The organism is uncultured Aquimarina sp. (assembly GCF_947492115.1).
GTDB lineage: Bacteria > Bacteroidota > Bacteroidia > Flavobacteriales > Flavobacteriaceae > Aquimarina.
Genome location: NZ_CANLMM010000004.1, coordinates 519,045 through 569,195, shown reverse-complemented (window position 1 = coordinate 569,195; position 50,151 = coordinate 519,045). Strand labels below are relative to the sequence as shown.

General features: G+C 34.1%; 45 protein-coding genes and 1 riboswitch (1 of these 46 cut by a window edge). Of the genes, 22 read left to right on the top strand and 23 right to left on the bottom strand.

Translation table 11 applies throughout. The features are described 5' to 3' along the window. The 5 genes from Q1A73_RS15600 to Q1A73_RS15580 all read right to left on the bottom strand — a co-directional run. Window positions 1–3,479 (bottom strand): VCBS domain-containing protein (locus Q1A73_RS15600; protein ID WP_299607224.1); only part of this gene is annotated, 3,479 nt, incomplete at its 3' end. 1,044 nt (window positions 3,480–4,523) lie between these two features. Beyond that, the gene (locus tag Q1A73_RS15595) at window positions 4,524–4,688 is read right to left on the bottom strand and encodes a hypothetical protein (protein WP_299607223.1); all 165 of its coding nucleotides are present in this window, start codon (window positions 4,686–4,688) and stop codon (window positions 4,524–4,526) included. A 431-nt stretch (window positions 4,689–5,119) separates the two neighbouring features. Next, entirely contained in the window at window positions 5,120–5,791 is a 672-nt protein-coding gene (locus tag Q1A73_RS15590) for a response regulator (protein WP_299607222.1), read from the bottom strand. A gap of 102 nt (window positions 5,792–5,893) precedes the next feature. Continuing rightward, on the bottom strand, window positions 5,894–7,945 hold the full coding sequence (locus tag Q1A73_RS15585; RefSeq protein WP_299607221.1) for a sensor histidine kinase: 2,052 nt from the start codon (window positions 7,943–7,945) through the stop codon (window positions 5,894–5,896). A gap of 1,525 nt (window positions 7,946–9,470) precedes the next feature. After that, window positions 9,471–10,211, bottom strand: coding sequence for a LytTR family DNA-binding domain-containing protein (locus Q1A73_RS15580; protein WP_299607219.1), 741 nt, complete (start codon window positions 10,209–10,211; stop codon window positions 9,471–9,473). A gap of 601 nt (window positions 10,212–10,812) precedes the next feature. Here Q1A73_RS15580 and Q1A73_RS15575 point away from each other — a divergent pair. From Q1A73_RS15575 to purB, 3 genes are all read left to right on the top strand, one after another. Next, window positions 10,813–11,499 carry an NAD-dependent deacylase gene (locus Q1A73_RS15575; RefSeq protein WP_299607218.1) on the top strand — a complete coding sequence of 229 codons (687 nt, stop codon included), beginning with the start codon at window positions 10,813–10,815 and terminating at the stop codon, window positions 11,497–11,499. 78 nt (window positions 11,500–11,577) lie between these two features. Then, entirely contained in the window at window positions 11,578–12,129 is a 552-nt protein-coding gene (locus tag Q1A73_RS15570; RefSeq protein WP_299607217.1) for an adenylosuccinate lyase, read from the top strand. A gap of 221 nt (window positions 12,130–12,350) precedes the next feature. Continuing rightward, window positions 12,351–13,694: an adenylosuccinate lyase gene (purB, locus tag Q1A73_RS15565; RefSeq protein ID WP_299607215.1), complete on the top strand. Its 1,344-nt coding sequence runs from the start codon at window positions 12,351–12,353 to the stop codon at window positions 13,692–13,694. A gap of 102 nt (window positions 13,695–13,796) precedes the next feature. Here purB and Q1A73_RS15560 read toward each other — a convergent pair whose 3' ends face one another. From Q1A73_RS15560 to Q1A73_RS15545, 4 genes are all read right to left on the bottom strand, one after another. Continuing rightward, complete coding sequence (locus Q1A73_RS15560; RefSeq protein WP_299607214.1) at window positions 13,797–14,354, bottom strand: DUF4252 domain-containing protein; 558 nt, start codon at window positions 14,352–14,354, stop codon at window positions 13,797–13,799. A gap of 102 nt (window positions 14,355–14,456) precedes the next feature. Continuing rightward, window positions 14,457–14,990, bottom strand: a complete 534-nt coding sequence (locus Q1A73_RS15555; RefSeq protein ID WP_299607212.1) for a DUF4252 domain-containing protein — start codon at window positions 14,988–14,990, stop codon at window positions 14,457–14,459. A 46-nt stretch (window positions 14,991–15,036) separates the two neighbouring features. After that, window positions 15,037–15,525: a hypothetical protein gene (locus Q1A73_RS15550; RefSeq protein ID WP_299607211.1), complete on the bottom strand. Its 489-nt coding sequence runs from the start codon at window positions 15,523–15,525 to the stop codon at window positions 15,037–15,039. Beyond that, window positions 15,512–16,021, bottom strand: a complete 510-nt coding sequence (locus Q1A73_RS15545; RefSeq protein ID WP_299607209.1) for an RNA polymerase sigma factor — start codon at window positions 16,019–16,021, stop codon at window positions 15,512–15,514. Before Q1A73_RS15545 ends, Q1A73_RS15550 begins: the two co-directional genes overlap by 14 nt. Before the next feature lie 138 nt (window positions 16,022–16,159). On the opposite strand from Q1A73_RS15545, the gene Q1A73_RS15540 reads away from it, so the two are divergent. Next, entirely contained in the window at window positions 16,160–17,599 is a 1,440-nt protein-coding gene (locus Q1A73_RS15540; protein ID WP_299607208.1) for a S41 family peptidase, read from the top strand. 83 nt (window positions 17,600–17,682) lie between these two features. On the opposite strand, the gene Q1A73_RS15535 is transcribed toward Q1A73_RS15540, so the two are convergent. Continuing rightward, window positions 17,683–19,635 (bottom strand): TonB-dependent receptor, encoded by a 1,953-nt coding sequence (locus tag Q1A73_RS15535; protein WP_299607207.1) that lies wholly within the window; start codon window positions 19,633–19,635, stop codon window positions 17,683–17,685. Between the two features lie 77 nt (window positions 19,636–19,712). After that, window positions 19,713–19,969: riboswitch (cobalamin riboswitch) on the bottom strand. 82 nt (window positions 19,970–20,051) lie between these two features. Here Q1A73_RS15535 and Q1A73_RS15530 point away from each other — a divergent pair. From Q1A73_RS15530 to cobC, 5 genes are read left to right on the top strand one after another with little or no spacing between them, the layout of a single operon-like run. Then, the gene (locus Q1A73_RS15530) at window positions 20,052–20,555 is read left to right on the top strand and encodes a bifunctional adenosylcobinamide kinase/adenosylcobinamide-phosphate guanylyltransferase (protein WP_299607206.1); all 504 of its coding nucleotides are present in this window, start codon (window positions 20,052–20,054) and stop codon (window positions 20,553–20,555) included. A 1-nt stretch (window position 20,556) separates the two neighbouring features. Next, complete coding sequence (gene cobT, locus Q1A73_RS15525) at window positions 20,557–21,594, top strand: nicotinate-nucleotide--dimethylbenzimidazole phosphoribosyltransferase (protein ID WP_299607204.1); 1,038 nt, start codon at window positions 20,557–20,559, stop codon at window positions 21,592–21,594. Window positions 21,595–21,598: 4 nt separating this feature from the next. After that, window positions 21,599–21,934: a hypothetical protein gene (locus Q1A73_RS15520; RefSeq protein WP_299607202.1), complete on the top strand. Its 336-nt coding sequence runs from the start codon at window positions 21,599–21,601 to the stop codon at window positions 21,932–21,934. 20 nt (window positions 21,935–21,954) lie between these two features. Next, window positions 21,955–22,719: an adenosylcobinamide-GDP ribazoletransferase gene (locus tag Q1A73_RS15515; protein WP_299607201.1), complete on the top strand. Its 765-nt coding sequence runs from the start codon at window positions 21,955–21,957 to the stop codon at window positions 22,717–22,719. Beyond that, on the top strand, window positions 22,701–23,219 hold the full coding sequence (gene cobC / locus Q1A73_RS15510) for an alpha-ribazole phosphatase (RefSeq protein ID WP_299607200.1): 519 nt from the start codon (window positions 22,701–22,703) through the stop codon (window positions 23,217–23,219). The genes Q1A73_RS15515 and cobC overlap by 19 nt, the downstream gene beginning before the upstream one ends. A gap of 11 nt (window positions 23,220–23,230) precedes the next feature. On the opposite strand, the gene Q1A73_RS15505 is transcribed toward cobC, so the two are convergent. Then, window positions 23,231–23,878, bottom strand: a complete 648-nt coding sequence (locus Q1A73_RS15505; RefSeq protein WP_299607199.1) for a diphthine--ammonia ligase — start codon at window positions 23,876–23,878, stop codon at window positions 23,231–23,233. 87 nt (window positions 23,879–23,965) lie between these two features. On the opposite strand from Q1A73_RS15505, the gene Q1A73_RS15500 reads away from it, so the two are divergent. From Q1A73_RS15500 to Q1A73_RS15440, 13 genes are all read left to right on the top strand, one after another. Further along, on the top strand, window positions 23,966–25,105 hold the full coding sequence (locus Q1A73_RS15500; RefSeq protein ID WP_299607198.1) for an ABC transporter substrate-binding protein: 1,140 nt from the start codon (window positions 23,966–23,968) through the stop codon (window positions 25,103–25,105). Continuing rightward, entirely contained in the window at window positions 25,106–26,137 is a 1,032-nt protein-coding gene (locus Q1A73_RS15495; RefSeq protein ID WP_299607197.1) for an iron ABC transporter permease, read from the top strand. Between the two features lie 6 nt (window positions 26,138–26,143). After that, window positions 26,144–26,953, top strand: a complete 810-nt coding sequence (locus Q1A73_RS15490) for an ABC transporter ATP-binding protein (protein WP_299607195.1) — start codon at window positions 26,144–26,146, stop codon at window positions 26,951–26,953. A 148-nt stretch (window positions 26,954–27,101) separates the two neighbouring features. Then, entirely contained in the window at window positions 27,102–28,151 is a 1,050-nt protein-coding gene (locus tag Q1A73_RS15485; RefSeq protein ID WP_299607194.1) for a hypothetical protein, read from the top strand. Window positions 28,152–28,514: 363 nt separating this feature from the next. Next, window positions 28,515–29,960: a hypothetical protein gene (locus tag Q1A73_RS15480; protein ID WP_299607193.1), complete on the top strand. Its 1,446-nt coding sequence runs from the start codon at window positions 28,515–28,517 to the stop codon at window positions 29,958–29,960. Between the two features lie 52 nt (window positions 29,961–30,012). Beyond that, a complete protein-coding gene (locus tag Q1A73_RS15475) occupies window positions 30,013–30,477 on the top strand; it encodes a DUF5063 domain-containing protein (RefSeq protein ID WP_299607191.1) in 465 nt (154 codons plus the stop codon). A gap of 164 nt (window positions 30,478–30,641) precedes the next feature. Then, a complete protein-coding gene (gene rmuC, locus Q1A73_RS15470) occupies window positions 30,642–32,033 on the top strand; it encodes a DNA recombination protein RmuC (RefSeq protein ID WP_299607189.1) in 1,392 nt (463 codons plus the stop codon). Window positions 32,034–32,039: 6 nt separating this feature from the next. Next, window positions 32,040–32,387, top strand: a complete 348-nt coding sequence (locus Q1A73_RS15465) for a hypothetical protein (RefSeq protein ID WP_299607187.1) — start codon at window positions 32,040–32,042, stop codon at window positions 32,385–32,387. Beyond that, window positions 32,384–33,538: a serine hydrolase gene (locus Q1A73_RS15460; protein ID WP_299607185.1), complete on the top strand. Its 1,155-nt coding sequence runs from the start codon at window positions 32,384–32,386 to the stop codon at window positions 33,536–33,538. Before Q1A73_RS15465 ends, Q1A73_RS15460 begins: the two co-directional genes overlap by 4 nt. Window positions 33,539–33,581: 43 nt before the next feature. Further along, window positions 33,582–34,922 (top strand): IPT/TIG domain-containing protein, encoded by a 1,341-nt coding sequence (locus Q1A73_RS15455; protein WP_299607183.1) that lies wholly within the window; start codon window positions 33,582–33,584, stop codon window positions 34,920–34,922. Between the two features lie 18 nt (window positions 34,923–34,940). Further along, window positions 34,941–35,309 (top strand): 6-phosphogluconate dehydrogenase, encoded by a 369-nt coding sequence (locus tag Q1A73_RS15450; RefSeq protein WP_299607181.1) that lies wholly within the window; start codon window positions 34,941–34,943, stop codon window positions 35,307–35,309. Window positions 35,310–35,318: 9 nt separating this feature from the next. After that, entirely contained in the window at window positions 35,319–35,861 is a 543-nt protein-coding gene (locus tag Q1A73_RS15445) for an acyl-CoA thioesterase (protein WP_299607180.1), read from the top strand. 88 nt (window positions 35,862–35,949) lie between these two features. After that, window positions 35,950–36,339, top strand: a complete 390-nt coding sequence (locus Q1A73_RS15440; protein WP_299607179.1) for a hypothetical protein — start codon at window positions 35,950–35,952, stop codon at window positions 36,337–36,339. Window positions 36,340–36,349: 10 nt separating this feature from the next. On the opposite strand, the gene ilvA is transcribed toward Q1A73_RS15440, so the two are convergent. The 12 genes from ilvA to Q1A73_RS15380 all read right to left on the bottom strand — a co-directional run. Further along, window positions 36,350–37,615, bottom strand: a complete 1,266-nt coding sequence (gene ilvA / locus Q1A73_RS15435; RefSeq protein WP_299607177.1) for a threonine ammonia-lyase IlvA — start codon at window positions 37,613–37,615, stop codon at window positions 36,350–36,352. 112 nt (window positions 37,616–37,727) lie between these two features. Continuing rightward, entirely contained in the window at window positions 37,728–39,203 is a 1,476-nt protein-coding gene (ilvC, locus tag Q1A73_RS15430; protein ID WP_299607175.1) for a ketol-acid reductoisomerase, read from the bottom strand. 180 nt (window positions 39,204–39,383) lie between these two features. Further along, window positions 39,384–39,917, bottom strand: a complete 534-nt coding sequence (gene ilvN, locus Q1A73_RS15425; protein WP_299607173.1) for an acetolactate synthase small subunit — start codon at window positions 39,915–39,917, stop codon at window positions 39,384–39,386. 2 nt (window positions 39,918–39,919) lie between these two features. After that, a complete protein-coding gene (gene ilvB, locus Q1A73_RS15420) occupies window positions 39,920–41,653 on the bottom strand; it encodes a biosynthetic-type acetolactate synthase large subunit (RefSeq protein ID WP_299607171.1) in 1,734 nt (577 codons plus the stop codon). A 42-nt stretch (window positions 41,654–41,695) separates the two neighbouring features. Beyond that, window positions 41,696–43,372: a dihydroxy-acid dehydratase gene (ilvD, locus tag Q1A73_RS15415; RefSeq protein ID WP_299607170.1), complete on the bottom strand. Its 1,677-nt coding sequence runs from the start codon at window positions 43,370–43,372 to the stop codon at window positions 41,696–41,698. A gap of 593 nt (window positions 43,373–43,965) precedes the next feature. Next, window positions 43,966–44,622, bottom strand: coding sequence for a response regulator transcription factor (locus Q1A73_RS15410; protein WP_299607169.1), 657 nt, complete (start codon window positions 44,620–44,622; stop codon window positions 43,966–43,968). Window positions 44,623–44,638: 16 nt separating this feature from the next. Then, on the bottom strand, window positions 44,639–45,310 hold the full coding sequence (locus Q1A73_RS15405) for an ATP-binding protein (protein ID WP_299607168.1): 672 nt from the start codon (window positions 45,308–45,310) through the stop codon (window positions 44,639–44,641). Window positions 45,311–46,113: 803 nt separating this feature from the next. Further along, the gene (locus Q1A73_RS15400; protein ID WP_299607167.1) at window positions 46,114–46,512 is read right to left on the bottom strand and encodes a hypothetical protein; all 399 of its coding nucleotides are present in this window, start codon (window positions 46,510–46,512) and stop codon (window positions 46,114–46,116) included. A 370-nt stretch (window positions 46,513–46,882) separates the two neighbouring features. Continuing rightward, window positions 46,883–47,731 carry a biotin-dependent carboxyltransferase family protein gene (locus Q1A73_RS15395; RefSeq protein ID WP_299607166.1) on the bottom strand — a complete coding sequence of 283 codons (849 nt, stop codon included), beginning with the start codon at window positions 47,729–47,731 and terminating at the stop codon, window positions 46,883–46,885. Window positions 47,732–47,736: 5 nt separating this feature from the next. Then, window positions 47,737–48,471 carry a 5-oxoprolinase subunit PxpB gene (gene pxpB / locus Q1A73_RS15390; protein ID WP_299607164.1) on the bottom strand — a complete coding sequence of 245 codons (735 nt, stop codon included), beginning with the start codon at window positions 48,469–48,471 and terminating at the stop codon, window positions 47,737–47,739. Continuing rightward, window positions 48,468–49,199 (bottom strand): 5-oxoprolinase subunit PxpA, encoded by a 732-nt coding sequence (gene pxpA, locus Q1A73_RS15385; protein WP_299607162.1) that lies wholly within the window; start codon window positions 49,197–49,199, stop codon window positions 48,468–48,470. Before pxpA ends, pxpB begins: the two co-directional genes overlap by 4 nt. Before the next feature lie 26 nt (window positions 49,200–49,225). Beyond that, on the bottom strand, window positions 49,226–50,151 hold the 3' portion of the coding sequence (locus tag Q1A73_RS15380; protein WP_299607240.1) for an Nramp family divalent metal transporter. The gene runs 295 nt beyond the window's last position; 926 of the gene's 1,221 nt are visible here — the last part of the coding sequence; its start codon lies beyond the right edge, outside the window — the gene reads right to left on this strand; the stop codon is at window positions 49,226–49,228.

Genomic DNA, 50,151 nt, shown 5'->3' with positions numbered 1-50,151 from the left:
TCTGGAACCGTATCTCCTACGCCTACTCCCGTAGCATTGTTAGGGCCTCCATTGGTAACCGTAACACTAAAGGTAACAGTATCTCCAGCACTGATCGTAGTACTGCCATCGGCATCGGTTGTCAATACCACACTCTTGGCAATGCTTAAATCACTTGTTGGGTTTACCGTTAAAGAAGCACTATTTTGTTCGTTAATACAAACATTAGCAGGATGCGTAACAATCACATTATATGTATTTCCATCTAAGGCAGTAGTTGGGTTTGTAATTGTTAACGTAGCTCCATTAAAACCACTATATATACCACCATCTGTAGTTCCATTAATATCAACACCATTTCTTTGCCATTGGTACACAATAGCTCCTGACACATCTGTTGCAGGAGGCACTGTATAATCTGGGGTACCACTAGAGAATGTAGTAGTAGATTGAGCCGTAGCAACAACACTAAAAGTAGCCGTTTCTCCCGCATTTACTGTTTCATTAGCAGGTGTGGTGGTTACTGTTAATTGTGTAGCCACATATTCATTTCCTGTAATCCCGTCATAGCCTCCAGTACCACCAGTTACCAATCCACTTCCATCAAAACCAGTACCATCCAATACTCCATCTGCAGGAGTAGTATCCGTTCCTCCTGATTCTACCACATCATCACAACCATCATTATCACTATCCAGGTCCAGTCCATTTAGGTCACCATCACCATCTACATCAGTATTACAAGAAGGCGTTAATAATAAATTAAACTGAAAGCTTCCTACAAAGCCTAAGTTTGTATATCTAATTTCTAATTGATCTCCTGCTGTTACTGGAAAACTAAACGAATCATTAGGTGAATCAGTAGCTCCACAACAAAAAGAAGCAAAGACTTGTCTTGTTCCATTGATAAAAAGCTCAAAAACATCATCCACACTAAATCCTGCACCACCGAAGGTTAGAGTTCCGTCTATATCTGCTACTCTTTTAAAAATTGTTTGATAATAGGGTTGAAAACCGACATCATCTACATTAGTTCCCACATAACTAGGAGGCACCAGACCTGTACTGGAATTGGTATCAAAAACACCTGGAGACGTTTGAGCATACGACCCTGATTCTGTGAAGCTTAGAGAATTACCTCCTACATAAGCTTCTCCTACAAAAGTAGGAGTACCTACTGAGCCATTTAATGTACTATTTTGATTACTATTCCCAAAAGTAGAACCAGCAATAGCAAAATGTCCACTATAGTACTCTGCATCCCAATATCCAACACCAAAATTACCATCTTGAACTCCATCTGGAGTTCCTATAAGTACATCACTTACGTAACATTCATTACTATCTAATATTCCATCATTATCATCATCTAAATCTGTCCAGTCTGGTTCTCCATCCATATCCGAATCTACCGCCGACCCATTAATCGTGATAATAAGATTAGCATTATCCGTGCTCAATAGAGCATCCTGCAGCGTATACGGAATTGTATCTGTTAAGGTTTGCCCTACTAGTAAGCTAGCTACCGCAGGATTTGTTGGATCTACCGTATAGGTGTACGTCCCATCAGGATTTACAGTAATAAACCCATAGGTAGTAGCAACTGTGGTCGCACCAACGACAGGAGTTCCATTAATTATGATAACAGTAACCCCATTATCTCCTTGCCAAAAAATATCCGAAACACCGGCAATTTGACCTCCTGGATCCGAATCAGTTACATTAGGACCGTAATTATAAGACAAAACCAATTGATCAATAGGCCCATCAAAAGCCACATTAATATTTCCAGTAGCGTCTGAAGGAACAGCGCTACCTAAACCATAGTAAGTATCTCCACCAGCATCTACGATACCACCTGTAATTGTGTTCGTAAAAGTAACAGGAACACCATCTAAAAACCCTTGTATTGTAATTTGATCCTGCCAAACTGTACCCTGAGAATAATCAATATCTGTTACTAAAAACCCTAGATTAAAAACCTCCTGACCAAAATCTATTTGAATAGCGGTATCTTGGTTGGACAATGTAGCTGGATCTATATTAAATAATAAATACCCCGTATGCCCTCCATTTGTTGCAGTATTCTGAGAAGTTAAGTTACTAACTGTACCAATACCATCTGGGTCTAAAGCTGTAAAATCCACTGTTATCCCATCAATCGTTAAAGAAGTCCCATTTACCGCAGCTCCATTAGTAAACTCATTCTCCCAAATTAAGGTTGATAAAGGACGATCCAATAAATCCTGTCCGTTTACTCCATCTCCTTCGATCAAGTTACTACTGGCAGTGTTCTGCACATTAACTGTTACACTGTTTACATCATCGACAGCTGTTGGGGGATCATCTACTCCATTGATTGTAATCGTTAAAATTCCATAATCAAAACCACCGGTAGTATCTTCGGCAGTGTACGCTATAATATCATCTAAACTCGTTCCATTTACCAATCCTGCAACTGCTGGATTCGTCGTGTCTACTGTATAGGAATACGATCCGTTTGATTGAATTGTGATGGTCCCATAAAGGGTACTATAGCTCATTCCTACTTCTGACGGAAAAACATTAACTTCTGATACTATGATCGAATCTCCTGGAGTTGCATCCGTATCATTGGCTAATACATCACCAGTAATGGGTGTGACCGAATTGGCTGCGATACTGTTAGTATCATCAACTACATCAGGCTGCGTAACGATATTAATAATAGTCTGCGAAGTAGAAGATCCTCCAGTAGAATCATTTAATGTTACATCTAAGGTTCTTACACCTTCTGTATAGGGAGAGGTTAAATCTCCATAAAAAATAAGAGCTATAAAATCCTCAAAAACATCATTAGGAATAGGATCACTAGTAGTTTCTGTAATCGTAAAGGTAGTCCCTGTGTGAGTTACTTGTAAAACAATTCCTCCCCCCATATCATAAGGAGGAAAAGAATTAGAACCTGTAAAAAAATATAAATCAAACCCAGTACCATTATTTATTGCCAATATTTCACTTGCATCCACATTTCCACTCACAGTAATAGTCGCACTAGATAATGTGCCTGTATCCGAAGTAATTTCCACTTGCCCTCTAGAAATCGGAAATACGTTTGTTGTAGTAGGCTCTAAAAAATATTCATAATTATTTCCGGGAGTAAGTGCGTCCAAATCCAAGGTAGGTGGATCTGTAGGTGATTTAGCTGAGAAAGACAGAGCAGAAAATGTTCGTTGAAATTTCACATCGGTTGCGGAGTTAATAGTATGGAATATAGGTCCTCCCATTCCTAACTCATAATCCATCTCATCTTTAGGGAATATCTCCTGATAAGCTTCTACCGTAACGGTAGAACCACTTTTCTGAGACATAACCATATTAGGCAACACCATTATTATACATAATAATAGCACTTGCAGCCATAAGAATTTTGTTCTACGTATATTTCCCTTTTGTAAAACATTTCTATTTAGACTAATAGAAAAAAGTTCTATTATCCAATTACATTTCAAATCACGCATAGGAGCTTCTTTTTATTAAATATCTACCTTCATAAAATCTTGATTCATCAAGATTTCACTTATTATTCTCTACTGGTATTTTTTAATATCTACAGACATATTCATAAGAAATACTGTAGACCTGTGACATTCTCTCCTTGTCTAAACCTAACAAAAAGGATCATCACGATTTTTAATTATCGACAAAACTGATAGTTAACGTAGCTGAATTACCAATTACTATAGATCAATCGTTTTCATATTTAGTTTAGATAGGATGTTACACAATACAAGCAACTTTGTATACTTACTAGATTGCTTTATAAAAAATGTGGGGTAAGTAATAGCGTTACACCTTGTCCTTATATAGTTACTCCAAAAAGCATTATATAGGAAGGTGGTTTTCCCTTTCATTATCCGTTCCTTCTCTGATAAAAATCGGAACTCTTCATTAGGAAAAACATTAAAAAAAATAGGAATATTAGTAGTGCGTCTTATGAGAAAGACGATAAGTTTATTGTGGAATATATTATGTTTTACTGCTTGAGTAATTATTTTCATAGGCATCTTAGATCGTATTTATTTTTCCTCTTGCGACAAACAAATATTTTAGCATTCGTATCGTTTAAAAAAGTGATATCACATCAAAAAAAATCTTTAAAAAACGATTATAAAAAATGTTACAAATCAACACTTAAATCTAACAAATTAATTCACTAAAAATAGCAACATAAAACATAATTAATTTGTTAATTATTTTATGTTAAATTTTAACAACAAATCAACTTATTTATTTTAACATTTTAAATTTATAACTATTTAACTGATTATCAAAGATTAATAACCTCATTTTTTTTACTTAAAAACCGTAATCGTAAAACACAAAATAAATATAAGGGGAAATAATACTTGTATATAAAAATAAATATTCCCTTAAATATTTAAATATAATAACAATGAAATTTCCCTTATAAAAATCTAAAACACCCCGAAAAGAAAAAAGCCTTCCTACTGGAAAGCTTTAAAAGTAATTTATCTAGGAATCAATCGAATAATAGCCCTTTATTATTCTCCCGTAATACAAGTACATTGTCCTGTAAAAATGTTCCCCTGAACAGTACCTGGACAATAATCACTACAACTTGCCATCACATAGTCCCCACCATGGATCGTACTTTGCATACTTTTACTTAACACACTTACTTTTTTTAAATTCGCTAACTTTTTCATATTATATAAATTAAATAGTTATCTGAGAACATTTTAAGACACTCCCAGCTTGCGTCTGAAATTGATTAAAACTGCAAGATTACAATCACTAAATAAGCAATCAGCAACCTCTAAAAAAACATTAAAAAGTTTGTGTGAATCAGATTATATATTCCCCTATAATTCTTATCAAATATATTGAAATACAACTATTTAAATTAAATATTATTACGGATAAACCTCAATTAACATCGAGATTAACACACTGTTAAAAAATAGGGGATTTTTCCCTTAATGCAAAATCCTAAATACCACCTCTTTTAAAGTACCTTATTTTAGCATTAGACAACCTCGCATCAAAAACCAAAAACGGTTAATCAAACATTCGGAAAAACAAAAAGGGACAGCAATTGCTGTCCCTTCTATTCTATATCTGTTTAAAAATTTCTCTATTATACGAATCCTCGTTTACGAGCTTCTTCTAATAATTTTTGATCATCAGCTTTAGCGATAGAGAACATTTCCTTTATTTGGTTCTTACGCTTTTCTATTGCACTTAACGAAAGACTCACATAGTTAGGTAAATTCTTGGTCTTTACACCTCTAGATAAGTGATATAAAATTTTAAGATTTTTCTCATCTAGTGAGAAGTTGTTCGTCATCATTTTTCTAAAATGATTATTTACCGTAGCACTATAATACGGAGTACCACTCACAATATTATTAAATGCCAATAATAACTCTGCAGAAGTAAGATCACTCTTGATTAAGAAACCAGAAGGATTTATGTTCTTTAATATATTATGAATCCTATGATCCTCTCTATGCATCGTTAGGATAATAATTTTTGCTTTTGGCAATAACTCTTTAGCATGTTTTGCCAGATCTTCTCCAGAGGTGATAGAACCATCAGAAGAAGGCGGCAACTTAATATCTACAAAAAGCATATCATAAGGAGTCGTTTTAGAAGATTTTAGAATACTCTGATATGCATCATCACAATTAGACGCGATATCGATTTTGATTTGGTATTCTTTTTGGTTTTCTCCTAATAAGGTGTTCTTGTATCCTTCGATAATCATTGGATGATCATCAATCATAAGAACTTTTAACTTTTTCTTCATTTTTAAAATTTTGTCAGTTGTTATCCTATCTGGTTACTTATGTAACTACAATAAAACATTTATAGTATACTCAGTAAGTGGATATGACAACATTTACATTAATTAAATTGGTATACCTACAGATACTTTGGTACCTGCATCCTGATTACTAATAAAATCTACTACACCATTCATCTGGGTAACTCTGGATGTAATATTTTTTAAACCAATTCCTCTTTTTACCTTACTGCTTTTAAATCCGATTCCATCATCTAAAATAGTAAGATTTATTTTATCATCCACATAATCGAAGTTTATTTTTACGCTTTTTGCCTTTGCATGTTTAAATATATTCTGCAGCGACTCTTGTATAATACGGAATAGATTTACTTTTTTCTGATCATCTACTACTTCCCAATCAATATTTTCATCATTGGCAAACTCAAACTCCATTTTATGTACTGTACACAGATCACTTACCAAACTTTCTACTACATCTACATATGCGATATCTGGCGATAAGGTTTCTGTACCCAAATCATGTGAAATCAATCTTATTTCTCGTTCTATAGATTTAAGCTCTTCTATATATTTATTTCTGGCATCGGTAAATCCATCATTAGCACGCTGATTGATCCCATCTAAGCTTAATCGCACCCCAAACAATCTACCCAACACACCATCATGCAGCTCTTCGGACATACGATGTTGCTCCATCTTACGCCCTTCTTCTAATTTTAGCTGCTGGCTAAGTAGTAATCGATAAATCTCTTGATTGGATTGTTGCTGCTTTTGCTCGAAGAGTAGTTCTTTATTACTCTGTTGCTGTCTAAAGATGACATATCCTAATAAAAACAATACGGATAATCCTAAAATAGCAAATATTAAATATTGATTTTCACGGCTAATAGCAGCAATTTCCTCTACTTTTTCTTCGGTTTCAAAACGAATACGCGCAAACTTATTTACATAAGAACGCTCTTCCTTAATCAAACTATCGTTTAGCTTGATTTGTTCTTGTGCATACATCAATCCCTCATCACTACCTGAAACTTCCGTCAATATTTTGTAAGCTTGCAATAATTCAACATTATTATTAACAATAGGGGCAGACTTTTTAACTCTCAGCGCGTATAATTTAGCTAAACTATCATTACCTTGATGCTGGTAATACTCTGAATAATGTAAATTTACAGTGGAAAGCCCAGTAATATCATTTACACTATCCCTCATTTTATATGACCTATCAAACAAACTAATTACACTTGGATTTTGTTTATTTGCTAAAAACCTAACATAAGCCAAATTATCAAGAAGTCTTGCCTTTCTTTTTGGTCTTTTATCAAGGAAATCTTTATAAGACAAACCTTTGTTATAAAATTTCTCAGCTTCTTCATAATTTTCTAAAGATTTATAAACAGTACCTATATTATTGTAAGAAACAGTAGCATACAAGATATCCTTAGGGGTATTTTTAGCAACTTCAATTGCCTTTTCATGATAAGAAATTGCATCTTCGTATCTTTCTAAATATTTTGCCACAACTCCCAACGTAGAATAGCAAAGTGGTAAATATTTTAGATTACCAGATAATTCAAATTTCTCTATTGCTTGTATTACAAGATGTTCACTTTCACTATAATCCTTGACCTTGAGAGATAATTTAGCTAAATCAATTAAGGTCCTACCGTGATCATAAGAATAACTTAGCGGATCCCTATTTTTGTTATCCTCAAAAGCCCTATAAATTTCATCTGCTTTATAAAAATTACTATAGGCACTATCCAGTTGATTTCTCCTAAAATACATCCCTCTGTATCCATAAGATTTCGCGATAGCAATAGAATCTTTGAGATAAAGAGCTAATCTTAAGGTTTTGTCATTAATATTTTTGAACTTCTCATATTCAGACAATTTATTATACTCTATAACCACCTGTTGCAACTTACTGACTTTAAAAGAATTGTCATCTAAGGTAGTTATATGACCATAAGCAATATCTAAGCTTTCCACCCTTTGCTTAGCACTTTTAGACAAATCAACAGCTTTATTTATATTCTCATCAATTAATCTTTTCTTAACCTCTGCACCTTCAATTTCTGTATCATTAGAAGTACACGAAATAATTGTATAGAACAAAGGAAAAAAGAACAAAAATTTTGAAAACAATTTCATCTCAACTTTAATTTATTTAAAAATAAATAAAAATTAAAGGGAACACAATATATGTTCCCTTTAATTTTTATAAGAATAGTAAAATATACTTATCGTTTCCTTAGATTAATCCTGCACTTCTTCAGATTCATCTTCTCCAGCAACAGTTTCAATGTTGATATCTTCAATACCTACTTCTTCATTAATACTGTCTGACTCACAAGCGATGAACATTGAACTTACGAATAATACTGCGAATATAGTTTTTATAGCTTTCATAACGGTTTATCTTTTATAATTAATATCTTATTCTGGTTGTAATTTGTTGTTTATTAAAATTTTTCCTTTTCTAAACTTTTTTTGTTTTGTTTAGTGCAATCAAACTTTCGTTTTCTTGGTTTCTGTTTTGTAAGGATTTCGCTGGCCAGCGGCATACTTAGATTTCTCTCTGTATATCCTTTAGTAAATGTGTAATAGGTTGATAACCTTAATTGTACACTACAAATGTAGGGAGATTGCCCCCTCGCGCCTAATATATTAAGGTGTGTTTAGTGGATGGATACCTGTACGGTGTAGATGGGTCAATTATACGAGTGAATGACCGATTTTTGAAAAACAAGAAATATGTAAGAAATGGATTACTACTAGAATTCCTGTAAAATTTACCTAAAAAAAACTTAAAAAAAACAAAAATCCAATAAATCTAAAGAAGCAAAAGAATCTAAAACCTACAAAGCTTCTTCGCTGAAATAGAAGTAGTTAGATAATTTCCCTTAAATCAAATAAGAAAATTCCCTCGCTACACCGTAAGTATTTAGTTTCAAATTTGTTAGAAAAAATCCCCACACATTTTCGTCCTATCTTGTACAAGAACCTTACAAGTAGGTAGGGAATTTATCAAATAAAACAATATATATAGGTAGTTGGTTGATTCTTATCGGTATATATTGATCATCATATAGCAAAAGAGAGTATTTCGATAGGCTTCCATACAACACTTCATTCTAGATTAAGATTTAAGAAACCTTTCAAAAACTGCTTGATTAAAGAGGGACTGGGAGAGCTATTATTAAAATAATTCGTTCCTTTTTGTAGCGCTAAATCCTTCGACAAATTCAGAACAGGCTTTATCGAAGTGATTTTAACTCATAGTTTTATGGGTCTTCGACAGGCTCAGACTGACAACAAGAAGCTATTGAAAACAAAAAAACCTCCTCGCTGTGGCGAGGAGGTCCTGACTTGCGTTTTATTATAAGTAAGATATTTGTGTGATCTAAAAATAAATAAAACAACTGACTGCTCTTATACACATTTACTAGATATTACAAAAAGCAATGAGTTCATCTGATGTACATTTTTTTTGATTCTTTTTGTATGTAATAACCAACTAACGGGGTTTTACAATAAAGCGAGAATTTTAATTCTCTCTATTTCATCATCTTATAAGGTATTCCAATTATTATAAGATGATAAAAGGTTTCAATTCTCATTGGGTTTGCAGTGTGATTATTTGTTTATTAAAATCTATCATAAACAACATCACGCACTACACATAAAGAATACTATTCTTTGCTAAGGTATCCTTAATCTCTTCTACATTGGTTTTGTAAGATTTAGAAAAAGGAATCATATCACTTGTGTTTTTAATAGCACATTTAGCTTTCCCAAAATGTATTCTAGATACATATTTTGTATTGATAATGTAACTATTATGAATTCGTACAAAATGATCTGGTAATAAATTCTGAAAATGTTTTAAGGTCTTAAAAGCTTCTACCTTATTACCATTACTCATGATAAAATCGGTAGTGTTGTTATCTGCTTTTAGATACAGAACATCATCGATATTTACAAAACGATAATCTCCATACGACTTAAAACACAAGGTGTTATCCGTAGTAACCTCTTCAAAATCTTTCTCAAATCTAAGAACGGTTTTGATAAGGTCGCTTTTAGATAAAGGTTTCAGGATATAATCCAGTACACGATTACGTATACCTTCGATAGCATAGTCTGTAGTTTTTGTAATAATAACAAACTCGGGTAGGTTTGTCATATACTTTGTAAGTTCTGATAATAGATTATACTTCGTGGTAGACGATTGAACTCCCGGTACTTCCGGTTCTAAGAAAACTAATCTTGGTTTTCTTTCTAAAATCAAGTCCAACGCCTCTTGCTCATTTTCAGCAATTCCAGTACACATATAATCATTGTGATCTTCGAGAGCGATCTGAATTTTGCGTGCAGAATTCTGATCATTATCAATAATGATGTAAGGGTATTTCATGAGGTAAACAATTAAAGGTTAGCGTTGGTCATTAAATACTGTTCGTATTCAAAAAAAATTGTACACATTTACTGATTACAAGTTAGGTTTTTTACTTATATCTTGGTTACGGTAAAACCGCAATATTAATACGGAATCCTAAGGATGTCAGGGATTAAGGAGAAATCTTTGATCGAAATAATTTGCATATCGTCGGTTTTGGGGGTTTAGAATCTCTAAACGTAAAAAGAGATACCTTAGTATATATGACCTAAAAAAATTAAAGTTTACAAGTATTTATAGTATATTTTACATTTTTTTGATACCGCAGAACGATATTATCATAAATATCCAGCTCCATACTACAGTAATATTACTGATAATGAGATATTAAGAAACTAAAAATCCAATGTATTTTTAACTTTCCTCTTTGAAGAAGAATCGAGGGAGATGTCATCATACACTATCAAAGTTCAAGAGCATTTCGACAAGCTCAATGTGACACCTCAGTTCGAAAGAAAAATCAACCATCAACCATCCATTATCATTTAATTGTAAAATAATAAGAGATCATAAAGAAGGATTCAAATATTTTAAATAGTTTTAGAAAAACAAATCACGAATGAAGAAAGTTGTTGTTCTTACCGGTGCAGGAATCAGTGCCGAGAGTGGTATTAACACCTTTAGAGATGAAAACGGATTGTGGGAAGGTCATGACATCATGGAAGTTGCCTCTCCTATTGGATGGAGTAATAATCCTGCATTAGTACTAGATTTCTATAATAAAAGACGTAGTCAACTGCACACTGTAGTTCCTAATCTGGCGCATGAAGCTTTAGCAAATCTAGAAAAAACACATCAGGTAACTATTGTAACGCAAAATGTAGATGATCTCCATGAACGCGCTGGAAGCAGCAATGTAGTACACCTGCATGGCGAATTATTAAAAGTACGTAGTCAATTTGATGAAAACCTGGTGTTAGATTGGAAAAACGATTTACAGCTAGGAGATCTTTGTGAACATAATTCTCAACTACGTCCCCATATTGTATGGTTTGGAGAGGAAGTCCCAATGCTAGAAAAGGCGATTGACATTACAGAACAAGCAGATATTCTTATGATTATAGGTACTTCTATGCAAGTATATCCTGCGGCAAGCTTATTACAATATGCACCTTCTGATACTCCTATCTATTTTATAGACCCAAAACCAGCTATTGCTCCCAACGAAAATCTTAAGATTTTGGCCGAAAAAGCAACCGTAGGAGTACCTAAAGTTGTAGAAGAACTTGTACAGAATTTTAACTAATCATATAATGTGATCAACCATTCTAAGTATATATTATCGTAAATCACCTCCTTATATATAGGAAAACTCAAAAATCTAATGATCGATTTAGAGGAAAACATAAGAAAGACCAATCATTCCAGAGAACAACGAAACTATTTTGCCAATCTTATTTTGGACAATCCGGAGTTGTTACCGCAGCTATTGGCGATTTGTCATCAGGTGGATGACGAAATTTCTTGTAGAGCATCCTGGGGATTAGAATTTTTATGTAAGAAAAGATTAGATGCTATACTCCCTTATCTAGATAGTTTTACCGAAATATTGCCAAAAGTATATCAACATCCTGCAGTAAGACCTATGGCAAAAATTTGTGAATACCTTATTCTTGCGTATTACAAAGAAAAAAATCCTATTGTACAAAAATCATTAACCACACCTTATCGAGAAAAAATAACAGAAGCTTGTTTTGATTGGTTGATTTCTGATCAAAAAGTAGCCGCCAAAGCGTATTCGATGACTAGTTTATATCTATTAGGTACTGAGTTTGATTGGGTACACCCAGAATTAAAAGTCACCTTAGAAAACAATTACCATCAAGGCAGCGCTGCTTACAAAGCCAGATCCCGTATGATTCTGAAAAAGTTGTAGTTTGGTTAATGGTTAATGGTTAATGGTTAATGGTTAATGGTTAATGGTTGTTGGTGTTAGGTATGAGGTATGAGGTCTTAGGTTTCAGGAATTGGACGAGAATCACTAACCACTAACTACCAACTGCTAACAACTAATTTCAAAACCAAAAAAATCCAACCGGTTACATCGTAATTACTCACGAAATCAATTATCTTTGCAGCTTTCAAAAAAACAAAGTCATGTCTTTAACTCCATTACAAGCTATATCACCTATCGATGGTCGTTATGCTTCTAAAACACAATCATTAAGCGCTTATTTTAGTGAAGAAGCTTTAATAAAATATCGTGTACTGGTAGAAATCGAATATTTTATCGCTTTATGCGAAATACCATTACCACAATTAGAGGGTATAGACACTTCGGTTTTTGAAAAATTAAGATCCATTTATACAGCCTTTTCTACAGAAGATGCTCAGGCTATAAAAGATATTGAAAAGGTAACCAATCATGATGTAAAAGCTGTTGAATATTTTATTAAAGAAAAATTCGATCAGCTAGGTTTACAAGAATACAAGGAGTTTATCCACTTTGGACTAACATCTCAAGATATTAACAATACTGCGATACCACTAAGTATAAAAGAAGCTATTGGAGATGTATACATTCCTCATTACTTAGAATTAGTAGCAAAACTAAAATCATTAGTAGAAGAGTGGTCTGATGTATCCATGCTTGCCAGAACACATGGACAACCAGCTTCTCCTACCCGATTAGGAAAAGAATTTCAGGTATATGTTACTCGATTAGAAGCGCAGTTTGATTTGTTAAATGATATACCGAGTGCCGCTAAATTTGGTGGTGCTACCGGAAACTACAATGCCCATAAAGTAGCGTACCCAGCTATCGATTGGAAAGAATTTGGTACTCGTTTTGTACAGGAGAAACTAGGATTACATCATTCTTTTCCAACAACTCAGATCGAGCACTACGACCATATGGCAGCATTGTTTGATGGACTTAAGCGTATCAATACAATTATCCTGGATTTGGATAGAGATGTATGGACTTATGTTTCTATGGATTACTTTAAGCAAAAAATCAAAAAAGGGGAAGTAGGATCTTCTGCGATGCCGCACAAAGTAAATCCAATAGATTTTGAAAACAGCGAAGGTAATATTGGTATTGCCAATGCATTGTTTGAGCATCTAGCATCTAAACTACCAGTAAGTAGACTACAACGCGACTTAACGGACAGTACCGTACTAAGAAATGTAGGAGTTCCTTTTGGACATACCTTAATTGCTTTTCAGGCTACGTTAAAAGGATTGAACAAGTTATTATTAAACGAAGAAAAGTTTGCTCAAGATCTCGAAAACAATTGGGCTGTTGTGGCAGAAGCTATACAGACCATTTTAAGAAGAGAAGGATATCCTAATCCTTACGAAGCTCTAAAAGGATTAACCAGAACCAATGAAGCTATCAATCAAAACTCTATTGCAAACTTTATTGAAACACTAGAAGTTTCAGACGATATTAAATCCGAATTAAAAGTGATAACTCCAGCTAATTATACTGGAATATAATTGAGGATCATAGGTTTTCAAACAAAAACTTACATTAGTATAAAAAAGAAAAAAGCTTTGACGATACGTCAAAGCTTTTTTTATATCTTAAAAACTATACGATTAGTTAATATTAACCTCTCCTATAATATCTTTAATAGCACCTATATCTACATCTCCTTTATCTATTGCATTCATTAGTTTAGCAATATTTGCTGGTTTCATATCATCTCCCAACACTCTTACCAGCGCTAAACCGCGTTCTTTATTAGATGCGAATACAATCATTTCATCGATATTATCCTCTTCTCCTTCAAACTTTAATACCGCTTTTGTTCCATTAGAACCAAATCTCATAAGTGTTTCATATTTTTCAGCATCTAAAATCGAATTGATCTTAGTTTTTTCTTCTTCAAACCTCGTTTTGGTTTCGCTTTTATCTTCTTTGATCGGTAGCGCTAAAAAATTAACCTTCTTAATACTCTCTAATGCTGCTCTTTCGTCATCAGAAAGATTTACCTTTCTCGTTCTGGCATCCAATAGGCTGGTCGCTAAATCTACAGCAACAAAGTCCTTATCTCCTTGATGATCGATAAAATACTTTTGTAATGATTGGTCATTACCACAACTAATGTATAGTAATCCGCAAACTACAAGAATAAGCTTACTAATATTTTTCATTTTATTTGGTTTTAATGGTTGATTGATTGATTGATTGATGATAAGCTTCTTTAGATAATCGTATCTAAAGAAGCTTGTGTAACATAAACTAACTGTATAAGTTTAATTTTTCTTATTTACCTTTTTAAGCTCTTCTCCTCCTGGAACATTTAAATGATCTGCGATTTTAGAAACTTGTCTAAGATCTATATCTCCTGTAATAGTCATTACTACTGTATTAGGACCTCCATCGTTTTCCATACCTTCCATAAACATGAAGAGTTCTGTAACGAAATTATCATTCTTACCTGGCTTAGAATAAAACTTTACATTCTTCCCGTCACTCTTAAAACGCATCAGTTCATCTAATGAAGTACTACTAAGATACTTTTGCACATCGGCTTTCATTTTCTGACCTATATCGTTCTTCTCTGTAACAAAAACCTTAATATTCTTAATGTTCTTTACCAGATTTGCATAATCCTTAATTTCCGGATCATTGCTTTCTAGATCAATCTTACTTAACAATTTAAACATTTTACTTGTTACCACTATCGAGGATACATCATTCATATCTTCGTATTTATCAAAATTGCTTTGTGCAATAGAGAAATATGGTACTAATGCTGCTACTAATATTATTGCAAACTTTTTCATAATTAATTCAATTTTAAGACTCCCTATCGGGAAATAGTATTCGTGTTTATTTTATTAATTTATTTTTAGTGTTTTCGAACTCATTGATATATACCAGTTCTTTTTTGGCATTGTCAAACTCATTCAGGTACACTAATTCCTTTTTACCCTCATTCATTAAACGAGCAACCAAATCGAGGGCTTCTTTGGTTTTCTGTAATGCAATCTCTGGATCATCATAAGTACCATACACGCCTTCAGGATCGGCTCCCGCAGGAATATCTTTGATAAATAGCCCCACAATTAAAGCTATTGATGCAGCTACTCCTATCCAGGTATACCATGGAACTTTGGACGAATTGGTTTTCAAACTTACCTCTGAACTTGCAGTTACTTGGCTTTCATCAGAAAAAAACTGAAACAAATCCTTGTATCTCTCCAAATGCGACGGCACACTTTCTCCGGTAAAATAAACCTTTAATTCTTTTTCTTCAGAAAGGGTCGTTTCTCCTTCAAAATACTTCTCCAGTAATTTTTCTATGTTAGACAACTCCATAATTGTGTTTTTTTAATAATTCTTGTCGTATTGTTTTTCTTGCTCTTGATAAGGCTACACGAACTGCAGTTTCGTTCATTTCCATCATTTCTGCAATTTCTGCGTTATCATATTGTTCTATATCTCTTAGTTGCACGATCATTCGTTGTTGTTCTGGTAAACCATCCATAATTCTACCAACCCACTCCAAACTATCCTTAGCTTCTACTTCTCTTTGCAACGAAGGTCTTTCATCTTTATAATTGCTATGAACAATTTTTAAATTCCCAGTTTCTTTTGCTTTTAATTTATCATAGCAATAGTTTTTGGTCATCGTCATGGCAAATGCTTCTACATTTTTATATTCAGCCATTTTGGATTTGTTTCGCCATAGCTTTAATAAAATTTCTTGTGTAGCATCTTCTGCCTCTTCATTACTCACCAACAATCTTTTAGCCAACCTATACAGCTTGTCTTTAAAACCATTAGTAAGCGTTATAAATGCTCTTTCCTTCATATTTCGTTGGTTGGTGGTTACAAAGCTTTCTATGTTAGCTTTATATTAGGGAGACGACTACCTCTATAATTTGTTACACAATTTTTTAAAATTATAATAAAGTCCCTATTTTTAGGGTTATATAAATAAAAAAAGTATATGAAAATTTTAAAGTATGTGATCGTAATGCTTCTATTCGGAAGTATACTTACTAGTTGTTTTGATGATAATGATGATGTTCCAGGTCTGGCAGGTGTTGTAGAAATTAATGATTTTATCTGGAAAGGCATGAATACTTTCTATTTATATAAAGCAGATGTAGATGATTTAGCGAATGATCGATTTTCTTCGAACCAGGAATATTCAGATTTTTTAGGAGGATTTTCTTCTCCTGAAGCTATTTTTGCAGCGCTTAGAACGCAAGAAGTAGATCCTGCTAGTGGAGTTGATGTAGACGAATTTAGCTTTTTAGTAGATGATTTTGTAGCACTAGAACAGGCATTTGATGGTATTACTAGAAATAACGGAATGGAATTTGGTCTGGTACGTTACCCAAATGATGCTTCTAATGTGTTTGGATATGTTCGTTACGTATTACCAGGAACAGATGCTGAAGCCAAAGGTGTACAAAGAGGAGATGTTTTTAATACTATAGACGGTACACAAATCACAGATCAAAATTTTAGTGCTTTACTAAATCCAGATACCTATACTATCGGTTTAGCGACTTTTGATGGAGACAATGTAACACCAACTGGTACTTCTGTTTCTCTAACGAAAGTGCAGTACACAGAAAATCCAGTATTGATCTCAACTACTATTGATGTTGGTGGAAACCCAGTAGGTTATCTTATGTACAATGGATTTACAGGAGATTTTGATGAGCAATTAAATAATGCTTTTGGACAATTAGCTGCGGATAATGTAACAGATCTAATATTAGACTTGCGATATAATGGTGGTGGTTCTGTAACCTCAGCAATCGATCTAGCAAGTATGATAACGGGACAATTTAGCGGTCAGGTGTTTTCTACAGAAGAATGGAACGAAGATCGACAACCACAATTTGGAGGAACAAATCTATTTGACAATACCATAAGAACAGGAGCTGGAATTAACAGCTTAAACTTAACTAGATTATACGTATTAACAAGTAGAAGCTCTGCTTCTGCCAGCGAATTATTAATTAATGGATTAGATCCTTATATTAATGTAATACAAGTAGGGACAACAACAAGAGGTAAATTTCAGGCATCGATTACGTTATATGATTCTGACAATTTTGGTCGTAATGGTGCCAATCCAGGCCATACCTACGCTATGCAACCGCTAGTCCTAAGATCATTAAACTCTGTAGGTTTTACAGATTATTTTGGAGGATTTACTCCTGAAATCGAACTTGCCGAAGACTTTTCTAATTTAGGTACTTTGGGAGATCCAAACGAACCGCTATTAAAAGCTGCTATTGATAATATTCTAGGTAACAGAATTAGTACGAATGCTAAGAGTCTAACGCTAGAAACCATTGGAGAAAGTAAAATGACACTTCCAAACTATCAGAGAATGTATAAAACCATAGACAACAATACGAAGGAGTAAATATATTTGTCTCCATATAAAAACTAAAAAACTCAAGTCTTAGCGACTTGAGTTTTTTAGTTTAAATAATATAATGTCTTTTCTTAAAAAGTAAGATTAAAACCTATTCTGGCATTTCTACCTCTCGTACTAAATCCAAAAATCTCCTGATATTCTTCATTGGTAATATTATTCATCGCTGCATAGATACTTAAATTATCCATTAACTGATGGCTGATATAAAAATCTAAAATTCCGTAACCATCTAGTTCTGCTGGATCCGAAGTAAATGTCACTGGATTAAAGAAAGTATCATTTCGTTTACTATTTAGTTGATAGCTTAAAGATGTAAACGATTTAGTAGATAGCTGATATCCTACAGTTGCTTGTAAAGTGTTTTCTGGTATCCTAATATTATTTTCTAATTTATCAATATTAGTATAGGTATAGTTAGCATTTATTGATAATTTATCGTCTAATAACAATGCGCTAGCTTCCACTTCGATTCCATTAACTTCTATATCTTCTGGTGAATTAAAATTTACAAAAGTATTAGGGTCAAAAGTGATGAAGTTTTCGGATGTTCTATCAAAATATACTACACTAATCGTAGCCTTTTTCTGGTGAGAAAATTCGATTCCTCCTTCTAATGTAGTACTCTCTTCCGGTTCTAAATCTGGATTTCCACTAAAGAAAGCTGTATCATATAATTGAAACAAGGAAGGTGTAATATATGCAGTACTATAAGACGCTAATCCCTTGATATAATTTCCTCCGAACGTATAGGTAAATGATGGGTTTATGTTATATACCAAATGATTTCCGTAGGTGCTATGGATATTTAATCGTGCTCCCGCATTCACGTTTAAACCAAACTTAGAAACATACACTAAGTTGATATAAGGATCGATAATATCAAAATCTGCTTCATTGTCATTTATCGTTTGTTCGAAATCTGTACTTCCAAAAGGAATGCTAAACAAATTAAAATCACTGTAAGAACCATTGGCTCCAATAACCGTATATAATGTGTTCTTAAAATTATATTTATTATAAGCATCGAAGGTATAGATTTTACCTTCGTATCTAGATGGAAAACCAGAGATAAACTCTCTATCCACCAACGCATAGCTATCTACAAAAGTAAAGCTACCATTAGGGTACTTGGCTTCCCAAAAACTTCCTCCTCTTAATTGTCTACTGGTAAATTGGTTATCAGCATCTAAACCAGCCCCACCATCAAAATCTGTTTTATACTGATCTAAATTTCCAAAAAAATGAAATCTAAAATTCTTATTCCATTGATACCCAAGTTTTGCATATACATTAAACTTATTATAAGCATCGCTTTCAAATGTTTCTCCAGTAGTCGATTCTAAAGGATTTTCGGCAGCTGACAAACCATCTGTAGATTGATGAGATAAGCTACCTAAATAACTTACTTTTCCAATCGTTCCGTTAACGGATGCAAAGTTTACAAATTCATTAATATCATAATCCTGATCATCTTGTGATTGATTGGTACCAATAGTAGAAGAAAATTGTGCAGCAATTGCATCTTTACTTTCTGATTTTGTAGTAATATTAATTACTGCTGTTGCTGCTCCGGATCCATATAAAGTACTCGAAGCTCCTTTTAAAATCTCAATAGATTCTATTTGATTAGTAGATAATAATCGTAGATCAAAATCTCCTGCAGAAGAGGTAGGATCACTTACCGTAACACCATCCACTCTAATCACTACTTGTCGATTACGACCTCCACGAATAGAAACCCCTAATGGTTCTCCAGCCGCATTATTACTACCATTGATAAAAACCCCTGCAACTCTGTTTAAAACAGTTGCTACTGATTGTCCTTGACTACGCTGTAATTCTTTAGAACCAATCTTAGTAATTACCTTACCACTCTGTTCTCTTTTTAGATTAAATTTTGAATCAGAGATGACAACCTCCTCTAATTCATTTACTTCTTCTTCTGTTGTTGTTTGTTGTGCAGAAACAACCTGGGATGCCACGAATACGAGTGCAGCCCCAAAAAACACTTTTTTGTTCATTTCCTAAATGACTTATTATTTACAATTACCGGAAAAAAGTATGTAGTTTACCCATACCAAAACCTCTATCCCGAAAGTTTGACATATCGAATTCTGGCAGGTCTCCTGGCTCGCGTCTTGTTGTCTACCTTCCCATTCCGAGTTTATCGGAACAGTGGTTAAAAGAACTAACAACAAGCATCCACCTTTGGCGGACTAAGCTCACAGTTGCGGGAACAGCTCAGGATTTATTCATTTAGAATTCAACATAATGATTTCCAAACATATGCACCTGATTCCCTTTTAATTCTCTACGCTAGTAAAGCGTATCAAAACCAAAATTCTGCGCGAATGTATTATATTTCTCTGAAATTGCATCCACTTTAACAAATAAATTGATAATACTAGTATCTTTGCGCACTCTAAAGCCTTAAAAAATGTTGTACTACATCACTGGTGGAGAACGTTCTGGAAAAAGTAGCTATGCACAAAATCTAGCATTAGAACTTTCCAAAAAACCAGTTTACATAGCAACTTCCAGAGTTTGGGATGGTGATCATAGAAAACGAATCGATCGACATATTGCGGATCGAAGTGATGCTTGGACCTCTGTTGAAGAGGAAAAAGAACTCTCTAAAGTGATTCATAAAAATACTACTGTAGTTATTGATTGTGTGACTCTATGGCTTACCAATTTCTTTGTAGATACCAAAAATGACATCGAAATATCCCTTGAACAAGCAAAAAAAGAATTTAATAAACTCACTACTATAGAAGCGAATATTATAATCATTTCTAATGAAATAGGAATGGGAGTTCATGCAACAACAGAAATAGGAAGAAAATTCACAGAACTTCAGGGTTGGATGAATCAACATATTGCCAAACATGCTGATCACGCCATTTTAATGGTTTCTGGCATACCTGTAAAAATAAAATAACATGAATTTTACCATAACACCTCTAGATAAATCCTTAGAAAACAAGATTCAACATAAGATTAATCTTAAAACCAAACCAGTAGGTTCATTAGGTATTCTTGAAAAAATTGCATTGCAAATAGGGCTTATCCAACAAACTAGTGTCCCCAGCCTTAATAAACCAACAATTTTGGTTTTTGCTGGAGATCATGGTATTGCAGAAAAAGGAGAAGTAAATCCCTATCCACAGGTGGTAACACAACAAATGGTATACAACTTCTTACATGGAGGTGCTGCTATCAATGCGTTTTGTAATCAACATCATATTGATCTTAAAATTGTAGATGCTGGCGTAAACCATGACTTTGATCAAATCGAAGGACTAATTGATGCTAAAATTGCATATGGTACTAATAATTACGAGAACGAACCTGCAATGTCTCGCGATGAATGTTGCAAGGCTATACAAACGGGAGCTTCTTTGGTAACCGAGGTTTATAATGATGGATGTAATATTATCGGATTTGGTGAAATGGGAATCGGAAACTCTTCTGCTGCAGCATTACTCATGTCTTATTTTACAAAAATATCTATTGAAGAATGTGTAGGAGCCGGAACAGGAATTCAGGGAGATGCTAAAAAGAAAAAACAAGCTGTTCTGCAATCAGTTTTTCAAAAACATAAACCAGCATCAGCAAATGAAGCATTGGCTACTTTTGGAGGGTTTGAAATTGCAATGATAACAGGAGCTATTCTTAGAGCTGCCGAATTAAAAATGACTATTCTTATAGATGGATTCATCGTTACAGCTGCATTATTGGCTGCTAATGCCATGTATGAAAATGTATTAGATTACTGTATTTTCGCACACACTTCTAATGAGCAAGGTCATCAGAAAATGCTAAACTTTCTAGAAAAAAAGCCGCTAATTCATCTTGGCATGCGATTAGGAGAAGGAACAGGAGCTGCTGTAGCGTACCCAATAATAACTTCTGCCATCGCTTTTCTAAACAACATGGCTAGCTTCGAAGAAGCATCTGTAAACACTTCAGAATCTTAACACAGTGAAAAAAGGTGTTTTATCCATACTCGTTGCTTTGGTTGGTTTTTTCTTTGCATATAAATACCACGTGAAAATGCATGAAATACAGTATAGTTTAATCACCGGAAAAGAAATTCAATTTATTTTTATTAATGATCTTGTTTCGTTTACCAGATTATTCAAAATGGTAACGGTTAGCCTTTCTTTATTAAGTATATATCTTGGTGTCATCGCTACCTTAAAAAAACATAAAATAGGGATCTTGGGAATACTGCTAGCGATAGTCTTATGTATTTCTGCTTTTATTCCTTTTTGGAAGTACTTTTCTCAAAATATAACAACAGCAATCAATTCATAACAAAACCTAAGAGTCATTTCATGAAGAAAGAAATCCATATATTTTTCACAGCTCTGATGTTTTTCACTCGAATTCCGTGCCCAAAATGGGTAAATCATGATCCAGAATATTTACGGAAAAGTTCTAAGTATTTCCCCTTAGTAGGAATACTTGTTGGTGGTATTGGAGGTATTGTATTCTATGGTTTTTCTTTGTTGTTTTCTACAGAAATTGCCTTGTTATTATCTATGGCGAGTACCATTTATACCACGGGAGCTTTTCATGAAGATGGTTTTGCTGATGTTTGTGATGGTTTTGGTGGTGGTTGGACCAAAGAAAAGATCCTTCTTATCATGAAAGATTCGCGATTAGGCACCTATGGTACTATTGGAATTTTGCTACTTCTCGCTATTAAATTTTCTGCATTAAGAGAAACTGAAACATCCTATATACCGCTAATTTTAATTTCTGGTCATAGTTTAAGTCGTTTTATAGCCACTACTTTGATTTACACACATACTTACGTTAGAGATACGGAAGACAGCAAAGCAAAACCTGCTGCTAAGAGCATGAGCTTATCGATGTTACTGATTAGTGCATTGTTTGGAATCCTTCCGCTCGTATTTTTCTTTAATCCATTAATAGGCTTAGCGATTATACCTATGTATTTTTCTAAAATGTTTCTAGCTGCTAAATTTAAAAAATGGATCGGAGGCCAAACAGGAGACTGTGCTGGCGCGGTACAACAATTGAGTGAAGTAATTTTTTACCTAAGTGTTATTGCTTTATGGAAATATATCTGGTAAGACATACTACCCCAAACATAGAAAAAGGAATCTGCTACGGACAAAGTGATCTGGATGTTACTGATAGTTTTGACGCTGAAGTATCCGAAATTCATACCAAACTCCCGCTAAAAGAAATTACAAAAGTCTACAGTAGTCCGCTAAAAAGATGCAAACTACTTGCGAAAAGTTTTAATCTTCCTATCATATTTGATAAGAGACTACAAGAATTAGATTTTGGTGATTGGGAATTAAAAGCTTGGGATGATATCTCTAAAAAAGAGCTGAATCCATGGATGGAAGATTTTGTAAATGTTCCTGTTCCCAACGGAGAATCGTATGTAATGCTCCAAGAAAGAATTCTTGAATTTTATAAAAATCTATCCTCTAATGCCGATGAAAAAATAGTCATTGTATCTCATGCGGGGCCTATCAGAGCATTACTTTCTCATTTGCAAAAAATAGCCTTAAAAGATTCTTTTAGTATTAAATTAGAATACGGAGAAGTTGTAAAAATTTAATCAGTATCAATTTATACCAACTCCAACTTGGCAAAATTGTAATTAGAAGAAGTTTCTTTTTCTACAACTTGTACGTTTAACTTTTCCTTAAAAAGTGGTGCATTAACAACCAGGGTATGATATTCTCCATTTTCTCCACAAGCGTCAACCCCCAAAGATTCTAAATCCTGAATAAGTTCTTTATCAATCGCTCTTCCTAAATAATCAGAACCTAGATCATTATTACAAGAAACAATGATAGCTTCAATACCATACGCTATCATATCCAAAACCAATTGTTTTCTGGGCTGTTGCCAAATGGGTAATATCGCTTTTAGGTTTGCCGCATTCGATACTTTTTCTTCCCATTGACGATGCGATTCGATATCAATATCACCAAAAATAGCAGATTGCAAACTATATTTTTCGGCCAATGATTGTAAATTTTCAATGTACAGACGCTCATAATCACCCCAACTACTTTCAAAAAAATGAATTGGAAGACTCATCGCATTAGCTTGCGCTTTTAGAATCTTTTTTGGAATTCCATGAGAACGAGATCGATCACCATACTCATTCAATACGTTTAATAAAACAGAAGGAGAATATCCATCTTTTATCGCCATATGCATCGCATAACAACTATCTTTTCCCCCACTCCAGGAACATAAAAAAGACATATCTAAAAATTAAGTTGTACAAATTAACGGTAATTCTTAGCAGGTTTTCAAAAAATATTTCGAAGTTTGAAAAATATTTAAATTCATATGAATAAATTTTGTTTTCTATTAATACCATACCTTTTTTTTGTTTCCTGTAAAGAAGAGAAAAAAGAAACTACTTCTACTGTTGCACAAGAACTTGTTCCTCAACAAGTCTCCTACGCTACTGGATTTACCATAGAAAACAAAGACACCTATAAAGAAATTAAAATTACATCTCCTTGGCCTGATGCAAAAAATGGATTTACCTATATTTTATATCCAAAAGGAACTGAAAAACCTGATGTAAAAGGAAAAGTATCTTACATAAAGATTCCAGTAGAAAAAACCGTAGTTACCTCTACTACAGATATTCCGATGTTAGAGTATTTACAACTCCAAAACAAATTAGTAGGCTTTCCGCATTGTGATTATATTTCTTCAGAAAAAACGCGTGCTTTAATAGACAATGGATCTATCTTAGAACTAGGAAATAATGGTCATTTAAATACAGAGCTAACTTTAGAACTAGCACCCGAAATAATTATAGGATATTCTGCTACTGGAGATACCAAAACTTATGATTTACTGGAAAAAACTGGAATCCCAGTTGTAATGAATGGTTCTTGGATGGAGCAACATCCTTTAGGACGAGCCGAATGGATAAAGTTTGTAGCTGCATTTTACAATAAAGAAAAAGAAGCTGATAGTATTTTTAACAAGATAGAACAAGACTATACTAAAGCTGCTGCACTGGCAAAAAATACAGAAAAAACTCCCACAGTCTTATCAGGAAATATGTTTAAAGATGTATGGCATGTTCCTGGAGGGAACAGTTATGTAGCCCAATTCTTAAAAGATGCGAATACCAATTACTTGTGGAAAGACACGCAAAAAACAGGAAGTATCGCGCTGAATTTTGAAAGTGTTTTAGAAAAAGCGCAAAATGCAGAGCTTTGGATAGGTTCCGGTTCTTCTAGATCGTTAGAAGAACTAGAAGAAAAGAACAATCGATATACTTTTTTTGAAGCTTTTAAAAATAAAACCGTATATTCTTCGACTTTAAAAACTGGATCCAAAGGTGGATTGATATATTATGAATTAGGACCTATGCGACCTGATTTGATTCTAAAAGATATTATCCAAATAGCACATCCAGAATTATTAAAAGATTACGAACCTTATTTTTTTGAAAAACTAAACTAATTGACCCCAAATAAATCATATAAAGCAGTTTTTCTCATCATAACTATCATACTATTGTTATGTTTTATTACAAACATTAGTCTTGGATCTGTTCTAATCCCATGGGTAGATACTCTAAAAAGTTTAGTTGGAGGCACTGTAGAAAAAGAATCGTGGAAGCATATTATAATTGATTATAGACTACCAAAGGCTATTACTGCGGTTATCGTAGGAAGTGGATTAGGTGTTTCGGGATTATTAATGCAAACCTTATTTAGAAATCCACTTGCAGGACCATTTGTACTAGGAATTAGTTCTGGAGCAAGTCTTGGTGTAGCATTGTTGATTTTAGGAAGCGCTCTTATCGGCGGAAGTACTGCATTATTTTTGGTTTCTAATTGGGGATTGGTGGCAGCAGCAAGTTTAGGAAGTGTTTTAGTACTATTTCTGGTAATGCTCGTTTCTATTAGAGTAAAAGATACTATGGCTATTCTCATCATCGGATTAATGTTTGGTAGTATTACAGCTGCCATTGTAAGTGTACTTTCTTATTTCGCGCCTGCTGAACAGTTACAACGATTTATTTTTTGGGGATTCGGAAGTTTAGGAAATTTATCCTGGACAGATGTTATCATATTTTCTGGAATTGTTTTTATCGGGATGATACTGGCAATTTTCTCAATCAAATCACTAAACACATTACTTTTGGGAGAAAATTACGCTCGTAGTCTTGGACTAAATATTAAAAAAAGTCGTTTTTTGATTATTTTGGCTACAGGTTTGTTAGCAGGAAGCATTACAGCCTTTGCAGGACCGATTGCATTTATCGGATTGGCAGTACCACACCTTACCAGACAACTATTTCATACTTCGGATCATAAAACATTAATACCAGCAGTCATATTAATAGGAAGCATGATTATGTTAATTTGTGATACAGTTTCTCAGTTACCAGGAACCGAATACACCTTACCAATCAATGCGATCACCTCTTTGATAGGTGCACCAGTTGTGATTTGGTTATTAGTTAGAAAACGAAAAATGTTATTTTAGCAGCTTATGGAGATAGCATCTGCGGATACTGAAAATAAAAATATCGTTTTACAAACGGAAGGACTTTCTATTGGTTATCGCCATAAAAATAATCTCGAAGTAGTTGCTGCGGATATTAATCTAAAACTATATGAAGGTGAACTTGTAGGCTTGGTTGGTGCCAATGGTATTGGTAAATCTACATTATTACGAACACTCTCTAAAGTGCAACCAGCGCTAAGAGGAGATGTTTTTTTATCCGACAAAGAAATTAGAACCTACAAAACTTCAGAACTTGCTTCACAATTAAGCATCGTACTCACAGAACAAATTGCTTCAAAAAATCTCACTGTACAAGAATTAGTGGCTTTGGGCAGACAGCCCTATACGAATTGGGTTGGAAAATTACTGGATGAGGATATAGAAAAAATACAAAAAGCGATTGAAGTCACCCATATTACCAAGTTGGTTAATAAAAGATGTTTCGAATTAAGTGACGGACAATTACAAAAAGTATTGATCGCTCGTGCAATCGCCCAAGATACTCCATTTATCATGCTAGATGAACCTACTACGCATCTAGATGTATATCATAAGGCTTATATTCTGAAACTTTTAAAACGATTAGCCTTCGAAACTCAGAAAACAATACTGTTTTCGACTCATGAGATTGACTTTGCCATACAGTTATGTGATAAAATGATCGTAATGAACACAGATGGTTTTGAATTTGGAAGACCAAAAGAACTTATCCAATGTAGAGCATTTTCTTCTTTATTCCCAGAAGATCTTATCCTATTTGACGAAAAAACAGGAAGTTACAAAGTAAGACATTAATTGAAGATCTTAAAAGCGTAATAATCCCTAAAATCCTTTTAACGATTTAATGTGTTTCTTGCAGAAAAAACGTAGATTTTTTGAGTACCCAACACCCATATTTTAAAATGAAAAGTGATAATTTCGAGGCAAAATAAAACCTTACATAATGAACAAAATTTTTAGACTCAAATCATTTATCATGTTATCTGCAATTACTTTATTCATTACTAGTTGTAGTAGTGATAGCAATGATGACATTTTTATCGACCCTACAGATCCTGTTACTTTTGATGGAGAACTTTCTGTTTTCGAAACAGGTACAGACAACAGAACCGTAATGATCGACGGATCAAATGTTTCTGGAAATAATGCAATAGTAAAAGTTGCTTTCAGATCATCGAACACTATGAGACGTTTGTACGTAACTCAAAACGTTTCAGATTTCGGTGCTGAACCTTACAATTTCGCAGTTGGTGGTGTTACCGTAGATGATAAAAAAGATGGTTCTTTAGATTTATCTTCTGACAATGGAGATGAATTTGAATTTGCTATTCCTTTTCCTGTACCAACAAGTGCTGATAGTAACATAGTATATACCATATGGGCTACCACGGGACGTGGAGATTTTAGAGATATTTCTAAAAGAAATGCTATCGGTGATACTGCCGTTGGTACTATCACAATTACCGGAAGCGGGACTAGCACTGCTAACGGAATTAAATCATTTACAAGTACTTTATTAGCAGCTCCACTTGGTGATGGTTCTTCGGATACATTTATGTCGGTTTATAACAACGAAGTGTATAAAATAAGCGAAGGAGAAGAAACTGCAGCGCTTTGGGATTTTGGATATTACTACGGATTTACGCAAAAAGCTTCTCTAGCTTCTACATCTGATTATCCAGCTCTTTTTGATGACGATAATGACTCTAGTACGCCGTTAGTTAACGTATCTGGATTAACAGGTGTTTCACAAGAGGAACTTAATAAATTCTACATTTCTACTTCATTAATTGATTTTGATGCAGTAACAAGCGCTACTGATTTAGATGGAATCAGCCAAGCTACAACTGAAAGAGCTACTGAACTTTCTGTTGGAGATATCCTAGAATTTACTGATCAATACGGAAAAAAGGGTGTAATTAAAGTTACTAATATCACAGGTACTGACGGTAACGATGGATCCATCACTTTAGATATTAAAGTTCAGATCTAATAACACATCATATAAATTGAAATGGCTATTCTAAAAAAGGATAGCCATTTTTATTAGAAACAAGATCGTGGAACCCTTTTTGTTATATGTAAAACAATATGAAGTCATGGATCAATATTTCTTTACTATCAAAATCTCCTAGCCAGTTATTTTTTGATATTAATCATATATCAATCTAGAGTAAACACCAACAAACCATACAATTATTACATAAATTCCGTAATCTCTTTTAAAAGTTTATTTCTATTTTTACCAAACACACATCTTGTTACTAGTAATCCATATACCCAATATTTAGTAATGTTTTAAGGACTTTCTAATAGTTAGTTGTTCTAGTATTAGAAGCCTACTTGTAAATATCATATGGTAAAATTTTTATTACCCCTATTTTTATTATTGAGCCTATTTCAATTATCCGCTCAGTCGGTAAATGATTATAGAACCAATGGTTTGGATGGTAACTGGACTAATGTTGCTATCTGGGAAGTTTTTAATGGTACCACCTGGGTACCCGCTACAAACTATCCTGGTCAGGTAGCCGGCACCAACGATATATCTATCATTGGAAATTCTGAAGTAACTATCAATTCTACTATTCCAAATAGTTTTAATTCGCTTTCTATTGGTCCCGGAACAATGTTCGTAGATGCAGATTCTAGTTTAGACACGCCTTTAATCACCTTAAACACAGGAGGAATAGCCGAATGGACTAGTAACAATACTGATTTAGCACTTCCTGCTAATGCTTCTATTGTTATTAATGGAGGTAATTTAGTTGAAGATAGCCCTTGTAACGCTACGAAAACTATCACAATAGGAACTTCTGTTTTTGCTTCTTGTAATGGCGGTGGTGGTGGAGTGGATTATGATTTTGGTGATATAAATAATAATGGAGGAACTCTAAATGTAAGTCCCACTTCTAATGGACCTTTATGTGTAGGGCAAACATTAAATTTATTTGCCAATCCAGGAGGTGCTGGTAGTAGTGGTGCTACTTTTAGTTGGTCCGGAACAGGGCCTGGTGGATATTCTTTTAGTTCTACTTTACAAGATCCTACAGAAAGTAGTATTACCGCCATAGGAACATATACGTATACGGTAACAATTACCGACAGCTTTTCTAATAGCATTTCAGAATCTATAGATGTAGTGGTGAATGGAGCACCAAATCCTCCGGTAAGTGGAGGCAATCAAACGGTTTGTTTTGGTATTAGCGGAACACTTACTGCTGCTGTTGGAGCAGGTGAAACTGTAGACTGGTACGATGCAGCTACCGGAGGAACCCTTTTATTGGCAGGCAATACAAGCTATTCTACATCTGTAGCAGGTAGTTATTATGCAGAAACGAGGAATACAACCTCTGGTTGTGTTAGTACAAGTAGAGTTGGTGTTATTTTATCCAACAAATCTTGTACAGTTATTACCAATAGAAGAATTACTTATAGAGTAAATCCAGGAGTAACAGGACCCACTGGAACTCCTACAACCGATATGGTAATCAATTTCTTTGATGATGGTCAGAATGGTTCTGGGAATCCTTTCCAATTACAAGTAAGAAATGCTACAAGTGTTGGATTTAATTATCAAATATGGTTACAAAATGTTCCTTATGCCAGTATCCCAGGACTTACACTAGGAGATCATACGGTAAATACCATCAATAATGGTGATGGAACTTTTAGCTATCTTTTTACCAGTACTTCTCCTATTTCAGCATTTGCTTCCAGAGCTATTACTGGTTCTGGTGGAGCTCCATCTCCTTTGGGTATAGGTGCAGCATGCGGTTGTGTAAGTTTTTTTAAATTGTAGTTTGGTTTTGGTTATAATTCTATAATTTAGATTTTATAAAACCACCATAACATTGCATCATCTTATTTCCATTATAGAACCTATAATTCAATGGGGCACTACTCCCAAACTTAACATCCCTAATGGAGAACTTGCTCTTAAACAAGCATTAATCTCTTTATATCAAGAATACTTAGCCATAGCAGGTAAAACTCCAGTAGATGAAAAAGACTATCCTGATCCTCCAGATTTTAATTTCGAAAAAATATCGAATACTATTAGATCCAATTTTCCAAAATTAGGTTTCTATCAGATGATCTTAGATCCTTTTGAAATGACAAAACCTGATACGGGATTAGGTGATGCTAATGATGATCTATCGGATATTATCAAGGATTTGATGGAAGTCCAGTGGAGATTTAAAAATACTAGCGAACAGGATGCGCTATGGTATTTTGAGTTTATTATGCGTAATCATTCCGAAAGGCATATCGTTAATCTTTTAAAAACCTTAAAAGATTTAGAGGAAGAATTATAATGTAGATAATTACTTATACTTCATCATCTCTTCTTACTCCTAAATTTTTATCTTTGATTAAATAACACTTGAGTAAATATCAACGTGTTATTATAAGCTTATTTTTTATCTAGAGACTAGTCTCTGAAAATTAAAATCTCTATCATAGAGTAAATAAAATTCACATGTCAGAATACATATTACTGCTAGTTGCAGTTATTGCCATTATCATTGGTTTTTTTGTTGGTAAATACGTTTCGTCGCTTAAAAACAAAAGCGATCAGAGCGCCCTTAACGAACGTAGCAATCAGTTGCAATTACAACTAGAAGAAACTAAAAAAACAGCTACGCAGCAGTTAGAACTTACCAAAGAGCAACAACAAATACAGAAAGAAACCCTAGAAAAGCAACTTTTAGAAATTGGTAAAGAACGTGATGAAATTAGAAGAGAAAAAGAATTTTTAAACACAGAACTCACCAGACGTAATACCGAATTCGAAAACCTACAACTCAAAAATCAAGAACAAAAAGGAGAAGTAGAAAAGCTACAAGAAAAATTCACCAAAGAGTTTGAAAACCTAGCAAACAAAATATTAGATGAGAAATCTAACAAGTTTACAGAGCAGAATAAAGAAAACATCAAAAACATCCTAAATCCGTTACAGGAAAAGATCAATACTTTCGAGAAAAAGGTAGAGCAAACACATAAAGAAAGTATTGACTACCATGCTGCATTACGCCAACAAATACTAGGGCTTAAAGATCTTAACGAACAAATGAGTAAAGAGGCGACCAATCTTACCAAAGCTTTAAAAGGTGATAGTAAGATGCAAGGAAATTGGGGAGAATTGGTATTAGAACGAGTTTTAGAAAAATCTGGATTAGAAAAAGATAGAGAGTATTTTGTACAACAAAGTTTTACTACGACAGAAGGACAGCGAGTATTGCCAGATGTGGTAATTCATCTGCCCGATAACAAAAAAATGATCATTGACTCTAAGGTGACATTAACTGCCTATGAGCGCTATGTAAATGAAGATGATGAAACTCTCAGAAATACTTATTTAAAAGAACATATTACCTCTTTAAGACGTCATATTGATCAACTTGCCGAAAAAAACTATCAAGATCTTTATGATATCGAATCCCCTGATTTTGTATTACTTTTTGTACCTATTGAACCAGCATTTGCCATCGCCATCAATGAAGATAACAAATTATACAATCAAGCGTTTGAGAAGAATATCGTTATTGTTACTCCTTCTACCCTACTAGCTACTCTTCGTACTATTGATACCATGTGGAATAATGAGAAACAACAACGTAATGCGATAGAAATTGCAAGACAGGCTGGAGCGCTTTATGATAAGTTCGAAGGACTTATGAAAGATCTTACTGGAGTTGGTAAAAAGATTGATGATGCCAAAAAAGACTACGCATCCGCAATGAATAAATTAGTTGAAGGAAGAGGTAACTTGATCACTAGTGTTGAAAAACTAAAAAAGATGGGAGCTAAAGCTAAGAAATCATTGCCAGAAGCAATTATCAAAAGAGCTTCCGAAGACAACGAAATGTAATTAAAAATGATAGACTCAAATACTACTCAGGTGATGATACAATTATTAATGGGCTTAGTATATGCTATTCCTTCCTTACTATTTATCATCATAAGCATTTACTATTTATTAAAAATGGGCTCCCAAATAGACGGAACGCTAATTTTAATTGGAAACGTCATAATATTTCTATCTGTTATAATTGGACAAATAGCATTTGTACAGTTTGCTTTTTATCAAAAATGGGAACACACAAGCTATTCTTATATATCTACTGGAATTAGTATATTTTCCTTTATAGGACGTGTACTATTTGCCGTGGGTATATTCTTGCTCATTAAAAAAATGATCAAACAAAAGAATTCGAACTCATGAAAAGTAAACACACACACATCTTTACATTTCTTTTTGGGCTTATTGTTAACCTTGGGATATCGCAAGAACTATATTTCCCAGAAAGAGGAAATTGGGAAGAAAAAAGTCCATCAGAATTTAATATAAATTCGAATAAGCTAAATGAAGCTATTGCCTATGCAGAAGCAAATGAGTATTCTGGATCTAAAGATTTACGAATTGCCATCTTAAAAGGTTTTGAGCGCGAACCTTATCATCAAATACTTGGACCTACAAAAAAGAGAGGTGCGCCAGCTGGTTTGATTTTAAAAAACGGATATATTATTGCCAAGTGGGGAGATACTGATCGTGTAGATATGACATTTAGTGTAACGAAAAGTTACCTTTCTACAATCACAGGCTTAGCCATAGATGCAAAACTAATTAGCTCTGTTGATGATCTCACTTATAAATATGTATGGGATCATACTTTTGATGGATCTCATAATAAAAAAATAAGTTGGCGACATTTATTAACACAATCATCAGACTGGTCTGGACAGTTATGGGGCGGATATGATTGGGGTGATCGTCCTCCAAATACTGGAGGAGTTGATGATTGGAAACATAGAAAATTAAATGATCCAGGAACCGTGTTTGAATACAATGATGTACGAGTAAATGTATTAGCCTACTCATTACTTAATGTTTGGCGCAAGCCATTACCCCAAATCCTTAAACATCATATAATGGATCCAATTGGAGCATCTTCCACTTGGAGATGGTATGGATATGATAATTCATGGGCAACCATAGATGGTATGCAGATGCAATCTGTAAGCGGTGGCGGTCATTCTGGTGGTGGTTTATTTATTAATACATTAGATCATGCACGTTTTGGATTACTATTTATGAATAATGGGGTTTGGAAAGACAAGCAATTGATTTCTAAAAAATGGATACAGGAAGCAGTACAACCTTCTAGCGCCAATAACAATTACGGATTTATGTGGTGGTTAAATAAAAAAGGAAGTCGCCATTGGAAAGGATTACCAGAACATCTGTATTATGCCGCTGGTTTCGGAGGTAATTTTATAGTAATCGATCAAGAACAAAACCTTGTGATTATAACTAGGTGGTTGGAACCCAAGTATATTGATGAATTTGTAACTAAAGTTTACGAATCATTTTAAAAAAAATTACATCTATATTTGTAATAACTTAAAACTTCAACACATGGCATCTTTTTCTCTTATTTCTAAAAAAAGTAATATAAAGATACTTTTGCTTTTGTCTATCCTAAGTATTACGAGTTGTACAAAAGATGGAGATAATCTTGTTTTTGTTCCCACAGAAATTGAAAGTATTTCTCCAACTAGTGGACCTGGAGATACCGAAGTAACAATTAGCGGTATTTCTTTTGGCACGAATCCTAATGCTGTTTCAGTATTTTTTAATGATGTTGAGGCCATTGTTAATTCGGTTACAGAAACGGAGATCACTGCCATTGTTCCCAGAGGAGCTCAAACAGGTACCGTTCGTGTTGTTCTTAATGGAGAAAACGTAATGGGCCCTGAGTTTACATATGTAATCACTTCTGCTCAAGTGTCTACATTGATAAGAAGTGAAATGCCTGGAGATATGGATGGTCCTGTGGCACAAGCAAGTTTTTCTGCATTATGGGGATTATTAACCGATGAAGAAGGATCTGTATTCATATCAGATTATGGTAATAACAAAATAAGAAAAATCAATACTGATAATATTGTAAGCACAGTTACTGGGATGACTGGTGTAATTGGAGACATGGATGGTACATTTGCAGAAGCTACCTTTAATAATCCTAGAAGTATGGCCATGGACTCTCAGGGAAATATTGTGGTATCTGATTTAGCAGCCCAAAAGATTAGAAGAATAAATCTTTCTTCTGAAACAGTGGAAACTATTGCTGGTACAGGAGATGTAGGATTGGTGAACGGTGATGGTAGTATAGCCCAATTTGCCCAACCCATAGGAGTTGTTATAGATAATTCAGATAATATTTATGTAAGTGAATTAGGAAATGCTACTATTCGGAGAATAGCACCTGATAATACAGTAAATACTTTAGTCGGAACAGGCGTAGCAGGCTTTGTAGATGGCCCCGCAGACACTGCACTGATCAGTTTTACAGCTGGTATGGCAATTGCAGCTAATGGCGATATTGTTTTTGCCGATGCCGGAAATCACAGTGTAAGAAGAGTTACAACTCAAGGAATAGTTTCTACTATCGCCGGAACAGGAACCACTGGAGATGTTAATGGCGAAGGTGATATTGCTCAATTTGCAAGTCCACTAGATGTGGCTGTCGATTCTCAAGGAAATATTTTTGTTGTAGACTTTGGTAATCAAAAAATTAAAAGAATTGATACCGATGGTATGGTAACTACCTACGCTGGAACTGGAGAAATTGGATTTATGGATGGGATTCCCTCTATTGCCACTTTTAATAACCCTAGAAACTTATTCATAGATGAAAATGATGTGATCTATGTTGGTACAGATGATGCCATACGACTAATCACACCAGAATTCTAGAGCTACTTTTATACTAAAATGAAAAAAATTCTTTTAATTATTATTGCTGTTATCGTAGTACTCTTTGCTGTGTGGTACGCTTCTGTTTATTATGCAACTTATAGCGAAGGTGTGCGAAGTGGAGAACTGATTAAATTTAGTAATAAAGGTGTTTTATTTAAAACCTGGGAAGGAGAAATAAGCCAGGGAATATCCGGCGCACAAATATTCAGTTTTTCGGTAGAGGACCAAAATAAAGAAGTCATCAAAAAACTCGAAGAATATCAAGGAAGATATGTAAAACTTAAGTATAAAGAACGTTTTGCCAAAGTTTCGTGGTTAGGAGACTCTAAATACTTTGTGATCGATGTCGAAGAAGAAGAATCACCACATTTTAGAAATAAATAGTAATTGTACATGAAGAAATATAAAGCAGCAAAAGAATCCAGAGTGGTGATCTCAGAGTTGATGCTACCTTCGCATTCTAATTTTAGTGGTAAAATTCATGGTGGTTATATTCTTTCTTTAATGGATCAGATTGCCTTTGCTTGTGGATCAAAACATTCTGAAGCGTATTGTGTAACCGCAAGTGTAGATAAGGTAGACTTTAGAAAACCTATCGAAGTTGGAGAGTTAGTTACTATGAAAGCCTCTATAAATCATGTAGGTACTACCTCTATGGTGGTTGGTGTTCGTGTAGAAGCAGAAAATATTATGACTGGTAAAGTAAAACATTGTAACTCTAGCTACTTTACCATGGTTGCAAAAAATGACGAAGGAAAAAGTATTACAGTTCCTGGATTAATTCTGGAAAACGAGACCGCAGTGCGTCGTTTTGTAAGAAGTATTATTAGAAAAGAAGATGCTAGTGCACGAAGAGACCGATTTAAAGCTTCTGAATTTAGATTAGAAGATCATATACAATTGTTAAAAGAATACAATATACAATTAGCATTATAATTTATTCTAGAAGTCTGCGTTAGTGCTATCAGAGAATACCATGATGTACTCTTCAGAATTTTGCTATATTTAAGAAAAATTGAAAACTATGAAATCCCCAACTTTACTATTACTGTGCGCATTTACGATGATTCTAATAAGTTGTAGCAGTAGTGATGATGGAACTACTGAACCAGATGTAGTTATCGATCCTGATCCGATTCCAGAACAAACTTCCACCTACATAGGTCATGTAAAAACGATTATAGATTCCAATTGTTTAGAGTGCCATGGATCCCCATTACAAAATTCGGCACCAATGGAACTAGTTACCTTTCAGCAAGTAGTAAACGCAGTAAATGATAGGAATTTATTTAGTTTTATAAATACCACAAATGCTTTCAATGTAATGCCACCGTCTGATGAAGGAGGAAGAATGCCACAAGCTACCATCGATATTGTTGAAGATTGGATTGCAGATGGGCTTTTAGAACAATAGTCCTATCTTACTATACTAGAAATTGAAATAGATCTGGCTTATCGTTAAGATAATCTCCAAAAAAATTATGTTCCTTCATTCTCGCAATTAGAGGTTGAAGATCCTTTTTATCTTTAAGTTCAATTCCTACTACTGCAGGACCATTTTCTCTACTTGATTTTTTGGAGTATTCGAAATGAGTGATGTCATCATTGGGACCTAATATTTCTCCAACAAACTGTTTTAAGGCACCAGCTCTTTGTGGAAAGCGAACTATAAAATAGTGTTTCAAATCTGCATATAACAATGCTCTTTCCTTAATTTCCGCAGTTCGTGTAATATCATTATTACTACCACTAACAATACACACTACATTTTTACCTTTGATTTTATCTTTATAAGTTTCTAAAGCAGCTAAAGTAAGAGCGCCTGCAGGTTCTACTACGATTGCATCCCTATTATACAAATCCAAAATTGTTTGACATACCAATCCTTCAGGAACAGTTATCATATCTGACAAATAAGATTTACATATATCAAAATTTAAATCTCCAACCTTTTGCACTGCAGCACCATCAATAAACTTATCAATATCTACGATCTCAGTATTTTTATTTTCCTGAATAGATGTCAACATGGATGGAGCTCCTTTAGGCTCTACTCCAATAATTTTTGTTTTAGGTGATAGCGCTTTCATAGCACCACATAAGCCAGATGCCAATCCACCTCCTCCAACAGCTACAAAAATGTAATCAATAGGATGATCTACCTGCTTAAAAATTTCCAAACCAATAGTTCCTTGACCTTCTATAGTTTTAGGATCATCAAAAGGATGTACAAACGTCTTCCCTTGTGTTTTACAGATATCTCTAGCTGCTTTGGAGGCATCATCAAAAGTATCACCTTCTAAAACTATTTCCACCTGATCTCCACCAAACATTTGTGTCTGTTCAATCTTTTGTTTTGGTGTTACAGATGGCATATAAACGGTTCCCTCGATGCCTAAATGATGACAAGCAAAAGCAACACCTTGCGCATGATTACCAGCGCTAGCACATACAACCCCTTTAGCCAATTGCTCTTTGGTTAATGAGCTAATTTTATTAAAAGCTCCTCTAATTTTATAAGACCGTACCCTTTGTAGATCTTCTCTTTTTAATAAAATATTGGCATCATATTTCTTTGAGTATCGTATACTATTCATTAGGGGAGTAACCATAGAGACCTCCTTAATAGTGGAGGCCGCTTTTTGGATATCTTCTAATTCCGGAAAATATGTGGTTACTTCAGTATCCATATTCATTCTTTACATAGTAATAATTCATCTGCCAGTCTGAGTCCATCAAAGATTACACAATACACATCTCAAAAAAACTTCAACAGACCCAGCTAGACAAATAAACTTTATATTATACTATTGGCTTCATCGCAGTCATCGAAGCTCTTAGTCTCGAACCTACAACTTCAATTGGATGATTTCTCAAAGCCGTATTAACTTCTATTAATTTAGCATTATCTACACCGTTGTTTTTACCAGCGTCAAAAGCCTTTCCTATAACATCAGTGTCAATCTTTTTCATGAAATCTGCTAATAACGGCTTACATGCATGATCAAATAAGTAACATCCATACTCAGCAGTATCAGAAATCACTCGATTCATTTCAAATAATTTCTTACGAGCTATTGTATTGGCAATTAATGGAGTTTCGTGTAAAGACTCATAATAAGCGGACTCTTCAATAATACCAGAAGAAGTCATGGCTTCAAAAGCTAACTCTACACCTGCTCTTACCATAGCAACCATCAATACTCCATTATCGTAATATTCTTGTTCAGAAATCTCAACATCTCCAGCTGGTGTTTTTTCAAAAGCTGTTTCTCCTGTCTCTGCTCTCCATGACAATAGGTTTTTATCTCCATTTGCCCAATCTTCCATCATTGTTTTAGAAAAATGACCTCCAATGATATCATCCATATGTTTTTGGAATAACGGACGCATAATATCTTTTAACTCTTCGGAAAGTTCAAATGCTTTTATTTTAGAAGGATTTGATAGTCTATCCATCATATTGGTAATTCCACCATACTTCAACCCTTCGGTAATGGTTTCCCAACCATATTGAATCAATTTCGAAGCATATCCAGGATCAATTCCTTTTTCTACCATCTTATCAAAGCAAAGAATAGATCCCGTTTGTAAGAGTCCACATAAAATGGTTTGTTCTCCCATTAAGTCCGACTTTACTTCAGCTACAAATGATGATTCTAAGACTCCTGCTCTATCACCACCTGTTCCTACAGCATAAGCTTTTGCTTGATCTAAGCCATGTCCTTGCGGATCATTCTCTGGATGTACTGCAATTAAGGTTGGTACTCCAAATCCTCTTTTATATTCTTCTCTTACCTCAGAACCAGGACATTTTGGTGCTACCATAATCACCGTTAGATCTTCTCTAACCTTCATTCCCTCTTCTACAATATTAAATCCATGAGAATACGACAATGTAGCTCCTTCTTTCATTAAAGGCATTACTGTATTTACCACTTGAGTATGTTGCTTATCCGGTGTAAGGTTAATTACCACATCTGCATTAGGCACTAATTCTTCATAAGTTCCTACTGTAAATCCATTCTCTGTAGCATTTTTATAAGACTGTCTTTGCTCTTTAATAGCTGCTTCTCTCAGTGTATATGAAATATCTAAACCAGAATCTCTCATATTTAATCCTTGATTCAGTCCTTGTGCTCCACATCCCACAATTACTATTTTCTTTCCTTTTAATGCATTTACTCCATCTGTAAACTCAGAAGAGTCCATAAATCTACATTTTCCTAATTGTGTTAATTGATCTCTTAATGATAGCGTATTAAAATAATTTGCCATTTCCTTCTTAATTTGTGGTTACTTCCGCTCTCACGGAAATCTATTTAATTTTGATTTTTAGTTGTTCTATTTTTTGTGTGTATTCCGCTTGAGGCGGATCGGGCTATTCGTTATATCTTTTCTAATGGTTCCCTTCGAGAGCCTCAGGGCACCCCTAGAAAAGGATGCCACTGCTATCCCTTACACAGTTTCTTCTACAAATTCTTCTAATATAGATGATATATGCATTTTATCCTTAGTTACTGCTATTCTTCCAGATCGAACAAATTGCATTAATCCATAAGGTTCTAGTTGATCATATAATTTTTCGACTTCTTTACGTCTTCCTGTTTTTTCCAGAACAAAAAACTCTGGAGTCACTGTGACGATATTAGCATTACTTTCTTTAATCACATTTTGTATTTGTCGCTCCTCAAATAATAACTTTGAAGCAACTTTAAATAAAGCAGTTTCCTGATAAATCGTTTCATCATCTTTATGATAAAACGCTTTGATAACTTCAATCTGTTTTTCGATCTGACCTACTAATTTCTTTACTTGTTCTTCAGTAATTTTTACAACAATAGTAAAACGAAATACATCTTTTATTTCAGATACAGAAGCGGTCATACTATCTAAATTAATATGACGTTTTAGGAAAATTGCAGAAATTCTATTCAACAATCCTATATTATTCTCAGTATATACTGATATGGTATAACACTCTCTCTCCATAACTAACATAATCTTATATCCGAAACCGACGCTCCTGTGGGTATCATAGGAAATACATTATTTTCTTTTTCTACACACACTTCTAAGAAATAAGGTTCTTCGGAAGCTATCATTTCTTTAATTGCACCTTGCAATTCTTCTCTTTTTGTTACTCTTTTAGCTGCAATATGATATCCTTTGGCAATAGTAATAAAATCAGGATTTACCATTTCTGTAGAGGCATATCGTTTATCAAAGAACAATTGTTGCCACTGACGCACCATTCCTAAGAAATCATTGTTTAACACTACAATTTTCACAGGAACTCTTGTCTGAAAAATGGTACCCAACTCTTGTATGGTCATTTGGTAACCTCCATCACCAATAATTGCCACCACTTCTCTATCTGGTGCTCCCATTTTAGCACCTATAGCTGCAGGCAAGGCAAATCCCATAGTTCCTAATCCTCCAGAGGTGACGTTACTTTTTGTTTTTACAAATTCTGCATATCGACAAGCGATCATTTGATGCTGTCCTACATCAGACACAATAACTGCATCACCTTTAGTTTCCTCATTAATTCCTCGTAATACTTCGCCCATTGAAAGTCCTTCTTTAGAAGGGTACAGCTCATCTTTAATTACTTTTTCGTATTCTACGGTATCAAAATCTTTAAATTCCTGCAACCAATTTTCATGGGTTTTAGGTGCAACTAAAGGAAGTATCTGTGCAAGGGTATTTTTAACATTACCCATTACAGCAACGTCTACTTCTACATTTTTATTAACCTCTGCTGGATCAATTTCAAAATGAATAATCTTTGCTTGTTTTGCGTAAGTTTCCAAATTACCTGTAACTCTATCATCGAATCGCATTCCGATAGCAACTAATAAGTCACATTCATTGGTAAGTTTATTAGGACCATAATTTCCATGCATTCCTACCATTCCAACATTTAGCGGATGAGCTGTTGGCAATGCTGATAGTCCTAAAATAGTCCAAGCGGCAGGGATTCCAGATTTTTCTACAAAATCTTTTAACTCTTCTTCAGCCTCTCCTAAAATCACTCCCTGACCAAAGACGATCATAGGTTTCTTAGCATTATTGATTAATTGAGCGGCTTGTTGTACTGTTTCTGGATCTGTTTCAGGAACGGGTTTATAGCTTCGTACACCTTTACACTTTTCATAGTTAAAATCCAGTTCACCAAACTGAGCGTCTTTTGTTATATCAATCAAAACAGGACCAGGACGACCTGAACGAGCGATATAAAATGCTTTGGCTAACACAGAAGGAATATCTTCAGCTTTGGTGACCTGATGATTCCATTTAGTGATTGGAGTAGAAATTCCTATAATATCCGTTTCCTGAAAAGCATCAGATCCTAATAAATGAGAACCTACCTGACCTGTAATACAAACCATAGGCGTCGAATCAATTTGCGCATCCGCAATTCCGGTAACAAAATTTGTAGCTCCCGGACCTGAAGTAGCAATTGCGACTCCGACTTTTCCACTAGTTCTTGCATACCCTTGTGCTGCATGCGTAGCACCTTGTTCATGTCTCGTAAGAACGTGATGTAATCTATCTTGAAACTTGTATAACTCATCATATACTGGCATAATTGCTCCACCAGGATATCCATAAATTAAATCTACACCTTCTGATAACAGGCAATGTATTACTGCTTCAGCACCTGTCATTCGACCAGAGGCTGTTTCAGTTTCTTTTTTTATTGTTTGCGTTTGTGTTTCCATTACGCTATATATTTTTCTTTCAGTTCGTACTGAAATGTTTTTTTAGAATTCATCTGTTACGCAACCCTGCGATGCAGATGAAACTGTATTGGCATATTTATATAAAACTCCTTTTTTAAACTTCAACGGCGGTTGAACCCAAGCAGCTTTTCTTCTTTCTATTTCTTCTTCTTCGATAGCAACCGTAATAGAATTTGATTCAGCATCGATAGTGATCATATCACCATCTTCTACCAATGCAATCAAACCTCCTTCTTGTGCTTCGGGAGTAATATGACCTACAACAAAGCCATGTGTTCCTCCAGAGAATCTTCCGTCTGTAATCAATGCAACCTCTTTACCAAGGCCCGCTCCCATGATTGCCGCTGTTGGTTTTAACATTTCTGGCATTCCAGGACCTCCTTTAGGACCTTCGTACCTAATGACGACTACATCTCCTTTTTGAACTTTTCCATCCCTAATACCATCATTCGCATCATACTCACTATCGAAAACTTTGGCTTTACCTGTAAAGCTCAAACCTTCTTTCCCAGTTATTTTTGCAACACATCCATCTTTTGCTAAGTTTCCAAACATGATTCTTAAATGTCCGGTTGCTTTAATAGGATTTTCTAATGGTTTTATCACATCTTGTCCTTCTTCTAAATCCGGAACGTCTAATAAGTTTTCTGCCAACGTTTTTCCAGTAACGGTCAAACAATCTCCATGTAATAACCCTTTCTTTAAAAGATATTTTAACACAGCAGGAATCCCTCCGATATCATGAACATCTTCCATTAGGTATTTTCCACTTGGTTTTAGATCTGCTAAGAATGGAGTTTCATCACTTATTCTCTGAAAATCTGCTAAGGTAAATTCTACATCTGCCGCTCTAGCAATGGCTAAGAAATGAAGTACAGCATTTGTAGAACCTCCTAAGATCGTTACCAGACGAACTGCATTTTCTAATGACTTTTTGGTAACGATATCCAAAGGTTTAATATCTTTTTCTAAAAGTACTCGCATAGCTCTACCTGCAGCGATACTTTCTTCTTCCTTGTTTTTACTAATAGCAGGATTTGATGAATTATACGGAAGTGACATCCCCAAAGCTTCGATCGCTGATGCCATGGTATTTGCGGTATACATTCCTCCACAAGCTCCAGCACCAGGAATTGCTTTCTTAATAACACTTTTATATTCTGTGTTCTCCATCGTTCCGGCTACTTTTTCGCCCCAAGCTTCAAATGCCGAAACAATATCTAGCTTTCGTCCTTCATGACATCCAGAAGCAATTGTACCTCCATATACCAAAATCGAAGGTCTATTTAAACGAATCATCGCCATTAATGCTCCAGGCATATTCTTATCACATCCAACTACTGTTACCATTCCATCATAGGACATTGCCTGTACTACGGTTTCCATAGAATCCGCAATAACATCTCTAGACGGTAATGAAAAACGCATTCCTGGAGTTCCCATGGAAATTCCATCACTTACACCAATCGTATTAAAGATTAATCCAACCACATCTTCTTCTCTTGTACCTTGTTTTACTAATTTGGCCAAGTCATTTAAATGCATATTACAAGGATTTCCTTCATAACCTGTACTGGCAATACCAACTAATGGCTTATTAAAATCTTCATCGGTTAGTCCAACAGCATGAAGCATTGCCTGTGCAGCTGGTTGGGTATCGTCTTGTGTAACTCGTTTACTATATTTATTAATACTCATCCTTATCTGAATGTTATTTTTTATCGATTTCTTATTTTTTTAACTTATTTATTAACATATTCTCATGTATCCAAATAAACCATAGTATAAAATTATTTCGTAATGACTAAACTGTTAAATTTAATTCAATAAGCTTACAACATCCAACCATTCACAAACCATCATTTTATACTGATTTACAGATACTTACACTTAATCTATTTACAATCACTACATATCATATTTTTATTTTTTTAGTTAAAAAAAATCCCTTCTAATAGTAGAAGGGATTTTTAAATTATATATTCATAATACCCTTCTCACCCTGATATAATAATCACGATGTTGATAATAATTTGGACAATAATTACTTGTTGTAAATTCATTATTTTATTTATTCATAGAACTGGTTTAAAACAGTTCATAAAAAAATCCCTTTACGAACGTAAAGGGATTTTAGTATAAGTTTGTATCATATCATATCCCTTTACCAAGATGAAATAATCACCTCGATAATAATGACATTAATGATATTTAAATTTGTTTTTTTCATTTATGGGGATAAATATAGTAAAATTTAATATTGAAAAACAAATAGTTACGAATAGAAATCTTTAGTCTAATTTAAATAAGTTATTCTTCATACAGTAAATTACAAGCCCTACTCTTGTTTTTACTTGCAATTTTTTGAAAACTGCTTCTCTATAATTTTCTATGGTTTTAGGACTCAAATTCATCTCACCCGCGATATTCTTATACGTAAGTTCGGAACAAGCATACTTTAAAAAAGTCCATTCTCGATCAGTTAGTTTTTCAGCAAGATTTTCGGTAATCTTCGCATCTGCTTTTTCTGTATATTTTAGCGCAGTCTCTATCTTACTCGAATAATAAAACCCTTGTTCGATAACCATTTTCATAGCAAACTCGAAGTTCTCTGGATGGATATCCTTTAACAAATACCCTCTCGCTCCTGCTCTCAGCATTTTGATGATAGTTTCTTCATCATCTTCCATGGTTAGTGCCAATACTTTCTGCTCTGGTTGGTTTTCTTTTAACCACTGCATGGTTTGGATACCATCCATCACAGGCATTTTCACATCTAGCAAGATGAGTTCTGGTTTTTTTCTTTTATGCAGATAATATTGTGTGAGTTCTTTTCCGTTTTTTAGAATAGCCAAAACCTCATATCCTTCGAGGTTGGTTATAAGACTTTCTAGAGATTGAGCGAATAGAAGATGATCATCTACAATGACAACAGTCTTTTTCTTCATTTTCGATTTAATTTTGTTATACCTTATCTTCTTCTTTAAATGGGTACTGCAAGGTAAGCAATACTCCTTTATTAGGCTCCGAAATACAGTCTAAAGTTGCATTTACCAAAGCTGCTCTACTTTTCATATTTAATAATCCTGAATTAGCTTGCACCGATTCCATATCATACCCAACTCCATCATCTTTGATGGTAATTGCTAAATCATCTGGTGAATACTCCAGTTTCACCAATAGATGAGAAGCTTCTGCATGCTTTATGGTATTAGAGAAAAACTCCTGAACGATACGATATATGATAATTTCGTCCTTAGGATTGATAAACAACTCTTCTCCAGTGATAATAAGCTCTGGTGTTAGGAAATTTAGTTTTTTAAACCGATCTAACTCAACCTGGATAGATTTTATCAGACCAATATTCTGTATTACTTCGTGATTTAGGGTTTTAGAAAGATTTCTGATTTCTTGTAGACTATCACCAACCAAACTTCGGATATCTTGCACGGAGTCTTTGATCTTTGGTTCTAAATTGGTACTTAAAATATTGATTTGCATGACCGCGGTAGAAAGCAACTGACCAATATTATCATGTAGCTCCCAACTTACATTTTTTAGGGTTTGCTCTTGGATTTCAAGCTTAGAGTTTTGGAGCTCTTCATCAAAACGTTGTTTTGCTTTTAAACGTTCCAATAATAATTTATTCTTCCTCCTTTGAAATGCTACAAAGAATACGATACCAAAAATTGCGAAAAATAATATAATTATAGTAAAATAAACTATAAGTAAGATCTGTTCCTTCTGTAAAAGTTGTTCTTTTTGTAGCATACAAGAAATCCTATTGTATAGCAAGTATACATAAAAAAGATAGCACTATTCAAAATTATCTTTCTAATATCAACAAATTCTGGACTTTTTTCCATGCTATAATATTTACTATATATAAATAAAGGGGTTGATAATAGATGGAAAATTATTGAACCTAAAACAACATAAAACGGAATCATTTTATAAAAAATCAAAATCTTATCGCTTTGCAAAACTTCAAATAAATAAATAAATCCGAATATCATTACTAACATCGTACCAACTATATAGGTAAATGATGAAATTGATTTAAAATACACATCAGAAAAAACTAGATTTAGAATAGATAAAACTATATAGATAGTAATGACAATTTTTGAAATCCTCTTAAAAGTCTTCGTCTTATATTGTAAATTAAAATACCAAACGTAAAAGGAAAAATTTATGATAAGATATACGTTCTGCAACCAATGATTACTTTCAAACCAAGTTTCTTTAAGAAAAGGAAACATATCATAATAATAAATTAAGCCTGGTATAGTACCGATAGCTTCAACTCCAAAAGTTAACCATAAGAAATAAACAAAATACCGAGAATTTAATTCATCTCGGTATTTAGATATATAAAGCGTTCCTGCTACACATGCTGACAATTCAAACAACAAGTAAGAGAATAAAATAATCATGTTCTAGAAATTCTTAGGAGGAATGCCACTAGATCCGCTATTAAAAGCATCAATATCATAATTATTTTCATCATCACCACCATCTTTACCAGCTCCTGGACGTGAACCTGTAGGCGCAAAGAACAAAGTAGAATAACCACGACCCATTTTACATTTAGATTGCGAATATGAACCCATATAGACACGGATTCCTGGGTTTTTAATTCCTTGCTCCGCAGATTCTTGTTTTACATACGCCAAATATTCCTCTATCTCAGCTACAGTCCAGTGAAACTCGCGTGCATCTTCAAATCCTAAACTCTTTTGAAGACCTTTCCCTCTTTTTTTACACCAATTATCATGAAGCTCTCTAGCCTCTTCTACTTTGATACACTTTTTGGGTCTTTGTACTTTTTTTGCCATAATATTTTGTTTAACGGGTTTATTAACGCTAATATATTCAAAAAACAAGATTATCCGCAAATACCCCTAACCTTTAGCAAACTTTGTTTACGGAAAAACCATAATTACAATATTTTGATTTTCAAATACTTAAACAGATACTATAAAATTCAGAAAAAATACACAAAGGGGGGTTTTCCCCCTATACCTCATAGGTGGTTTTACCCCTATCAACAACTTATACAAACTTAACAAACTTATAATCAGATTAACTTATAGCATAAAAAACCAACAACACATATACGCAACTCTATTTAACCAGTTAATTATTATAAAACTTCAAATCGAATGGAAAATTAAAATATTAAATATTGTATTGAAGCAAATCTACCTAAAAAGACGACATTTTAAATTTTACACTTTCGCCTACCCTTTTTTGTGCAATAACATTTATTGACTCCTCTGATAATTGAAAAATTCTTGGATATCCTCCTGTAGTTTGGCAGTCCCTCATTAAGACAATCAACCTACCTGAAGGAGTTAATTGAACCGTACCTGGTAACACTGGAACCGAAATCATAGAAGTTAGATTATTCCCCACTTCTTCATTCAATGAAATAGCCATTCGACTACTCTCATTAGAAATAGTAAAATTCCTCATTAAAATAGATGTCTTTTCGGTATCACTTAACAGATCATATTCAGGACCAGGATACACCTCTAAAACTTCTTGATCGAGCCAATCACTTTCGATTTTCACCGAAGATAACGATGTCGAAAATCCACAATAAATCCTATACGATATCTCATCAGTTTTAACCAACTTTTCTGAAGCTGTAATATTTTTATATTGCGACCTACTATTCAAAACACGATTCGTACAAAATCCATTTTTTATTCCTACATAACCAAAAACACCTTTTGATATATTTTTTAGCCTTAAAACATCTCCTTTATTTACTATTAAAGGTTGATTAAATTTTACAGGTTGATCATTCATATAAGGATCACATATTGCACCTGTGAGAACTATTACAGACTCTTCATAAAACTTTAAAATCGGCGGCATTATCATCCACTCTATAACCGCACAATTCTCATCATTACCTAACAAAGCATTTGCTAACTTAAAAGATCTTTTATCCATAGCACCACTTTGTGGAACTCCATATTTTGAAAATCCGAAACGACCTCTATCCTGAATCGTCGTATACATTCCAGAAGACAAAATCTCTACCATAACAATTAAAAATATTCAGGAATTAATTGATAATTTTCATTAGCAATGGATAAACCTATATCGTTATATTCATCTACTGTTACCGATATAAACTTTATTCTATCATCGGGAGTAGCAAAGCAACAAGGATCCGAATTGACATCGAAAAAAGACAAAGGAGTTCTACCAATTACATGCCAACCACCTGGACTATTGGATGGATAAATTCCAGTTTGATTTCCACCAATCGCCACAGATCCTTTTTCTACAAAACGACTAGGATTCGATTTTCTTGGAGTTATCAATTTTTTATCAAGACCACTCAAATACAAAAATCCTGGTAAAAAACCGATAAAATGAATTGCATATAATGGAGTAGTGTGAAGTGAAATAATCTCGTTAACACTAATTGATTTTTGATCAGCAAACGAAACAATTTCCGGACACACATTTTCATCATAGCAAACGGGTATATTCCACAGACGTTTTTTTACACTCTTTTTTAAAACCTCTTTAGAAACCAGTGATTTTAGTTCAAAAAACCTATCATAGATATTCTCTATAGTGGATACATATAAAATTAATAACGAGTTATATGATAAAATTACTTCAACAATTACTTTACCGTAAAATTCCTCGATAGATTTTTTATAAAAAATCAACAAATTCAGCAAATTTTCATCAACTTTTACATCGGTTTGAATCAAAATTGAATTCTCACTGTATTGTTTATAGTCAAATTTCACATCAGAATTCTTCATTTTAGCACGTAATTTTTAGCTGTCAACTCCTTATATATATACTTCAAAATTTCAACAGATTTTGGATTATCACCATGCACACAAATTGTATCAAAAAAAACATCCACTTCTTCTCCTCCGATTGTTTTTACTTTTTCTTCAGAAATCATTTTCCAAACATGATTAAAAACTTTTTCAGGATTTTTGATCACCGCACCAACTTCGGATCGCGACACCAATGTTAAATCATCATTATAATTCCTATCTGCAAAAACCTCATGTTTTATCTCAAAATCATCTTTGTAAAAATAAGAAATAACAGAATCTTTTGGCGATATTAATAATAAACTTTTATCTATATTTTTAACCGAATCAACAACAGCTTTAGCAATACCTTTATTTTTTACAGCATCATTATACAATGCTCCATGTGGTTTTACATGATGCAATATCGCACCTGCTTGTTCGGTAAACTTTTTAACTTTCAAAATTTGATCGGTCAATGTTTTGACTAAATCATCATGAGAAATTTCCATAGACACTCTTCCGAAATTTTCTCGATCAGGATATGAAGGATGTGCTCCAATTTTTACATTATACTGTATAGCTAAATCTATTGTTTTTTTTATCCCTTCGTCATCACCTGCATGCACACCGCAAGCAACATTACACCACGAAATAAATGGCATAATTTGATCATCAAATCCTGCCCTTTCTCCCACATCTGCATTCAATAAAACTTTTTTCAAATTCTTACATTTTATAAAATTATGTCTTACAAATTTATTATCACTTTCCAAATACCTCTAAACCCTAAAAAGCAAGTAACACACACTATCAAAATACCCATTATATTTTGCAGTTTAGAATTCGTAAAATTCCCCAATAATTTTTTCTGATTCATTACCCATAAAAGAAAGATCGCTACGATAGGTAGTAAGACTCCATTTGCCACTTGAGCAAACTGAATAATAACAATAGATTTGATACCAAAAGATGAAAATAAAACGCCTAAAAAAAGGATAAACATCCAGACCATTCTAAAGCGTTTACTCTTCAATCCATCCTCCCATCCAAGACATCCTTTCACCACATATGCTGCTGCTAAAGGAGCTGTGATTGCAGATGTAATTCCAGCTGCAAACAACCCAAGCGATAGGACATATTTTGCCATTGACCCAAAAACAGGTTCTAACCCTTTTGCCAGATCAGCTGCATTATTTATTTCTGATTGTTGAATTGCTGCTCCTGCCACAATGATTGCCATCGAAACCAATCCTCCAAGTACTATTGCTACTACAGTATCCCTTCGTACTGCTGGTAAGTCATCCTTTGACTTCCATTTTTCGCTTACAATAGAAGCATGTAAAAACAGATTATAAGGAACCACAGTAGTACCTATTAATCCAACTATGGTAAGGATCTTATCGGAAGAGAGATCAGGTATAAACCCTTTTACCAAAAGAGATATGTCTGGTTTTGTTACCATTGCTGCCATGATGAATGCAAGACTCATGAATAGTACTAAAACGATAAGGCTTCGCTCTAAAATCTTATAATTTCCTATATACAGCAGTAAAAAAGCGACAATTCCGATCAAAACACTGACATAGTTAAGCGGTATACTTCCAATCTGTATCGTAGGAGATCCTATGATCGTAGATACTCCAAGGACACCTCCACTAATGTTTCCTGCTTCAT

Excerpts from the sequence above, each read along its gene's own strand:
- Q1A73_RS15595 (WP_299607223.1), bottom strand. The coding sequence starts at position 4,688 with ATGAAAAAGTTAGCGAATTTAAAAAAAGTAAGTGTGTTAAGTAAAAGT.
- Q1A73_RS15590 (WP_299607222.1), bottom strand. The coding sequence starts at position 5,791 with ATGAAGAAAAAGTTAAAAGTTCTTATGATTGATGATCATCCAATGATT.
- Q1A73_RS15585 (WP_299607221.1), bottom strand. The coding sequence starts at position 7,945 with ATGAAATTGTTTTCAAAATTTTTGTTCTTTTTTCCTTTGTTCTATACA.
- Q1A73_RS15580 (WP_299607219.1), bottom strand. The coding sequence starts at position 10,211 with ATGAAATACCCTTACATCATTATTGATAATGATCAGAATTCTGCACGC.
- Q1A73_RS15575 (WP_299607218.1), top strand. The coding sequence starts at position 10,813 with ATGAAGAAAGTTGTTGTTCTTACCGGTGCAGGAATCAGTGCCGAGAGT.
- Q1A73_RS15570 (WP_299607217.1), top strand. The coding sequence starts at position 11,578 with ATGATCGATTTAGAGGAAAACATAAGAAAGACCAATCATTCCAGAGAA.
- purB (WP_299607215.1), top strand. The coding sequence starts at position 12,351 with ATGTCTTTAACTCCATTACAAGCTATATCACCTATCGATGGTCGTTAT.
- Q1A73_RS15560 (WP_299607214.1), bottom strand. The coding sequence starts at position 14,354 with ATGAAAAATATTAGTAAGCTTATTCTTGTAGTTTGCGGATTACTATAC.
- Q1A73_RS15555 (WP_299607212.1), bottom strand. The coding sequence starts at position 14,990 with ATGAAAAAGTTTGCAATAATATTAGTAGCAGCATTAGTACCATATTTC.
- Q1A73_RS15550 (WP_299607211.1), bottom strand. The coding sequence starts at position 15,525 with ATGGAGTTGTCTAACATAGAAAAATTACTGGAGAAGTATTTTGAAGGA.
- Q1A73_RS15545 (WP_299607209.1), bottom strand. The coding sequence starts at position 16,021 with ATGAAGGAAAGAGCATTTATAACGCTTACTAATGGTTTTAAAGACAAG.
- Q1A73_RS15540 (WP_299607208.1), top strand. The coding sequence starts at position 16,160 with ATGAAAATTTTAAAGTATGTGATCGTAATGCTTCTATTCGGAAGTATA.
- Q1A73_RS15535 (WP_299607207.1), bottom strand. The coding sequence starts at position 19,635 with ATGAACAAAAAAGTGTTTTTTGGGGCTGCACTCGTATTCGTGGCATCC.
- Q1A73_RS15530 (WP_299607206.1), top strand. The coding sequence starts at position 20,052 with ATGTTGTACTACATCACTGGTGGAGAACGTTCTGGAAAAAGTAGCTAT.
- cobT (WP_299607204.1), top strand. The coding sequence starts at position 20,557 with ATGAATTTTACCATAACACCTCTAGATAAATCCTTAGAAAACAAGATT.
- Q1A73_RS15515 (WP_299607201.1), top strand. The coding sequence starts at position 21,955 with ATGAAGAAAGAAATCCATATATTTTTCACAGCTCTGATGTTTTTCACT.
- cobC (WP_299607200.1), top strand. The coding sequence starts at position 22,701 with ATGGAAATATATCTGGTAAGACATACTACCCCAAACATAGAAAAAGGA.
- Q1A73_RS15505 (WP_299607199.1), bottom strand. The coding sequence starts at position 23,878 with ATGTCTTTTTTATGTTCCTGGAGTGGGGGAAAAGATAGTTGTTATGCG.
- Q1A73_RS15500 (WP_299607198.1), top strand. The coding sequence starts at position 23,966 with ATGAATAAATTTTGTTTTCTATTAATACCATACCTTTTTTTTGTTTCC.
- Q1A73_RS15490 (WP_299607195.1), top strand. The coding sequence starts at position 26,144 with ATGGAGATAGCATCTGCGGATACTGAAAATAAAAATATCGTTTTACAA.
- Q1A73_RS15485 (WP_299607194.1), top strand. The coding sequence starts at position 27,102 with ATGAACAAAATTTTTAGACTCAAATCATTTATCATGTTATCTGCAATT.
- Q1A73_RS15480 (WP_299607193.1), top strand. The coding sequence starts at position 28,515 with ATGGTAAAATTTTTATTACCCCTATTTTTATTATTGAGCCTATTTCAA.
- rmuC (WP_299607189.1), top strand. The coding sequence starts at position 30,642 with ATGTCAGAATACATATTACTGCTAGTTGCAGTTATTGCCATTATCATT.
- Q1A73_RS15465 (WP_299607187.1), top strand. The coding sequence starts at position 32,040 with ATGATAGACTCAAATACTACTCAGGTGATGATACAATTATTAATGGGC.
- Q1A73_RS15460 (WP_299607185.1), top strand. The coding sequence starts at position 32,384 with ATGAAAAGTAAACACACACACATCTTTACATTTCTTTTTGGGCTTATT.
- Q1A73_RS15455 (WP_299607183.1), top strand. The coding sequence starts at position 33,582 with ATGGCATCTTTTTCTCTTATTTCTAAAAAAAGTAATATAAAGATACTT.
- Q1A73_RS15450 (WP_299607181.1), top strand. The coding sequence starts at position 34,941 with ATGAAAAAAATTCTTTTAATTATTATTGCTGTTATCGTAGTACTCTTT.
- Q1A73_RS15445 (WP_299607180.1), top strand. The coding sequence starts at position 35,319 with ATGAAGAAATATAAAGCAGCAAAAGAATCCAGAGTGGTGATCTCAGAG.
- Q1A73_RS15440 (WP_299607179.1), top strand. The coding sequence starts at position 35,950 with ATGAAATCCCCAACTTTACTATTACTGTGCGCATTTACGATGATTCTA.
- ilvA (WP_299607177.1), bottom strand. The coding sequence starts at position 37,615 with ATGGATACTGAAGTAACCACATATTTTCCGGAATTAGAAGATATCCAA.
- ilvC (WP_299607175.1), bottom strand. The coding sequence starts at position 39,203 with ATGGCAAATTATTTTAATACGCTATCATTAAGAGATCAATTAACACAA.
- ilvN (WP_299607173.1), bottom strand. The coding sequence starts at position 39,917 with ATGGAGAGAGAGTGTTATACCATATCAGTATATACTGAGAATAATATA.
- ilvB (WP_299607171.1), bottom strand. The coding sequence starts at position 41,653 with ATGGAAACACAAACGCAAACAATAAAAAAAGAAACTGAAACAGCCTCT.
- ilvD (WP_299607170.1), bottom strand. The coding sequence starts at position 43,372 with ATGAGTATTAATAAATATAGTAAACGAGTTACACAAGACGATACCCAA.
- Q1A73_RS15410 (WP_299607169.1), bottom strand. The coding sequence starts at position 44,622 with ATGAAGAAAAAGACTGTTGTCATTGTAGATGATCATCTTCTATTCGCT.
- Q1A73_RS15400 (WP_299607167.1), bottom strand. The coding sequence starts at position 46,512 with ATGGCAAAAAAAGTACAAAGACCCAAAAAGTGTATCAAAGTAGAAGAG.
- Q1A73_RS15395 (WP_299607166.1), bottom strand. The coding sequence starts at position 47,731 with ATGGTAGAGATTTTGTCTTCTGGAATGTATACGACGATTCAGGATAGA.
- pxpB (WP_299607164.1), bottom strand. The coding sequence starts at position 48,471 with ATGAAGAATTCTGATGTGAAATTTGACTATAAACAATACAGTGAGAAT.